Raw genomic sequence first — 56,554 nt, 5'->3', positions numbered from 1 at the left:
CAAGCGAGGGGCAGAAATCCTGCCCCTCGATCACGGGTTCGAACTACGCTGCGAGCAAACCGAGTTGCTCGGCGAGCACGGCCGCGCGCTGCCGCCGGGCCGGCACCCGAGACTCTGTTTCCTCCAACACGATCCGCCTCGCGTAGCCGTTGTAGCGGATCGTCTCCGGAGCGGCGTGATGTGCCTTCTCCAGGGTGGCGAGCGCGGTCTCTGCCTGCCCATCGAGCTGGTACGCGCGGGCCTCCTCGATACGATGCCGGGCCAGGCGCGGCCGGGACGGGATCGAGGTGGCGTCCGCTGCGACGGCCTGCCGCACAGATTCCCCGCCAGCCCGCAACTCCACCGCCACGGTAACGGCGTGGGCACCCATGATGGCCTGTGAGAACGACGTCACTGGGTGGTAGTAGCCGGGGGACAGGCGGCCAGCAGTCGCCTGCGCCTTATCCCACCACCCCCATGCCGCCCCGTTCTCACCGCGGCGAGCAGCGGTGTATCCAGCCTCGAACTGGAGGGCCCCGGCGATGGCGCGCACTTGGTCGTCAGCGTCGGGCAGGAACCGCTCCAGGTAGCCGAGCGCCTCAATCGTCATGTCATCAGCGGCATCAAAATGCGAGGGCCCGGTGTCGCGGTGCGCCTGCGCGGCCAGCCATGCGGCTACGCCGATCGCGTGCGGGTCCTCGGACTCCTGCGCAGCCACCAGGCTCCGCTCGGCCACCCGCCACAGCAGGGCGCTGTCCGGCTGGTAGGCCACGAAGAACTGACTCAGGCTGTACACCTCCGACAGCACGGCCTGCGCCGCACGCCGGTCGGCCGCCGTATCCGACTGCCGCACGGCCAGCTGCGCATCCTGGATCAAGTCGGGCAACAACTGGCCAATTACCTCACGGTGGTTCGCCGCCTGATGCCGTGCTGCCCACGCCTTCGCAAGCCGGGCCGCCAGGTGCTGTGCTGACGGCGCTTTCCGATCCTCGCCGAGGGCCAGTGCGTTGACCGCGTCCCGAACCGCTGGCAGACGGGAGTGTCCCGGGCCGATGAACAGGGCAACGGAGGCGCTCTGATCGCCGGTCAGGTCAGACAGGTTGCGCACGCGCAGCAGTTCAGCGATGCGCAGGATCACTGGGAGCTTTGGCATACCGATCTGTCCCGTCTCCACTTGCTTCACCCACGAGGGGGACATGCCCAGCAGGCCAGCCACCACCGGGCGGGAGAGCCCGCGTCGTGTCCGAAGGATCTGCATGCGCTGCCCGAATGCCATGGGGTCGACGTACGGGTCCGGGGTAGCATCGTCTGGCATGGCCTTGCCCCTCTCTGCTCAGCTCGTCACTGTCAGAGTAGGGGGCAGGGCCCTTTCTGCGGGTGGCCTCGGATGATCCGGCCCGCGCGGCTTCGGCTGACTGTCAGACCCGCCGCTTACGATCCGGTCCGTGGCGATCGAACTGAGTGATGAGCTGATTGAGCCTGAGCGTGCGGCATGGGCTGAGCAGCAGGAGAACCGGCTGACGGTCGAGACTGCGGCCCTTGTGCAGGCGGCGATCACGGCGCATGCAGAAGCAACGACAAAGCCAAGTGGCGGGACGGCGACGAGGTGGCGTTCATCGCGGACCGCATGGCGTCCGGACGCACCTACCGCCGGAACGAGCAGACCCAGGCAGTCAATCTCGTTGAATCCTCACCCGAGGTAGCCGCCGCGCATGGACTGCTTGTAGGAGCAGAGGTGTATGCCCGCGCGCGGCTGGTGAAGGAAAGCGACCAGCCAACGCATGCCCTGACCAGCTGCTACCGGCCCGAACACGTCGAGGGCACGCGACTGGGACGGCTTCGACTCGCTGTATCCAAAGTACAAGGGCGGCCGGCCGAAGACGTTCACACTGCCTGAACGCCGCGAGATCAAGAAGATCGCCAAGTCCAGGCCGACCGAGCACGACCTGCCGTTCTCTACCTGGAGTCTGACCAAGCTGGCGGACTTCCTGGTCGCTGAGGGGGTGGTCGACGACATCAGCCACGAGGGCCTGCGCATTCTGCTCCGCGAGGAAGGCGTCTCCTTTCAACGCGTGAAGACCTGGAAGACCTCCCGCGACCCGGACTACGCGGCCAAGAAGGCCCGCGTCGAGCACCTCTACGCCATCGCCGACGGCGAGGTCATACCCGAAGACGGCGAGCCCGAAGTTATCTTCTGCATGGACGAGTTCGGCCCGCTCAACCTCCAGCCCCACCCCGGCAGGCAGTGGGCCGAACGCGGCGGCCGGCACAAGGACCCCGACCGCGAACCGCGGCCCCGCCGACGCGCGACCTACACCCGCCCCCACGGCGTCCGGCACCTGTTCGCCGCCTACGACCTGGGCAAAGACCAGCTCTACGGCCACATCAAGCCGAGGAAGCACCGCACGAGGTTCCTGGAGTTCTGCCGCTACCTGCGCAGCCTTCACCCGCCCCAGACCCGCATCGCGATCGTGCTCGACAACTTCTCCCCGCACCTGAGCACGAAGAAGGACACCAGAGTCGGCGACTGGGCCGAGGCGAACAACGTCGAGTTCGCCTACACACCCACCAACAGCTCCTGGCTGAACCGCATCGAGGCCCAGTTCACCGCCCTGCGCTACTTCGCCCTCGACGGCACTGACCACCCCACCCACAAGGCCCAGGGCAGCATGATCCGCCGCTACATCATCTGGCGAAACGGACACGCCGCCGACAAGCGCCTCCGCACCGTGATCAACAGGGTGAGCGTCGCGTGACGCAGCGCCAACGCCGCATCGTGACGCCGCCTGTCACTTACTGCGTACTGCCGTCGTCGAGTCCAGCGATGACTCTGACGTCCGCTTCGGACATGCCCAGAACCTTGGCGATCTCCTGGGTAAGAAACGGCTCCGGGTTGAGCCTTCCGCTGCGAAGCATGTGGATGGTGGACATCGATCGTGCGGTTTCCCTTGCCATCCTCTTGACCGGAATCCCGCGCAGGTCCATCAACCCGGTGAGCACCCTTGCGAACGGATGCGGTTCCAGCCGCCCAGCAGGGGCAACGGCAGGACCGAGGACCACGTCGTCGATCTTGGCTTGAAATCGGATCAGTCGGTCACCCGCAAAACCGACCTTCGCGACGAAAGGCAGGCTCTCACCACCGCTGGAACCGACCGTGCCCGGCACTGACACCTCAGTGAACCTTGAAGGGTGACCGTGGTGATCACTCCCGATCTCCAGGGGAAGACCCGGTTCGACGTGGCTGACCTTCCAGTCGCGGTTCCACCAGGGAAGATCCTGCAGCACCTCGTTGAAGAAAGGGGGCAGAACAGTGAGATCCACCGGGTCCGGAGGGTTCTCCTGACCTCCCCAGATGATGCCAGGCCAGTACGTCAATGCCGCGATCACGTCCACCGTCAGCGTGCGGTTGGCAATCTCCATGTCCGCACTCTCCCACCAGTCGACAGAGCAATCTCCCGCGACCAGGCAAACGTTGGCTGACGCGGCACTAGCGTGATCCCCGGGCCTGTCTAGTCCCAGTTGATTCGCGACGTCTTGGTCCCAGGTGAGGCTTGACGGTGGGCCTAGGTAGATGTTGATGCTGCCTCAGTGCTGGATCAGGCCGCCGACCGGGACGGCAGCGACGTGACCGGCTGCCGGAAGCGTCTGCCCCAGGGTGAGGCCGATGTCGACCAGCGATGACCGGCGCAGTCCAGCGACGTCGGGAATCGAAGTCCAGACCGACTCGGCAATTTCGCCGTTCGGCTCCGGCCGGAGTTGGCCGCCAGTGATGCGAACCTGGTAGAAAATGCCGACATTCTGGTGCTCGACTCCTGCACGCGCTACGGCCGCGGGGATCACCCTGGAGTCCACGCCCAGAAGGCGTTCGATCACCGCGCTGCAGCCGGTCTCCTCAGCGACCTCCCGGATCACCGCATCGAACGGATCCTCCGCGTGCTCGACCCCGCCGCCCGGAAGAGTCCAGGTGCTCTCACCCTTCGGCGACACGTGACGGGCGAGCAGCACCCGACCGTCCTCGATGCACACGGCGTACGCCGCCAGCCGGAAACTCATCGCCCGCACCCCCCACCGAACCCTATCCCGACGTCCAAGATCCGCGCATCGACCACTGTCAGCCATCAGCCATGACCGAAGTGTCAAGCATCTCCCGGGACCGGACACGTGATCCCCGGGCCGGCCTCCTCGTGGTCTTCTTGCTGGGCCGCATCTCGTGAACGGTGGCGTGGTCGTCCGACTCTTCGCGGGACTCGCGGGACCTCTGTACGGACGCGGTGAGCGCAGCCATCAGGTCAACGACACCGCCGCCCGTGGCCTTGCCTGCCGCGGCTGGCTCGGGCGGGGCCTGGCCCTCGGCCTTCGCGGCGATGAGTTCTTCCAGGGCCTCGCGGTAGTGGTCGCGGTAGCCGCTGAGACGCGCTCCGCCCCGTCACTTCGAGCGGAGGCGGACGTGCAGCCGGGAGGGTGCGAAGTTCAGTCTGGCCTGGCGGATTCAGGCGGGGGCGGCCGTCGCTGTTCTGGCGGCCAGGGCGGCTATCTGCGCCAGGAGTCCGGCGGAGGGTTCGTCGGACGCCGCCCATGACGATGCGGACGAGGACTGATCGGCGACCCTGGCAGTGAAGGCCCATCAGGCGGGTTTGGCGTTGAGGACGCGCCCGGCGGGGCTGCGGGTGTAAAGCCAGGCGGGCAGGGCGGTCAGTGCCGCTACGGCAAGGAGTACGGCCGGGGCCGCGGTCGCGAGCCAACTACCCGGGGGTGTCACCACGACCGAGCTGAACAGCGCGAACAGGCCGATCCCGATCGGGATCCCCACCGCGATCGCGCCCACGGCGGGCAACAGTTGCGCGATGCAGAGCGCCGCGACGACCTGGCCGGGGGTGGCGCCGAGGGTGCGGGTGACGGCCAGGGCGCGCCGGGCCTGCACCGCGGCGCTCCAGCTGACGAAGACGGTGTTGAGCACGGACAGCGCCACGAGGGCGACCGTGACACCGAGCATGACCTGGCCTGTCACAGCGTTGCGGATCTCCTGGACGGTGGACGTTCCCTGGGCGGTGTCCACTTCGAGCGACACCTGGAAGGTGAGGACTGCGGTCACCATGACGGTGGTGGCGACGGTACCGACGGCGCTCAGGACCGCGCGGCCGGGACGGCGTGCGATCAGCCGTACGCCGATCAGGAGCGGCGTGGGCAGATAGGCCGTCATGGCCGTAAGGCGAGGACGGTACGCGGTCAGGTGCGCAGGGTCGGTGAGGGTGTCGACGGTGCTGGAGCGCACGGTGCGCAGGACGGGGCCGAGCGTGCCGATCAGGGTCACCAGTAGGGCGAGCGCGGTCGCGGCCGCGACGATTCCGGTCGTCGGCGGGCCGGCTGTGTTGAGCAGCCCGGCACTGGGGTCGGCCAGGGCGGGCGCGATCAGACATCCCACAGTGACCCCGACGACGGCGGCCACCACCGTGAGGAGCAGGTACTGCGCGAGCAGCATCGCGGCCACGGTACGGGGCGTGGCGCCGACCGCCTTGAACAGGCCCGCACGCCGGTGGTCTCGCGGGGCGCGCACGGCGGCGAGCGACGCGAGGGTGACCAGCGAGGCCGCGGCGAGGAGACCGCCGCCGACGACCAGGGCGGGGCGGGCGAAACTCAGCAGCCGTGTGTCCCCGTCGACGAAGGTCTGCCAGGAATGAGTGTTGACCCAGTCCTGGCCCCGGATGTCGTCGGTGAGGACGGTGTCCGCCCAGCTGCGCGTCGCGTCGTGGTCGGACAGCTTGATGTTCAACAGGTACAGGAGGGACTCGTCGCCGGCTGCCGCGCGGGCGTCGTCGGTGGTGAGCCAGATCCGGCCTCCGCCGTCGGACGGCCCGGGGCCCTCGGCCCAATTGCCCCACGGATAGACGGCAGTGGCGGCGCTGATGGCCGTACCGACGACCGGGTATTCGCGCCCACCGATGGTGACACGGTCTCCGACATGCACGCCGAGTGCCTGGGCGAAGCCGCGTTCGATGACCGCGCCGGCGCTGCGTACCCACGTGCCGGAGGTCACCAGTGCCCGGTCCACGGCGGACGCGGTGCGCTCGCGCCCCTCGACCGTGGTGTTCTCCGTCTGCCCGTTGGCGCGGACCGTGGTGGAGAACCCGGGGACCGGGTCGGCGATCGTGTCCACGCCGGGGGCGTCCGCGATGCGCCCGGCCAGGACGGAGGGGTCCGCGGCGGTGGTGATGGCCGTGATGTCGGGTCCCGCGGTGGCCTCGCGGGTCTTCATGTACCCGCCGGCCACGGCGTTGTCGGTAGCCAGCCCCAGGGTCAGCGACGCGGTGGCGGCGGTGACCGCGAGAAGGAACATGACGGCCTCGCCGGGTCGGCGCCGTAGGTCCCGTGTGATGAGCCGCCAGATCAGCAGCAGACGGCCCATGGTCACTCCTCCCAGCCGAGGAGCGTGCCGAGCTGCCACCCACCTACGGCCAGAGGTGTGTCCTCGGCCGACGCCCCGTCGCGGAGGGAGACGATCCGGTCCGCGGTGGCGGCGACGCGTTCGTCATGGGTGACAAGTACGAGGGTCTGTCCCGTGGCCCGCAGATCGGCGAAGAGGCGGAGGACGTCGTGGGTCGCGGCGGTGTCGAGGTTCCCGGTGGGCTCGTCGGCGAGGACCACGAGCGGCTCGTTGACCAGGGCGCGGGCGATGGCAACCCGCTGCCGCTGCCCGCCGGACAGCTCGGACGGCAGGTGCCGGTCCCGGTCCGCGAGCCCGACACGGTTGAGAAGGGCAGCGGCGCGACGGCGGGCGGTGCGCGGCGAGTCACCGGCGAGCAGCGCGGGCAGCTCGACATTCTCGGCCGCGGTCAGTTCGTCCATCAGGTGGAAGTCCTGGTGCACGAAGCCGACGGCGCGGCGCCGCAGCCGAGCGAGCGCGCGTTCGCTGAGCAGGTCGATGCGCCGCCCACCCAGCCACACCTCCCCCTCGTCGGGCCGGTCAAGGCCGCCCAGCAGATGCAGCAGCGTCGACTTGCCGCAGCCACTGGGACCGGTCACGGCCAGCGTCTGCCCAGAGGGTATGTCGAGGTCGACTCCGTCGACGGCCACAACCGTGCTCTCCCCCTGCCCGTAGACCCGCGACAGGCCGACGGCCCGCAGCACCGGACCTGCCGTCACGTCCCCGGAGGAGTCGCCGCTCCGGGACAGCCCCCTGCCCCACCGGCGGCCTCGTGTCATCATCCGTTCCCTCCGCCTTTCCCGTACGGGGCGCGCGCGGACCAGGTCCGCTCGCACGCCTCCAACCAGCGCAGATCGGCCTGCAATCGGAGTGCTACGCCCTCCAGGAGCAGCCCGACCTCCGAGTTCGTGCCGTGAGTGAGGACGGCATGCTGGGCCTCGGCGAGGCTGCGCCTCAGCTCGCGGCGCCGGGCCTCGACGAGGGCAAGCGGCTCTGCCATGCCCGAATCTACGGCGGCCACCAGCTTCAGATGGAACTCCGTCACGTCCACCCGGGGCCCGGCGGGCTCGGCCAGCCACTCGGCCACCCGCTCCCGTCCGGCTCCGGTCAGCGCGTACACCTTGCGCCGCGGACCGCGCGCGGATGCATCCTCGCGTTCCCGTATGACCAGACCCGCCTTCTCGAGCCGGGTGAGCGTGACGTACACCTGCCCGGCGTTGAGCGTCTGGCCGAGCGGCCCGAGCGCGGCAAGCAACCGCCCGCGCAGGTCGTACCCGTGCGACGACCCCTTGACCAGAAGCGCCAGCACCACGTCCTGCACGGACTGCCCTCCCCCTCCTCCGCGATACCTCAATAGATAGCGGTTAGCTAAAAGCGGCGTCAATTGCCACCGGCCGCGCTCCCGCCTTCCTCGATCGCCAAGCTCCTCGGCGTCTCTCCGGGCACCCTCTACAACCACATCCCCGACCTGCGCGAACTGCGCGCCGGCATCGTCCCCCGTCAGCTCGAAGCTCCTACGAGCTAGGCGAGCCCCAGCAAGATCGTTCTCACCGAGATTCCTGTACCTCAACTACTCACAGCCGCAGTCCGTCAGCCGGTCCATGCGCGGAGCCGGGCCACGGCGTCCTGCAGATCGTCGAAGGCCTGCTGCTCCTGTCGGGGCGTTGCCATGGTGCCGCCCAGGATGCTGCCGCGGGCAGATCGAGCCCGGGCATAGACGGCGAACCGCGCCACCACGTTGTCGATCAGGTCCTCATGCGCGCAGGGAGAGACAGGCGGACGTTCGGGGGGCGTCGGCATGACAGGTAGTCCAGTCGTGAGAGGTGAGTTTGTGCAACGGCGTAGCGCCTCTCCCCGCGGTCCACGAGGAGAAGTTGCCTTCTCTGAGAGCCGCCGAGCCCACACCTCATGCCCTCTGCTGAAAACGCGCGTACAGCACCGAGACCCCGCGCCGATCCGGCGCCGAGGAAATCGGAACGGGCGAGCGCAATCCGCATCGGTGAAGCCCTCCGGGTTCGACGAAAGCAACGCCGACCAGGCTTCCCGGCACACCACACGCCCCACTGTTCGAACGTGACGGCGCCACACTACTTGCCGTGCCTCGGCGCGGCGATAGGCCCCGGCAGCCGACTGCCACAGCGCCTGAGGAAATGCCACATTCGTGAGACCGGACGCCCCGAAGCAGGGCGGGAGCTGGGCCCGCATGCACCCGGAGGTCGCCACGAAAACGATCGCGGCCAGCACCTCCCGGTCACCGTAACGACGAGGGCCACCGCCCTGCGGCCGCGTCGGGGCGGCCGCCAACGAAGGGGCCGGGGTGGCGGCGATTCGGCCGTCCCTGGGCCGTTCCGCTCACTCTGCGGATTCGCCGCCCGCTGGCCGATCTCCACCCCCGGTGCGGAAGAGCATTCGGGCCGCGCCCAGACCTCATCGCCTAGTCGGTTTCCCCGACCAGGGACGCGAGGTGATCGAGGAGCCGCTCGAACTCAGGGGTACTGGTGAACTCCTGGTGCTCCTCGGCGTCGGCGAGTTTGTGCCGGATGTCGCGGACCCGTTTCCGTACGTCCTTGGTCTTGTCCTCCCCCTTCTCTCTGCCCTCAGCCAGCTTGTCCTGGGCTTCGGAGACCTCGTCTTCCAAATCGTCGGCGAGGTGCGAGTCGAGCCGACCTTCGCCGGCTGCAGCGCTCAGTTCCTGGGACACCTGGCCGAGCAACACACCGGGGTCATTCGACAACGCTGCGGGTGTGTCGACGGTGACGTCCGAGGCAGCGGACGGGCTCGGCGGAGGAAAAGCATCTGAAGCAACGGACGACGAGGGAGCGGGGTCAGTGGTGGGCGGCACTGCTTCCTGGGTCGCGGAAGGGGAGTCGGCAGCGGCCACCTGTGCGGAGTCTGGCTGGAAGAGGAGGTATCCCACGGTCGCGAGAGCGGCCGCTGCGAGTCCCGAGATCGCTGCCGTGCGCGCGCGGGAGTCACGCCTGCGGGATCGGCGTGTGGCAGGAGCCGGCAGCACGGCCGTGCGTCCCACCGCGGCGGCCGGTCGTGCGGACGGCGGTGGTATGGGCTGTGCCATCGCGGGCGCGCTCCGCCTTCCCGGGGTGGACAGCCAGTCCGCGACCTGTTCGGCGCCGGGGCGCGCTTCCGGTTCCTTGGCGAGCAGCGCCAGGACGAGTTGTTCGAGCTCCACCGGAAGCTCTGCCCCCATGCTGCGCGGCGGTGCGGGCAGCTCCTGGACGTGCTGGTAGAGCAGTGCGGTCGGGGTGTCCGCGCGGAAGGGCGGGTGCCCCACAAGGAGCTCGTACAGGACGCAGCCGAGCGCGTACATGTCGGAGGCCGGGCCGGCGTCGGTTCCGAGGGCGCGTTCCGGAGCGAGGTAGGAGACGGAGCCGACGATCATGCCCGCGCTGGTGAGCCCGGCCGCCGTGTCGTCGGCGAGGCGGGCGATACCGAAGTCCACCACCTTGACCGTGCCGTCAGGGGCGAGCAGAAGGTTGGCGGGCTTGATGTCGCGGTGGATGACGTTCTGCCGGTGTGCGGCGGCCAGGCCTGAGGCGGTCTGGCTGCCGATGGCGGCCACCTCGCGGGGGGTGAGCGCCCCCGCCGAGGCCAGCTGGTCGGCCAGGCTGCACCCCTGGACCATTTCCATGACCAGGTAGAGACGGTCGTCGGCCTGGCCGAAGTCGTAAATGGCGACGATGTTGGGGTGGCTCAGGCGAGCGGTCGTGTGCGCCTCCTGCCGGAAGCGGGCCGCAGCCGACGGGTCGATGCCGCCGGCCAGGAGCAGCTTGACCGCAACCGGACGGCCAAGGACCTCGTCTCGCGCGCGCCAGACCTCCCCCATCCCTCCTCGACCGAGAAGCTCCTCAAGCTGGTACCGAGCCGCCAACAGCACGCCGAACGCCCTCCAAGTGGACTGCCAGGACCGAACCCTGCCAGACGGCGGCACCAGGGTTCTTCTCGCTCGCGCAATGAGATACCGCCCCGTCAAGGGCAGCGACCGCGCGATAGCCGGATCGCCAGCGCACACCGATGAGGTCCCATTTCCAAGATCGCAGCAGGCTATCAGAACCCTCGCCCACCAGTTCGACGAGGCGAGCACGGAGAGTGACGCCTTGCCCGTGTGCCAGGAGTGGGGGCGCCTGCATCCGGACGCCGGAGCGGTACCGTCACAAATGGCTACCCGCACCGGTGCGGCTACATCGGCACCTCGGAAATCCGCCCGAGCATCCTGTACGTACTGATCCTGCAGATAAGTCCGTCCTGCCTTCCTGATCAGGCAGGAGGCGGTCACCGCCCAGTTGACAGGGCAGCAGCCTCCGCCGCAGGGGTTCGACTTCGGGATCTCTCACCCCTCGCTTCCTCACCTCCGGCAACATCGCCGACGACCAGGCAGCCGACTCGTCCATCTCTTCTGCGCCAGGAGCAGACTCCCGGATCAGCCCGTCCTCACTCCATGCTGCGGACTGCACGCCCCGCGAAGTAACCCCGGGTGCTGCCGCAGGAGCGATCCACGCCCCTTCCGCCATCTACGCGGCAAAAACCACGACAGGTCCCGGATCAGGTGATCCGAGACCCATCGGTAGCTAGACGCTGCTGTCAGCGAGCGGCGGTGTGGTCGGCCGCGCCTGTCGCAACGCCCTCGGGGGTGGAGATGGCCATGTCATCTACGGCTACTGAACTCTGCCGGCGTCGACTTCGGCGAGCAGTCGAGGCTGAACAACAGTCGGCCAAAGTTGACGCGCGATCGGTCAGACACCGCCACCCTCGTCGGCGACGCCAGCTGGCTCCGTCGTTGGTCTCGTCGACGAGGAAGTCCCGATTCGTCGACAGACGCAGAACTTCGGCTTACGGCTGGCCCACGCGGTGGGTCACTACGGTCTGTCTGACGATGCCGACGGCTGGCCGGCGAGTGTTGAACATGCCGCGCCTTTCCTATCTATCGTCGTCAACGCTCTCGGGCCGGAAGAGGCCAGCGCCTGGATCGACGGCGCTCGAAGGGCCTACGCCCGGGAGAACAAGGCGAAGCTGGCCTGCACCTACAACGTCGACTTTCCGCACTACCTGACACTGGAGCTGGGCGACTTCGAGAACACGCTGGCGAGGGTTGCCGCGTGGGAAGCCCTCAAGGCCGTGTGCAGTACTCACTTCTTGGGCGCGTGCGCCCCGGTCATTAGTTCCGCCAGGTCGTCCGGGCGGAGGAACGACGGCGGTGGCGGGGGGCCCCAGTTGAACCTGGCAAGCTGGCCCTCGAAGACTTCCGGCTTCCACAACTGGTCGTCGAGGATCATGTCGAGGTCGCTGTAGTACTCGGCGAAGGTCCCAGACGGGTCCCGGAGGTACCAGAAGAAGTTCGACCCGACGTGGTGCCGGCCGAGTCCCCAGACGTGCCGCGCTGGATCGCGCTCGAGCATCGCCGACGCACCGCGCCCCACCTCGTCGACGTCGTCGACCTGCCAGGAGCTGTGGTGCACGAAGTTCACCGGGGTGTTCTGCACGAGCAGGTTGTGGTGGTCGGTGGAGCAGCGGAGGAAGGAGCCGCGGTCTTTGATGCGGTCGGAGGTCTTGAATCCGATCGCCTCCTCGAAGAAGCGCATGCTTGTCGCCAGATCGGTCGAGCCGATCACGACGTGCCCGAGCTTCCGCGGTCGGACCCGGTCGTCCCGGTTCAGCGCGTCGGCGCGCTCGTTGCGCCGCATCAGCAGACCGGGCGAGTTCGGGATGACCGGGGTCCGGTGCGGTGTCTGCCGGATCGGCTCCTCCACCTCCAGTCGGACGTTGACGCCTGTCACCGGTTCGACCGCGACGAGTGAGTTCTCGGTGGTGTCGGCGTCGAAGCCGTGCGCGTCCAGCCGCGACTTGACCCGGTTGATGTCGTCGGCGTCGTCGACCCCGACGACAATTCCGGCGAGGCGCCGTACTGGTGTGTGCACCAGCCGTAGCTGCTCGCCGCCGTCGGTCGTGGCGAACCGGCCGTCTCCGAGCGGCTCGAGTCCGAACTCGTTGTAAAACGCCGAAGTCTCCTCCACGTCCGGGGTTCCCAGGACGATCTTGCGCAGGGTGTGCAGGCCCATGGTTGCTCCCTTGTTCGTGCGGCTCCGGTCAGGCGACCCGGAGCACGACCTTTCCGATGTTCTGGCCCGCCTCGACGAGCCGATGCGCCTCCCCGGCCTCCTCGACCTGCAGGACGCGGTCGACGACCGGGCGCACCTGGCCGCTGGCGACGAGCGGCCACAGCTCGGCGATGGTCCCCGCGACGATCTCCGCCTTGGCCTCGGCGGAGCGCGCCCGCAGAGTGCTGCCGCGTACGGTCAGCCGTCGCCGCATCACTGCCTCGAGGTCGAGTTCCGCGACCCGGCCGCCCTGGAGCCCGACGAGGAGGAGTTTTCCCTCGAGCTTCAGCGCGTCGATGTTGGGCGCCAGGTACGGGCCGCCGACGCAGTCGAGGACGACGTCGACGCCCTCATCGCCGGTGAGCTCCCGGACCCGGTAGAGGAAGGACTCGGTCCTGTAGTTGATCGCTGTCGCGCCGAGTGCCTCGCACGCCTCGGCCTTCCGCGCTGATCCGACCGTCACCAGGACCGTCGCGCCGAGCGCCACGGCGTACTGAACGGCCAGCGTGCCGAGACCGGATCCCCCGCCGTGGATCAACACGGACTGTCCCGGCCCGATTCCGGCCTGCATCGTCAGGTTCGAGTACGCCGTGCAGGCGACCTCGGGCAGCGCCGCGGCCTCCTCCAGGGTCACGCCGGCCGGCACCGGCATGAGCTGGGTCGCCGGCACCGCCACCTGTTCGGCGTACCCGCCGCCGTCCAGCAGTGCGCATACCTGGTCCCCCACCGACCAGCCGGTGACGTCCGGAGCCACCGCGGAGATGCGTCCTGAGCACTCGAGACCGAGGATTTCGCTGGCGCCCGCCGGAACCGGGTAGGTGCTGGTGCGCTGGCGCAGGTCCGCCCGGTTGACCGCCGTCGCGGCGACGTCGATGAGAACCTCGCCGGCGTGCAGCGCGGGTGCCGGAACGGGGACCCATTCCAGGTCATCGGCCGATGCGGCGCCGGTCACCTGAATTGCGCGCACCGGCTTCCGGTCACGCTCCATCGTCGGCGACCACGTTCACCAGGGTTCCGACGCGGTCGATGTGGACCTCGACCTTGTCGCCGACCTGCAGGAAGGTGGGCGGCTCGTGGAAGAGCCCGACGCCGGCCGGGGTCCCGGTGACGATGATGTCTCCGGCGGACAGCGGCGTGAAGGTCGAGACGTACTCGATCAGGGTGGCCACGTTGAAGATAAGGTCCCCGATGCTGGCGCGCTGCCGCTCCTCGCCGTTGACGGACGTGGTGAGCGTCAGCTCGGTCAGGTCGCCCACCTCGTCGGGGGTCACCAGCGCGGGGCCGAACGCCCCGGTGCCGGGGAAGTTCTTGCCGGGCATGAACTGGCTGGTGTGCCGCTGCCAGTCGCGGACCGAGCCGTCGTTGTAGACGGAGTAGCCGGCGACGTGGTCCAGCGCCGCGGCCCGGGAGATGCGTCGGCCCGGGCGCCCGATGACGACGGCCAGTTCGCCCTCGTAGTCGAATTCCTCGGTCTCGCTGGGCTTGAGCAGTGGACCCCCGTGCCCGGTCTGCGAGTCGGCGTACCGGGGGAAGATGGTCGGGTACTCGGCCGCCGGCCGGGATGTCTCCTCCCGGTGCGAGCGGTAGTTCAGCCCGACGCAGAGGATTTTCAACGGGTCTGGGACGACAGGCAGCGATGTCACGTCGGCAAGAGCGTGCTGGTCGCGTGTGGACGCGTCCACACGGCCGAGCTCGGCGAGGCAATCGGCGGCGAGCGCCTCGCGCAGGCTGGTGACGCCCTCGATGGCGCCGGCCAGATCCACGATCCGGTCGTCGTCTAGGAGCCGGCCGAAGGAGGCGGTGCCTTCACTGGAGTAACTGACGAACTTCACAGGTGGTCCTTGAGAAAGGTGGTGGTCCGGTCCCACGCGAGGTCGGTGGCCGGCTGGTTGAAGGTGTCGCGTCCGTACGTCGCGAAGGCGTGCGGCATTCCCGGGTAGAGGTGGAACTCCGCTGCCGGGTTGTGGGCGAAGGCGTCCTCGATCACCGCGCGCGCCTCCGGCGGGCAGTAGTGGTCGTTCTCCGCGAGGTGGAAGAGGATCGGGCACCGTACGTCGGAGGCACGCTCGATCCGGTCCTGGACGCCGACGCCGTAGTAGCTGACGGCGCACGCGGGGTCCAGCGCCGAGGCGGCCAGGAAGGCGAGGCCGCCACCGAGGCAGTAGCCGAGCAATCCGACCTTGCCGCCGTTGCCGGGGCGGGCGCCGGCCCACTCCATCGCCGCGCGGATGTCGTCCAGCACGAGGTCGAAGTCGAGCCCGTCGCGGAGCTCGATCGCGTGCTTGAACTCCTCGCCGTAGTACCCGAGCTCGACGTCGCGCTCCTGGCGGGCGAAGAGGTCCGGGACGACGGCGGTCAGCCCGGTCGCCGCGAATTCGGCGGCCATCGTACGCATGTAGCTGTTGATGCCGAAGATCTCGTGGAGCAGGACGATCGCGTTTCCGTTCCTGGGCGCCGCCGGTTCCACGACGTACGCGCGGAACTCGTGGCCGTCGGCCGCCCGGAGCTGCACCATCGCGCCGGTCATCGCGGACCTGGCCAAAAGCCGCGGTGTACGGACGAACCCGCCTCGCCCATGTCGTGGTGGATGATCTCCGGGGCGTCGGGCGCGTCCCGCAGAGCCTGGGCCAGATCGGTCGGCACGGTCCGCACCGGCGAGTCGGCGCCGGCGATCACGCCGAGCTCGCTCGCCGGCAGCGCGTAGACGACCCTCCCGATCCCGGAGAGGTAGATCGCGCCGGCACACATCAGGCACGGCTCCGCGCTGGTGTACATGGTGTAGCCGGACAGGTCTGCTCCGCGGAGCTTCCGGGTGGCCGCGCGGACCAGGTTGGTCTCCGAGTGGCCGGTCACGTCCCCGGACACGACCGCGTCGTTCAGGCCGGACTCGACGATGAGCCCCTCCGGGTCGACGAGGACCGCACCGAAGGGCCGGTTGCCCGCTTCCCGCGCCGCCCAGGCCAGTTCGATGACGTGGGTGAGGTAATCCCCGTGGCGCGCGCTGTCAGTCATCAGTTCTCCCTTCGTAGGTCGACGACGACCTTGGTTGTCGGACTGAGGCCGACGCGGTTCCAGGCGGATCCGACGTTGGCGAGCGAGAACGTCTCGAAGGGCACCGCGACGCGGCCGTCGCGAGCCAGGGCGAACACCTGCTGGCAGTAGTCGCCGAAGACCTGTGGGGCGATCGAGGCGTTCGTATGACCGCGCAGGTCGAGCGAGCGGCCGCGCAGCAGTTCGCTGGAGAAAGTGGCCTCGGCACCAGCGCTCGACCCGAGGTTGACCATGCGTCCGCCCTGCGCCAGCGCACCGGCGGCGGCCTCGGCCGGCAGGCCCCAGACCGTGTCGATCACTAGGTCGACCGGGCCGTCGGTCGCGTCCAGGATCGCCTCGCGCAGCAGGTTCCTACGGTCGGCATCGTCGGCCGCGTCGCGCCAGAGCTCGTCGGTGGCTAGGTAGGAACACCGCAGGTCGTTCCATCCGACTGCGCTGCGGCCGACGGCGACCACCGTCCCGGCACCGAGCTCGGCGGCGATCTGGGCGCCCGCGCGCCCGACGCTACCGGTCGCGCCGAGAACGACGACCCGCTCCCCGGCGCGCATCGCTCCCCGGAGGCCCAAGGCCAGGGCGGCGGTCGTGCCGACGAATCCGACGGCGGCCGCGACCTCGGGAGCCAGTCCGTCCGGTACGGCGACCAGGTTGCCCACGTGGGCGTGCACCTGTTCGGCCATCGAGCCCTGTTCGATCCCCTGGGTCCGGAAGTAGACGAGGTCTCCGCTGTTCCAGCCGTGCGGGGAGGAGGAGACGACGTAGCCGACACCCTCCCGTCCCGGCACGTACGGCAGTTCGGGCTTACCGGCGTACCAGCGCCCCGAGGTGATCAGCCGGTCAACCGGGTTGAAGGACGCCGCGATCACCCGCAGCTCGACCGCGCCCTCCTTGCCGGTGGTCGGCGGCCCCTCGCGGAGCGCCGGAGGCGCTCCGAACTCCGCGATCACCGCGGAGCGCACCGTAGCTTTCATGCCTCGTCACCGGTGGTCGCCGAGCGACGGACCATGCCGAGGATATTCGCGCGCAGCTCGGCGAACTCGGCCATGGACTTGGTGGTGACCTGGTCGCGCGGGTAGTTCAGCCCAATCGGCACGATCGAAGTCACGCCGGTCGGGCTGCCGGAGAGCACGATGACCCGGTCGGAGAGGTAGACGCTCTCCTCGATGTCGTGGGTCACCACCAGGATCGTCACGTCGTAGCGTGCCTTGATCGTATGGGTGAGGTCCTCGAGGTCGGCACGCGTCTGTGCGTCGACCGACGCGAACGGCTCGTCCATGAGCAGCACCGACGGCTCGTAGGCGAGGGCACGGGCAATCGCGACTCGCTGCTGCATGCCGCCGGAGAGCTGCCACGGGTGCAGGTCCTCACAGCCCTCGAGTCCGACGCTGGCCAGCGCATCGTTGGCCCGGCGGCACCGGTCGGCCTTGGAGAGCTCCTTGATCTTGCGCAGCGGCAGGTCCACGTTGGCGCGGACCGTGGTCCACGGCATCAGCGAGCGGCTGTAGTCCTGGAAGACGACGGCGAGGCGCTCCGGCGGGGAGACCACCTCGGTCGACCCCAGCATCACCGTGCCCGCCGTCCGCGGCAGCAGGCCGGCCAGACAGCGCAGCAGCGTGGTCTTGCCGGCGCCGGAGGGGCCGACGATGCAAACGGTCTCCCTCGAGAAGACGTCGAAGGTGACGTCCGCGAGCACGACCCGCGCGTTCTCGCCGGTGCCGTAGGTCTTCGCGAGTCCGCGGACGGAGAGTGCCGGGTCTGCGGATTGCCGCGTGATGACGGTCGTCTCGGTCATGAGTTTCCTTCCAGGAGAGTTCCGCGGAGGCCGCGATGCCATGTGAGGAGGCGGGCTTCGACGATCCGAAACGCGACGTTCACGACGTAGCCGAGGATCCCGAGCAGCAGCAGCGCGGCCCACATCACGCTCATCTGGTACTGACGCGCCGATTGCAGCTCGATGTAGCCGATCCCCTCGGTCGACGCGATGTACTCGCTCGCGACGATCAGGATCACGCCGAGCGAGACGCTGATCCGGACCCCGGCGAGGATCTGCGGCGAGGCCGCCGGGAGCACGACCCTGAAGAGGCGGTCACGCCGCCGGAGGTGGTAGGAGCGGGCCACGTCCTTGATCAGGGTGTCGACGCCGCGGACGCCGTCGACAGTGTTGAGCAGGATCGGCCAGAAGGCGCCGAACGCGATCACGGCAACCTTCATCGAGGTGCCGATGCCGAACATGAAGAGCGCGACCGGCAGGATCGCGACGCCCGGGATCGCGCGCAGGAACTCCAGCAGCGGCTGGAAGGCCCGGTAGAGCGCCTCGATCATGCCGCAGAGCAGGCCCAGGGCGATCCCGGCGATCGTGGCGATGGCCAGGCCGAGCGCGAAGTTGCGCAGGCTGGGCAGGATGTCCGACCCGAAGCGCGTCGTCACCACGTCGTACAACTGGTGGACGATGTCGCTCAGCGGCGAGAAATAGAGCGAGGTGCTGTTGGCGCTGAGCGCCCACCACAGCAGGAGCAGTACGGCGGGAAGCCACGTCTCCGCGAGCACGCTCTTGGTGCGCCGTCCGATCGTCGCCATCATGCGGTGTCCCCTCGGACCGAAGTGTGCCACCAGAGAATCCGCCTGGTGGCGCTGTTGAGAGCAAGGTTGACGGCCACGCCGAGCAGTCCGATGAAGACCACGTAGGCGTAGGTCAGTTCGAGTGCACCACCGTTCTGTGCAATGGCCATGTCGAGCCCGACGCCTGGCGCGGAACCGAGGATTTCGCTGGAGACGCCGAGCAGGAGACCGACGACGATCGCGATGCGCAGGCCGGTGACGATGTAGGGCAGGGTCGAGGGGAAGAGCAGGTAGACAGCGCGCCGCCAGCCCGAGACCCGGTACGACCGGGCCGTATCCATGAGGACCTTGTCGGCATCGTGGACGCCGTAGATGGTCTGGATCAGAAGCGGCCAGAAGGCTCCGTAGACGACCAGGATGAGCTTCATCTCCATGGTTGCCCCGAACAGCAGGGTGATCAGGGGAATGACCGCGACCGACGGGATTGTCCGCATGAAGTCGATCAGAAGCCGCGACGAGACATGGAGGAACGGGAGGCGTCCGAGCAGGAGACCGAGCGGAATCGCCAGCGCGATCGCGATCGCGACGCCGACGACCCAGCTGATCAGGGTCTGGCCAAACGAGTGCCAGAACTGCGACTCACCGAACAGATCGACCAGGGTGCGCAACGTGCCGGTCATGCTTGGGAAAGCGGACTTGGGCAGGAAACCCTCAGCGCTTCCGACCTGCCAGAGCAGCAACGCCCCCAAGATGACTGCGATCGCTGTCCAGTGACTGCTAACTCGTTTGGCCAGCCCCTTCATGTCAGTTCTCCCCGACTAGCTTGGACAGGTTGATGTCGTTCTTGACGAACTTGTACTTCTCCATGAGCTGAGCCCACATGCCCAGGCGATCCTTGCTGAAAGCGGGGTCGTAGACGGGCAGTTGCATGCGAGCGGCAATGTCCGCCGGCGTCTTGGTGTACGTACCAAGGATCTTCCGAACAGCGTCCGGATGCGCGGTCGCATATTTCGTCGCCTCGTTCAGCGCGTCGACGAACTTCTCGACAACTACAGCGTGATCGGTGGCGTACTTCGCGGTTGTGACCGCGATCTGCTGGGCCGCACCAGGGACCGAGATCGCTCCGGGAGACAGGAGGTACTTCAAACCCGCAGCTTCTGCGGCGTCGGTGAACGGGGCGACAGTACTGATCGCGTTGACGCGCCCCGATTGAAGGGCGGAGACCATGCTGTCGAAGGGCACTTCGACGAATTTGACCTTGCTGCTATCGGCACCTGATTGGTCGAGCGCGGCGCGCAGCGACAACTCGCCGCCGCCACCGAGGCCGCCGACGGCGACCGTCTTTCCGTTGAGCTGAGCGGCGTCGGTGATACCGCTCTTAGCTGAGACGTAGACCTTGCCGGTGTCGGCGGCGGGGTCGTTCGTGGTGATCGTGGTTTCGCCGATGACGCGGAGCGGGATGCCCGCGGAGGCAGCTTGGAGAACGTCTGCTGTGCCGATGAGGCCGACCTGCGCGGTGTTGGATATCAGCGCCGGAATACGCGCCCCTGCGCTCGGCGCGATCTGGATGTCGACGTCGAGGCCGGCCTTCTCGAACAGCCCCTGTTCCTGGGCGAGATACAGCGGCGCGGTGTCGACGACCGGCGCGACCGTGACGACGACCTTGGTGGAGCCGCCCTCGGCGCTCTTGTTGTCGTTGCCGCCCGAACACGCTGACAGCAGGGACACCGCAGCGATCACGGCGACCGCGGCAGCACCTTTCTTGCGAAGGAAGGCCATCTGCACTCCTAGTGTCGCGCAATTGATTTTTTTGTCTTTTCGGGTGTCCAGCCGCCGATCAGGTCGGTCAGCGCGGCGGCCGCCGACGAGAGCCGGCGCAGGCATTCCGACGGCGACGCCGCTCCCCCGCGGTGAAGCCCCTGCGCGCCGATCGAGAACGCCACCTGGCCGGTGCTGTCGAAGACCGGGACCGAGACGCCGTGCGGTGGCCGCCCGCTGCTGACGTCGGCCAGTTCCCCGTAGGCACTGCCGTAACTCGCCAACTCCCGTTCGAGCGCCCGCTGGTTGGCCGGGAGACGGCCGTCAGCGGCAAGCCGCACCACGGCCGCCTCCACCCGGCGCATGTGGTCGTTGTCCGGGATCTCGACCCAGCCGCGATCGCGGATGTCGGCCAGCATGCGGGTGTAGCGGTCCCGGCCCGCGTCGGTCATCTCCGCGCCCGCGATCCACGCGGCCTGGGCCTCCGCCGAGGCCCAGGCGACGAAGAGCCCGCCCATCGGCGGCCGGATCGGGAGCCTCAGCCCGACGCGGCCGAGCCCGTCGTCACCGCGGCCGGCACCCACCCAGACCAACTGGATCAACTGCCCGCTGGCCGCCGCCGTCGCGTGGGTCTCAACGAGGCAGTCCCGCGCCACCTGCTCCAGGTGGGGCCGGGCCAGGTCGGCGAACCGGAGGTGACCCTGCAGGTCGTCGTCCACGCCGAGCACCAGCGACCGCGGCGAGAACCGTCCGTAGCCGCCCTGAAAGAACATCAGCGGCGTCACCGGACGCTCGACGCCGAGACCCCGTACGGCGCCGAGGACGAGCCAGTGGTCACCAGCGTCAATCACGGTCGAGATCTCGCAGTCGATCCAGGCGACCGCGTCCTCCAGAAGTGGCGACCCCAGTGGCGAGGTCCGCCACGACGCCGCCGCGAACTTGTCCGCCCCGCGGGTCGCGAAGCTCCGGCACACCTCCTGCTGGTCCGCGGCCAGCACGCTGACGCAGAACCGACCCGTCTCGTGGATCAGAGGGAAGCTCCGCGAATCCTTCGCCGGCAGGAACGCCACCAGCGGCGGGTCGATCGAGACCGAGGTGAAGGACCCGACGGTCATCCCTACCCTGCCGGCCACCTCGTGCTCGGCGGTGACGATGCTGACGCCGGTGGGGTAGTGCCCCAGGACCTCGCGGAAACGACCCGACTCGATTGTGGCTCCGGTCCGCACGGCGTTGTTCAGTTCGGAGGTCATGAGTCCCCAGTTCAGATCATGCGCCGTGTCTCGGGCGTCTGCAGCCCGAGGACGAACTCGCTGTGCATCTCGAAGCCGACCTCGCCCAGGACGCCGTGTGCGAGCACGGTGTTGATGTCCCGCAGCAGGCGGCCCAGGACGTGACCCTCGCGGATCGCCTCGGCGCCAGCGAAGCGAAAGCAGCGCACGATGGCGTCGTTCGCGGTCTTGCCCGCCAGCGAGGACGCGGTCTGCATTTTGTCGTGGAGTTCGAGGTCCATCGGCTCCCCGGCGACCAGCCGCTCGTGCACCTCCTGGTTGGTCTCGATCGCGAAGGCGCGCGCGGCCCGGACCCGGGCGTCAAGCTCGCCGAACTCCCTCTGGAACCAGGACTCCTCCGAGAGCGCGTTGCTGATGCCGATGTTGATCCGGCTGCCCCGGCGCTTGTTCGGCGCCATGTCCCGGATCTCGTCAAGGGCGCGGCGGGCGGCGCCCAGGACCATGCCGGAGTGCATCTGCAGCACGTACGGGACCATCCCGAGCCGCGCCAGCCGGGTGTCGGTACGCCGAGCCCCACTCATCGGGTTGAAGGTCAGGTCGTCGGGGACGAAGCAGTCCTCGAGGGTGAAGGCGGTGCTCCCGGTGGCCTTCATCCCGAGCACCTGCCAGGCGTCGAGAATCGTCACCTCCGATGTCGGGATGAGAGCCGAACGCCGCTGCGTCTCGCCGTCGACCTCGACGAGGAAGGCCGCCGAAACCCAGTCGGCGTGGTGGATGCCGCTGACGAAGTCCCACCGACCGGAGAGGCGGTAGCCGCCGTCGACGCGCTCCGCGTTGCCCGGCTTGAGCGAACCGGCCTTGAGCGGCAGCCGCTTACCGAAGAGCTTCTCGGCCACGTCGGCGTGGAGCTGGGTGGCGAGCTGGCCAGCGCCCTCCAGGAGGATCGTCGAGGTCCAGGCAGTGCTGGGGTCGATCCGGCCGAGCGCCTCGACGATGAGGAACGCGGTGACCGGGTCGACCTCGTTGCCGCCCAGGTCATCGGGGGTCATGATCCCGAGCACGCCGGAGTCGCGGAGCGCCTCGACGGCCGTGTCGGTGAGATAGCCCCGCTCCTGGGCTTCCAGGACGCCGGCCTTGAGCACGGGCGCGATCCGTGCCACCTCGGCGAGGCCGTGGGCGCGGCGGGCCTCGAGATCCGACGGCCAGGCAGTGCGGCGGTTCGGTGGGTCGGCAGTCATGGATGCCTCATCCTCTCGGTTCGGTTCGGTTGGACGCCCTTACGTTCACAGGCGCAGCGGCGACGCACATCACAGGTTCTCCTCATTTGCGATCCGGACCGTTCTGGCCGTTGACCGGCCGTGGCACAGTGGCCGGGCAGGCACAGGAGGATTAATGGGCACCGGACCCGGAACGTTGAATTGGCCCCTGCGCGGACGCACCGCCGAACTCGATCGGGCCGGCTCCGCGCTCCAGTCGCCCGAGACCACGGTCGTCTCCCTGACCGGCCTTGCGGGCATCGGCAAGTCGGCCGTTGCGCGCGCGCTGCTACGGCAGGCGGCCGGGAGCGGGCGCCCGATCTGGATCCCGGTCGACGACTACGCGACCGACGACGAGGCGATCCAGGCCGCCGCGGCGCGGCTGCGTGCCCACCACGGATCGGGCCCGGCATATGTCGGCGTGGACGGCGTGCCGGGCAGGCGCGTCAACCGGGTCGTCGCCGCCATCGCCGTGCAGTTCCCCGACGCCAGAATCGTCGCCACCAGTGAACGGCCGCTCGGTCTGCCCGGCGAGATCGCGATCCCGGTGGTCCCGCTCTCGCGCGCGGCAAGCATCGAACTCCTCCACGATCGGGCCCGGGTGCACGCCGGCCCCGGCGTCCCCGAGACTGCCGACGACCTGGCCTGCGATTTGATCGCCGCCAGACTCGCCGGCCACCCGCTGGCGCTCCACCTCGCCGGACTGCAGTCCAGGACGCTGTCCCTTCCCGGGGTGGCCGCAGAGCTCGACCTGAGCTTGGACGTCCTGCGCGACCCCGACCAGGGCACCGCGGCACGGCACCAGTCGCTCGCCGCTTGCATCCGGACGGCGACCGACGGGCTGGACGAGTTCCAGCGCGAGGTCCTCGCCCTCGCCATCGCGCTCGACGGCGGGCTCGACACCGCCACCGTCCGGCGCATCCCCGGCGGGGACGACAGACCCCGCGCGGTCGACGCGGTGACCGCCCTGGTCGGCCGTGGTCTGGTCGTCACCGCGGTCGGCAACCAGGGGCGGGCCCGGATCCAGGCGAACCCGCTGCTGCGCCGGATGACCGATCCGCCACGGCCGGAGCCGGCGACGATGCGGGCGTTCGAGCAGGACCTCGCCGAGGGCGCGCTGGCGATGAGCGCGAAGCGCGGCGCCGAGTGGTCGGTCGCCGCGGCCTGGTTCGACGACGAGCACGCGAACCTGCTCGGCCTCTTCCGCGACTGGGCATCGGCCCCGGAGGCGCCAGACCCGTGGCCGTACATCGACGCGCTGTTCCGCTACTGGGTGCACCGCGGGCTGATGGCGACCGGGGTCGACCTGGTGCGCGAACTCGGGCGGCCGGAGGAGGACCGGCCCGAGGACCTCGCGGTCTACCTGCAGACGCTGGGCGGCCTGCAGGCACATCTGGTCTCGTACACGGCGGTCTACGACGACCTTTCCCGTTCGGTCGAGCTCTGGCGCATCACCGGAGACCGGCGGCGCCTGGCCACCGCACTGGTCCGGTACTCGGCCTCGGCGCAGGAGGTCGACGGCTTCGCCGAGGCCCGCGCGGCCCTGGAGGAGGCGATGGCCATCTACGACGAGCTCGGCGACCTGTGGAGCCGGGCCCGGACCCAAGCACTGCTTGGCGCGGCCGCAGCCGGCGTCCCGGGACAGACCGACTTCGCCCGCGACTGCCTGGAGAGCGCGTCCACGACCCTCCGCAGGCTCGGCGATACCGGCGCCGCGAGCCTCCCGCTGCAGCAGCTCGGGCGGATCCTCCTTGACGAGGGAGACTACGAGCAGGCCGAGACCGTGCTCGACCACGGCTATGACGAGGCGGTCCGGGTCGGCGACCTGGTGCAGACCTCGGCGTACCTGAACCTGCTCGCGTGGGGTGACGAGTCGAACGGGCACCCGGCGCGCGCCGCGAGCCGCTACCTGGAGAGCCTGAAGATCGCGGTGCGGCTCGGCCTCCGCGCGCGTGCGGTCTGGTGCCTGGACGGGCTGGCGGACGCCGTCGAGAGCCTCAACCCGGGCCTGGCGGAACTGGCCGCGACCGAGGCCGCCGCGCTGCGCGACGAGCTCGGGCTGATGAACTGGATCGAGTTCTGCTGCCCCAAGCGGCATCCGTCTGCGGCCCGGCCGCTCGCGCCGCAGAGCACGCGCATCGCCAGGCTGGGCGGCCAGACCTGGCCGCCCAGCCTGGTCGTCAACCAAACCCAGCGTCTGCTCGCCAACCTCGCCGACTCCGGCGCCCGGGCCATGGTCCAGCAGGCGAACGCCGACGAGAAGGGGCGCCCGGACGGGCTGACCCCGCGCGAGATGGAGATCCTCGGCCTGATCGCCCAGGGCAACACCAGCCGCGACATCGCCAACCGCCTGGTGATCAGCATCGACACCGTCGGCCGGCACATCACGAACATGTACCGGAAGATCGGCGCCCGCGGCCGGGCCGACGCCACGTCCTACGCACTGCGCCACGGCATCGGTACGACGAGCTGACCCGGCCGCTGGACCAGTCGCTGAGCCGCCCCTCAGCTGGCGCGCTGGAAGACCTGACGGGAGGTCCGCTTCGCGATCCGCCAGCCGTCGCTGGTGCGGGTGTACTCGTCGGAGTACTCCCCGACGGCGAAGATCTCCGTCGACTGCGGCGCGTCCTCGTCCTTCATGAAAAGGATGTACTGCACCGCGCCGCCGATGTGGTCGTCGTCCGCGGCGACGAGCCGGTGATTGCAGACCATCGTGCGGGAGAGCTTCGGCTGCGCGGTCCGGGCGGCGGCGAACGCCGCGAGCGCCTCGTGTCCGACGTGCTCCTTCGGCCCGGCCGCGAACGAGCCGTCCGGGGTGAAGAGGTCGGCGAAACCCTCCGGTTCGGCGTGGTCGAGCTTCCAGTTGAACTCCTCGACCAGCGTGCGGAGCTCAAGTCGGGTCGTCGGCTGGATCTCAGTACTCACTCAGGTCACCTCTCTGTGCTCGGTGTCGCCAGGCCACCTGCCCGACGCCTCAGATCTCAGAAAGGCTCGCGGATAGCACGGTCACCGTTCTTCACTGGAACTCGCCATTTGTTCCCACGCCGACGGGACCGCGGACTGCATCACGTCCTCGACATACCACTCCCGGAAAATCGCGCCGATCAACGCGAACTTCACCGTGGCGGTCAACCCGAGGAAAGCGATCAAAACGCTCCATCCGCCGGTCACGTCGTGCAGGGCGCCGACCGCGAGCAGTCCCATACCGGCCGTAGCCGACTGGGCGAATGTCGAGAGCGCAAGGGTGCCACCGCCCCTTTTGACACGGCGGGTGGCGGGGCCTTCCGGGCTCCGGCCGCATGCTGGTGGGCACGGATCGAGGTGGAGACAACCGAGGCGTCCCGGTCGATCCCACCGGCGGCATCGGCCTGGGCCTGCACCTGCTGAAGCAACCGTTCCCAGGTTCCATCGGCCGACCAGCGCCGATGATGCTCATAGACGGTCTTCCACGGCCCGTAGCGTTCAGGCAGATCACGCCACTGCACCCCGGTCCGCACCCGGTGCAGGATGCCGTTGACCACCTGCCGGTGATCGCGCCACCGCCCGCAGCGGTTGTTGACTGTCGGCAGAAACGGCTCCCGACGTCGTCACTCCGCCTCTGTCAGATCCCCCGGCCAGTCATACAAGAGCCAACGAATCAGTGGGCGGCATGGGTGCGCGGTCAGCACCTGCGATGCCACCACGCCAACTCCGGGTCTGTCATCGGCTCGTGATGCGTCCTCCCAAGGAGCACCACGTCCAGGCGCTCCACATGTACCCGGAGTTCGCCGGCGGCCCTTGGCGGAAGCATGAACAGAGCGTCTTGCAGCTTGTCCCGGGCCCACCCCTCGCCGCAGCACGGGCAGGTGAACTCAGCCTCCCATTGCCTCCACCAGCGCTTGGTGCCATGGACGCGCACGGACCACACGCTCAACGCCACTGCCACGATGCCCGGAGACAATCGCTCCCGTTCGAGCACACGGACGGCGGCATTCGCCGCTCCCGACAGACCTGGGACATCGCGATACCGCACCCAGGGGCTTCCCCGGCCGCGTTCCCGCGACCGAAGTGAAGCTGGTGTTCTACGCGGCACGGCCCCTTCGGGTGCAAGTCATGGATGGCACCCTCCCACAGCCCAAGATCGGCCGGACAGAAACCAGGGCGAACGCCACCACCGGTGCCGCGACGAGGAGGCTGACGCTGGCGTCCCCGACCACGAGACCCTCCTGGAGGCTCGGCAGCGTGACGCCGACGCTGGAGACCGCCAGCCGGAGGTTGACGGCGACCGCCAGCAGCACCAGCAGGTTCAGGACTGCGCCGTACCCGGCGGTTCTCCTCACTGGAGTGCCGCGGAGGTCTGCTGCCGGACGTGGTCGAGCGTCACGCCGGGCGCTAGTTCGCGGGTCTTGACGTGGTCGGAAGCGATGTCGAAGACGCCGAGCTCGGTGATCACGGTGTCTACGACCCCGACCCCGGTCAGCGGCAGCGTGCAGGCGTCGACGAGCTTGGGGCGTCCGCTCCTGTCCGTGTGCTCCATGAGGACGATCACCCGGCGGACGCCGTTGACGAGGTCCATCGCCCCGCCCATGCCCTTGACAAGCGCACCGGGGACCATCCAGTTTGCCAGGTCGCCGTTCTGGGCGACCTGCATCCCTCCGAGGACGGCGGTGTCGATGTGCCCGCCCCGGATCATCGCGAAGGAGACGGCGGAGTCGAAGTAGCTCGCGCCCGGTAGCGCGGTGACCGTCTCCTTTCCGGCGTTGATCAGCTCCGGATCGAGGTCCACCGGCAACGGGTACGGCCCGACGCCGAGCATTCCGTTCTCCGAGTGCAGGACCACGTTGCGGCCATCGGGCAGGTGGTTCGGGATCAGCGTCGGCAGCCCGATGCCGAGGTTGACGGCCTCGCCGGGGGCGATCTCGAGGGCGCCGCGCCGGGCGATCTCCTGGCGGTTCCAGGGCATCTCAGGCTCCCTTCCGAGCGGGATTGGTGACCGTGGCCTTCTCGGCGATCGGCGGTTCGCCAACGGCGGGGAGGATGTGATCGACGTACACACCTGGGAGGTGGACGTCGTCGGGATCGAGGCGCCCGGACTCGAGGATCTCGTCGGCCTCGACGAGGGTCACCACGCCGGCGGTGGCGAAGACCGGATTGAAGTTCCGCGCGGTGACCCGGAACCGGAGGTTCCCGAACCGGTCCGCCTGCGCGGCGTGGACGAGCGCGAAGTCGGGGACGATCGATCGCTCCAGCAGGTAAGTGGTGCCGTCGAACTCGGCGGTCGGCTTCGGCTCCTGCGTGGCCACGACCTGACCGTGCACGTCGTGCCGGATCGGGATCCCGCCGCGCTCGACCAGGGTCCCGGCCCCGGTGCGCGTGTAGAACGCGGGGATGCCCGCCCCTCCGCAGCGGAGCTTCTCGGCCAGTGTCCCCTGCGGTACGAGCTCGATCTCCACGTCGCCGTTGAGGAACATCCGGGCGAGCGCCTTGTTCTCGCCGAGGTAGGTCATCGTCACCTTCGCGATCCGGCCGGCCTCGAGCAGGCGCCCCAGTCCCCAGCCGTCGAGCCCGCAGTTGTTGCAGATGACGTGCAGGTCGTCGGCACCGGACTCGAGGAGGGCGTCGACGAGCCCAACCGGCACGCCGGAACGCCCGAACCCGCCCACGGCGACCGAGCTCCCGCTCGTGATCCGGCCGATCGCCTCATCGATCGAGGTCTGGGTCTTGTCGATCAAGGGGTTCCCTCCGCGTCAGGTCTCCGCGAAGGGTCGCGTCCGGCGTACGGATCCGGCATCACAGGAAGCCGGGAAATCCGGACGGTGTCTCTGCGCTGGAACGGGGAACAGGCCTTGCTTTCCTTCCCTGCGGGCTCTTTGGTCTGCGGTCTCATGCAGGATCGCGTGACGCGATCAGCCAGTTGGTCAGTTCGACCGTTGCGAGGTACCACCAGAAGATCCAGTCGAGGAACGCTTCGTCGTACTCGCCGCGCTGGTCGGCCCGGCGGTGGCGCAGGTCGAAGCCGTTGGCGATCTGGAACAGGGCGCCTTCATCTTTCCCGCCAAGGTCCTCTTTGATCAGGGCGCGCCGTTCCTCGAGGATGCGTCCAAGGTTGAAGATGGCCGATCTCTTGCTCTCTGGTGACATGTCACGTCCTCGGAAAAGCGCGATGGCGTGGCGCACTCCGGCGGTGGCGTTGGGTGGGCTGTCGTTGAGAGCACGATGCACCAGTTGGCTTCGGGCAACGTCGGTGACGGCGATCAGGCGCCCGAGGTCCTCGCCCTTCGCAGCAAGCTCGTACTCGATGCCGGCCTCGCGCAGCAGCTTGTTGACCTTCCACCGGTACAGGACCCGGGACGGGCCGCTGTGAAATTCCGAGTGGTGCCAACCGCACCCGCTGTAGCTGTGATATCGCCGCGCGCGGGGGCGGCTCACCAGATCGTGGAGAGGCCCCGGGACTTTGCGGTCACCGGGGCCGGTAGAGGTGGCCCTGAGTCAGGACCGTTGCGCTAGATCCATCCCTGCTCAGCTGGCGTCGTCGCAGGTGGCGGCGGTTGCGGCGGGAGGAATACGCTTTGTCGCCGCCGAGATGGTCGGGCCGCATGCGCGGGTGTCCGCCACCGACGCGGCCGACACGGAGGCGTTCCATGACCGGAATGAGCTGCGGAGCGTCGCCCCACTGGCCCGGCGTAATCAGCAGGGCCAGCGGGTGGCGTCCGCCCTCACCGGCGAGGTGGATCTTGCAGGTGAGGCCGCCCCGGGAGCGTCCGAGTCCCTCGTCGGGGCCGTGCTCCCGGGGCGTGCGTCTTTCCCTGGCACTCGTGGCGGTTTCCTACGAGCCCCGGCGGCGTGCTGGTGGGCCCGACAGGAGGTGGAGTCCACGCTCACCATCGACCAGTCGATCCGGCCCTCGGCGTCGGCGTCGGCGTCGGCGTCGGCGTCGGCGTCGGCGATCAAGAACACCATCCCCGAACCGAGGAACCAGCGGGCCAACCGCCAGCGAAGTGGCAGCAAGGGCGGCCGACCCGCAGGCTTCGACAAGACGATCTACAAGCGAAGGAACGAAGTCGAGCGGACGATCAACGCGTTGAAGAACTCCCGGGCCGTGGCCACGAGGTTCGACAAGCGCGGCTACATCTTCCACGGCACCGTCACCGTCGCCTCGATCCGACTCTGGCTCCACCCGTGATCTCCGCCGGATCTAGCCGCCGGTCGTGCCGTCGAGCATCTCGCGCAGGATGTCCAGATGGCCGTTGTGGCGGGCTGTCTCCTCGGTGAGGTGGAGGAGGATCCAGCGCAGGTCGACGTGGAGGCCGTTGCGGATGGTTCCCTCGGCCTGCTTGTCCAGGTCGTTCCCGGCGACCAGTTCGCGGTAGCGGGCGCTCTGTTCAGCGTATTCGTCGAGCAACTGCGTGAGCGGGAAGTCGACGGCGATACGCATCTCGCGGTCGGGATCCTCATCCGTCATGGGGGCCCGGTCTTCCTCGCCGAGGAAGACCACTTGGAACCAGTAGTACTCGACCCAGCGGAGGTGGTTGATCACTCCGCTCATGGTCATCAGCGGTGAGCCCGGCAGGAGCGCCTTGCGTGCGTTCTCCGCAGAGACGCCATCGCACTTGGCGCGGGCGGTGTCACGTGCGTAGTCGAGAAACGTGGTGAGCTGGGTGATCTGGCTGGCGCGCAGGGGGACCAGCGCGAGCAGCTTCGGATCGACGCCCCCAGCGGCCATCGCCTTCTGCAGGTGCCCGACCGCCTTCCACACGTCGGGGTTGTTGGTGTTCTTGTTCTTCAGTCGGTTCTGCATGGCAGGGTGCTCTCCTCGCTGCGCCCCGACGAGCGCCTGGCGTTCGTGCTGCACGACGTGTTCGCCGTGCCCCACGGAGAGATCGGCACCGTCCTCGGCAGGTCCACGGACGCGACCAAGATGCTCACCAGTCGCGCTCGCCGGAAGGTGCAGACCGTCCGGCACTCGGCAAACGACCGACAGCAGCAACGCGAGGTGGTCGGGGCGTTCTTGGCCGCGGCCCACGAGGGCCGGTTCGAGCGGCTGCTGGAAGTTCTCCACCCCGAGGTGGAGTTCACCGTCCACACCCCCGGCGGACGGTTTGACGCGATCGGGGCCACCGAGGTCGCCAGCCGCGCCCGAGTGGCCGACGGCGCGGCACACGGACATGCGGCGACCGTCTACGGGCGACCCGGCCTCATCGCCTGGAACGAGGACGGAACCCCGCTGTCCCTGCTCGCCTTCACCGTCGCCGACGGCCGCATCACCGACATCACCGCCGTGGTCGACCCGGACGAACTCGCACTCATGGACCTGCCGGGCCCGGTCTGACTGTCTACCGGCGATGGCTGGTCGTCCTCGATGTGGTCCATGCCGGTCTCGCAGAGACGGTCAACGTAGCCACCTGGTGGGCGGAGAGTGCGGAGGTCCGGATTCCCGTGAGTACCCCGCACCGATCGCCGGGGAGTCCTGAAGTGCAACGACCGCCCGCCCCCGGTGCCGGGCGGTCAGCATCCCCCCGTCGTTCCGCCCGCCGCTTCCTGCCCTGTCGTCAAACGAATGACGACAGGCACGGCGGGCGCCCAATGGACCCGGATATTGGACTGCCCCGTGCCCGATCCGATGCCGCCGCTGGACAAGCAGACCCTCGCCGAAGCCCAGGACGCCCGCCATGCTGGTACGCCAGGGCAAGGTCTCCCAACCGGTGGGTGCGATGATCATCCCCGCCCAGCGCGGAGTGCTGTTCGCGGTCGGAGGCCGCGACGACGAGCTCTACGTCAACGGCCACCCACTCACCCAGCAATGGGCCGACGCGCCGCGGGCCAAGATGCCGGAACCCGTGCTTCCGGACCCCGGGTGCAGCCTGACCAGCGCGAACGGATGCCAGCGCGAGCCCTACGGCGCACCCTGGTGCCCGCTGTTGACCGTGCTTTACCGACCTGTCGGGCACGGATCGGGCACGTCTATGGAGTGCGACTTCCTCGTCCCGAACGCGAACGCGGACTCAAGTGAACTTGCGCGCCTACTGTTTGCACAGCTGGCGCTCAAGGCTCTGTCCGTAGTCAACCATGGCTCCGCTATTGAACAGATGGCGTTGATCGCTCTTCCTCGACGCCGACCGGCTTCCTCCTGCCGGGAGTGTCAGTGGCTGGTGGCAGACTCCATCGACATGAGCGATCAGGTGCGTATAAGAGACGTCGGACAGGCCGATCTGGAGGAGTTCTTCGCGCAGGAGCACGATCCTGAGGCCGTCCAGCGGTCGAATTTCCCACCCCGGGAACGGGAAGCCTTCATGACCCACTGGACGACGAAGGTCCTTGGGGACCCCACCGTCTTCGTGCAGGCCGTCACCGTCGACGGAGAACTGGCGGGCAACGTGGTGGCGTGGTGGGGCGAGGGTCGGCGCTTCATCGGATACTGGCTCGGCAGGCAGTACTGGGGGCGGGGCATCGGTACGCAGGCACTGGCGCTGTTCCTGGAGCGGGAGAAGGCCCGTCCTCTGCACGCCGACCCCTTCATTGGGAACACCGGCTCGGTGCGACTGCTGGAGAAACACGGCTTCCGGCGTACCGAGACGGTCTGGTATGGCGAGCATGAGCACATCATGTTGGTGCTCGACGAGAACCCCGCCTGAGCCCACCACTGACGAACGGCCTTGACGCCCTGGGCCGCGACTGCTCGGCTCTGCCTGGGGCGAAGGTGGTCGGGATGGGAGCCCACGACGCTCACCACGATCCGGCCGGCACCCGCGAACGGCGCCCCGTCCATCCCGGAGTCTGAGCGCCCCCGCCGGAGGCATGTCCTGAAGCCGCGGGCTTGGTTCTCGTCTCATGCCCTCGGTCCTATCCACTGCGGGCGCGCGTCGGCGGCGGCAGCGCCGAGCGGGCCGAAGGCAGGAGCGCGGGCGCAGCCAGAGCCGGACGCCTTAATGAAGTAGAGAAACTCTTACCGCGTGGCCTGCTGGGCGCCCTCGTGCCGCGACATGCGGAACTCGTCCAGAAGCCCTCGGGCCTCGCTGGCGGTTGATGGTTTCCCTCGGTGCCTACGGACCGCTCCGGCCGGAGGGACAAGCCGAGCTGCGTCGGAAAGACGTCGATCTCGACCTCGACAACCTGACCGTCCGGGTCTGGCAGGCTGCCCTCGGTCTGGCGGACACGCGCGTACAGCCGGTCGTGGAATTCGGCAAGCAGGCTCTGGAGGAGCTGGCGGCGGAAGTCGCCGTAGCTCGCTGTCCGGCCCGAAGCCCATATCGGTGGCGTGCGACCCGGCATGACGGCGTGACGGATTGCCGACACGGGCGCTAACCGCCACGTTGGAGCGTCCCTGTGCGATCTGCGTTTCTGCCAAGATGCGGCGCGACAGGAGGACATGTCTCAACACCGATTTGACATGATCACGTCGATTGTAGGGAGACTCATGCGTTCCATAACGCGTATGGCCTTGGGCGCGGCGACCGCCGCTGTCCTGGCCGTCACCGCGGTCGCGCCTTCGGGGGCGAGCAGCCCGTCTGACGGTGCCTCGGGGAATTGGCCCATCATTGGCAGCGAGAAGAGCACGGCACAGGGTGGCAAGCAGGCGACGGTCACGCTCGTCACCGGCGACAAGGTTGCCGTCACCGACCTCGGTCAGGGCAAGAAGACGGTCAGTGTGCACCGCCCGAAGGGTGCCACCGGCGCCGTCCGCACCGAGACGACGAACGGCCAGATCACCGTCATCCCGGACGAGGCGCTGCCGTATCTGACCGCTGGCGTCCTCGATGCGCGGTTGTTCGATGTGAGCGAGCTGATACGCCAGGGCTTTGCGGACGGTGACAAGGGCGCTGCGGACGGGTTGCCGTTGATCGTCACCTACGGCAAGAGCGCGCGGACGGCGCCGAGTGTGCCGCGGGGCGCCGAGAAGGTGCGGTCCTTGCCCAGCATCGGCGGTTCCGTGATCCGTACCGGCCAGGAAGGTGATTTCTGGCGTGCGGTGGCCCGGGACGCTGTCAAGCCTGCCGTGCGTGCGGCGAGTTCGGGTGGTGCCCACTTCGCCGACGGTATCGAGAAGATCTGGCTCGACGGGCGCGTCAAGGGCGACATGGCCGAGTCCAACGCGCAGATCGGCACGCCGCAGGCCTGGGAGTCCGGACTCACCGGCAAGGACGTGACGGTCGCCGTGCTGGACACCGGTATCGACGCCGGGCACCCGGATCTCACGGGACGCGTCTCCCAGTCGAAGAGCTTCATCGAGGGGCAGGAGGTCGCCGACCGCAACGGACACGGCACCCATGTCACCTCCACCGTCGGCGGTAGCGGCGCCGCGTCGGACGGCAAGGAGAAGGGGGTCGCGCCCGACGCCACCCTCGCCGTCGGCAAGGTCCTCAGCGACCAGGGCTTCGGCAGCGAGTCGCAGATCATCGCCGGGATGGAGTGGGCCGCGCGGGACGTGCACGCCAAGATCGTCTCGATGAGCCTCGGCTCATCGGAGGGCAGCGACGGCACCGACCCGATGGCGCAGGCCGTGAACACGCTCTCCAAGGAGACCGGCGCCCTCTTCGTCATCGCCGCCGGAAACTCCGGCGCCCCCGGCACGATCGGCTCGCCCGGCGCCGCCGACTCCGCGCTCACCGTCGGCGCCGTCGACTCCGCCGACCGGGCCGCGTCCTTCACCAGCCAGGGCCCCCGCACCGGCGACAACGCCCTCAAGCCCGACGTGTCCGCACCTGGCGTGGGCATTCTCGCCGCCCGCTCCCAGCTGATCAGCGGCAGCGGCTACTACACCTCGCTGAGCGGTACGTCGATGGCGACGCCGCATGTCGCGGGCGTCGCCGCGCTGCTCGCCCAGAAGCACCCCGACTGGAGTGGCGCGCAGCTCAAGGACGCGCTGATGTCGACCTCGAAGCAGCTCGGCGCGTCCGCGTACGCACTGGGCGCGGGCCGGATCTCCGTGCCCGCCGCGATCAACGCGCAGATCACCGCGACCGGCAGCGCCGACCTGGGCTTCTACAGCTGGCCCTACGCGGACAACAAGCCGGTGACCAAGACGCTCACCTACGCCAACTCCTCGGACCAGCCGATCGAGCTGAGCCTGGCCGCGCAGGGCGCTCCCGACGGCGTCGTCTCGCTCGCCGACACGTCGCTGACCGTGCCCGCGCACGGCACCGCGTCCACCACGGTGACCGGTGACGGCGCGAAGGCCGCCGTCGGCAACACCGGCGGACAGATCGTGGCGAGCGCCGACGGTGCCCCCGTCGCGCACACCGCCTTCGGCCTGGTGAAGGAGAACGAGCGGTACACGCTCACCGTCCACCTCAAGGACCGCGACGGCGCCGCGACCGCCGCACGCCTCGTGCTGCAGCAACTCGCCAAGGGCAGCGACCCGGTGCCGGCGTATGTCGGCGAATCCGGCACCCTGAAGCTGCGGCTGAAGCCGGGCACATACAGCGTGACGTCCTTCCTCGACGTGCGCGGCAGCCACGGCGCCGACTCGCTCGGCCTCGGCTTCCTCGCCGCCCCCAAGGTCACCCTCGACCAGGACCGCGAAGTCACCCTCGACGGACGGCAGCTGAAGGAGATCAGCGCCAAGGTTGACCAGCGTACCGAGACCCGGCAGCTGCTCATGGAGTACAGCCGCAAGGCGAACGGCGCCGACCTGCTCGGCGCGGTACAGGTGCCCCTGACCTACGACAGCGTCTTCGCAGCCCCCACCGACAAGGTCACCGACGGCACCTTCGAGTACCGCACGGTCTGGCGGCTCGGCAAGCCGCTCCTGGAGGTCGAGGCAGGTGGCAGGCCGCTGGACGGTGCCACCGTCCAGTCCGGTAGCGCCCTCACCGACGGCCGCAGCACCGTGCCCGTCGTCGACGCAGGCAGCGGGGCACCCACCGACTACACGGGCAAGGACGTGCGCGGCAAGGCCGTCGTCGTCCGCGCGACCGGAGCGATCTCGCCGGTCGAGCTCGCTCAGGCGGCCCAGGACGCGGGCGCCAAGGCCCTGTTCGTCACCGACGACAAGCCGGGCCGGCTGATGGCCTGGTTCGGCAACGCCGACCGCACCGACCGGTCGCTCCTCACCGCCACGGTCAACGCCGCGGACGGCGCCCGGCTGCTGGCCGCGGCCAAGTCCGGCGAGCGCGTCAAACTCACGAGCACCCGCAACACGCCCTACGTCTACGACCTGTCCGACGGCCACCCCGGCGCCATCCCGGGCAACCTGACCTACACCCCGAAGCAGAGCGAACTCGCCCGGCTGGACGACAAGTTTCACGCGGTGAAGCCCGCCCAGGGCGGTGAGTTCCGCTTCTCCATCACCGACACCTTCCGTTACGGCGTCGGCTTCCTGGAGCGCATCGACTACCCGGCCGAGCGCACCGCATACGTCTCCACCGGCCCCGGCCAGAAGTGGCACGAGTCCGTGATCACCGTGCCCCGTGCCATCGAGGAACGCAGCGGCCTGGTCACCTACCGGGGCGGCACGCGCAGTGAAGTCGACTGGTTCAAGCCGGTCTGGCACCCCTGGCTCGGCACCGGGCTCGCCTGGGGCCAGCAGCGGGCCGGGAACGACCTCCAGTTCAACACCCCCGGCTGGGGCGACTCCGGACCCGACCACACCGGCTTCGGCGACGTGTGGAACGACAAGTCCATCCAGCAGACCACCGAGGTCTACGTCGACGGGGTGCGCGTCGACCGGCGCACCGGCTCGGCCGGGTACGCGCGGAAGGCCGATCCGGCCGAGCGCACCTACAAGGTCGTCACCGACACCGCGCTCGACGCCGAGCGCTGGAAGCTGTCCACGAAGGGCCACTCCGAGTGGACTTTCAAGTCCGCCAAGACGCCCGCCGACAGGTGGACGGTCCTGCCGCTGCTCAACCTCGGCTTCGACGTCGACACCGACCTCGCGGGCGACGTCCGCGCCGGGCAGCGCCTGCCCGTCGGGATCTACTCCGAGTACGTCAAGGGCGCGTCGGGTACCGGGACCATCGGCGACGGCACCCTCCAGGTCTCCTACGACGACGGCCAGACCTGGACGTCCGTCGGCCTGGACCGCGACGGGAACAAGGCCGCCTGGCACGGCACCCTGAAGGTGCCCGCCGACGCGCAGTACATCTCGCTGCGGGCAACCGCCCGCGACGACCAGGGCGGAAAGGTCACCCAGGAGATCATCCGGGCGGTCGGCGTGAAGTGACACGCCCCGGACACTGGAGCCATGGGGTGAGCCGCACGCGGCACAACCCCGAATGACAGGACGGCGCCGTCTCCCGTGGGACCCGGGAGACGGCGCCGCTCGTCGATTCAGCCCGTCGGTTCGACGATGCCGCGGACGACACCCAGCTCCAGTGAAATCACCGCCCCATCTGCGGGTCCCAGATCTGGCACGCCTCGATGTCCGGCTCCGACAGCGCGATCATCGCTTCCTCACAGTTGATGAACCCGAGCTGGGCGCTGTACAGGCTGCAGCCCCGCGGTGCAGCATCGCGGGGCTGCCCCGCCCGCTGGGGCTGGATCTTCCACGACTGCTCCGCCCTCGCCCGCTCCCGGGCACCCTGCGGTCGCTGATAGGCAACGGCATGGCGGGTTGGAGCGTCTGGGGAAATATCGGGCTCAGCCTTGGGCCAGGCTGTGTGAGGGGGGCTTGTGGAGCGGGGCACAGAGGAACAAGACGGTGCGGGGCGAGAACTGAACCCGCACGAGCGGGTCCTCGCAGAGGACCGTCGGGTCGTGCGCGGGATGCTCCGTGTAAGTACCGGCGGCGCCCATGCCGGGCTCGCCATAACGGTCTTCATCGTGGCCATGTTTGCTGCCGTTGGCGGTGCGCGGTGGGCTCTGATCGTCGGTGGAGCGGTCGCGTTCTGGTTCAGTGCCGCCCTTTTCGCACTTATCCGTGGCGGTCGCCGCGGACGGGCCGTAGTCATGCGCGCTTACCTCCTGACTTTCGGCTGGGCCAGTTGGCTGTGATCACGACGGCGGTCTGGGGCTGGCGCGAGCGTGCGGCATCGGCAGCGCCGTCGGTCACAGCCATTCACTGATCGCGGCGACCTGGACGGTGGCCTCGAAGCGCCTGACAGATCCGAGCACCCTGCTGTGGTCTATCTGGTAGAGAGCCTCTGCCTCTGGTTGGTCCCGAGACAGGCGGGGGCTCACCCCTGCGCGTCGAGCACCAGGTCCGGCCGACACACCTCACAGGCCGGGGTCCCTTCGGCAAGGCGGGCGGCCGCCTCCTCCCGGCTGAGTGCTCGCAGTTGCCTCCCAGCCGGGCATGGTCTCGGCCGACCACCAGAGGACAGGCATAGGCCCATCTGGCTGGCCCAGGTGCGCGGGTCCGGGTCCGGCGTAAGGATCGGTGTACGGGTGGTGGCCCAGATGTCTCTCCCAGCCGCGGCTGGACCGCCGCCCGACCGACCCGCAGGGGAGTCCTGGAGGTATGCATGCCGTCGACGATCTGGAGGGATGAGCGCCCCGATAGTCGTCCACGGCCTCTCCCCCTCCGGCGGACGGAGGGTCACCATCATCGGGCAGGTCGTCGGGCCCGCCCACGACGACCACGCTCGTCGAATTCCTGCGGCGGGCCGGGATCTACGAAGCCGAGCATCTCCTCGACGACCCGTACTGGGTCGAATGGCGCGGGACCTGTGGCAAGACTGGCTTCGCCACCGGAAGCGCATGGCGCGTCTGCGTCGGTGCGCCGTGTTCCGTGTGGCGGGCGAATTCCGCAAGTCCGGCCACCTGACGCGGCCCGAACGAGTAGTCCAGAGCGTGGCCGAAATACCGTTCGAGCATCGTCATGTCGAACGGCTCCCAGCGGGCGGTGCGCACGGCGAGCTCGGAGGTCTCGGCCCGGGCGAGGTGGCAGGCAACCTCTTGAACCCAGGCCACCTTGAAACCGGCTGTTTCATCCCTGCCGCTCAGCGGCTCCTCCTGATCGCCCACACCAGGACGATGCCGCTGGCGGACGTGGCGGAGTTGGTCTTCGAGGAGGCAGCTCCGGTGTGGGAGTTCCCGTCGTACCGGGGGGAGACTTCCCTCACCACCTGTATGACCGGCTGGTGGACGCTCTCCGCATCAGCGACAGCGTGATTCGGGTCAGCACGGTGCTCTCAACGCCCTGAAACACGCCGCAGAGAGACGATGACCCCGAGCTGCTGTTGCGGGCGTTCGGTCGCGGGTGAGCTGGTCAGCGGATTGTGGGCGCGACTGGCTGGTGAAGAAGGGTGCCAGGGAGATCGGCTCGGTCCCCTGTTTGGCTGAGCGCGCCTGGAGCGGAACGGTCAGGGGCGGTATAGTGCGTGTGTACCTCTTACTCAGGCACAAGGGCCCCGCCAGACTCTGGCGGGGCCCTTGTTTTGGTCAGGCGACCTGAAGATTCGGCTTGCCCTCACGCGGCGGCGCCGTGGTGTATGAAGGCAGCTCGAGGTTCGGGAGTTGGCCGTTCCTGATGGCGTCCAGCGTGTGCCGGAAGGCCGCTTCCATGTCGTCGTGGTTCTGGTACTTGGCAGCCAGTGGATGGAGCCGGTAGCTGTTGCCCTGACGGCCTTCGTTGCGGGGCCGGAGAACGATCTTGAGATCGCAGAGGGGCGCCATGAGGAGGCTGACCGCCTGGGGGGTGATCCCGTATTCCTTCGCCATGTCCTTCTGTCGTACGGGCAGGTGTCCCCCGAACTCCGAGCGGAACACAAGGTACTGAAGGAACTTCACTGCCGCCCCTGATACCGGCACGGCCCAGATGCGATCGGAGACGATCGGAGACAGAACCTCAGCCATCAGGCCTCCACCTTCCTCATTGTCTGCTGCCAGGGTTCATGCGGGGTATCAACCGATCCTCTTCTCCCTGGTATAGGCAGCCTGCCCAAAGTCGAACTCTTCCTGGTGCGGCTCTGGACCGATGTTATGAGGAAAGGCGCTGGGATCGTCGCCATGCTCGGAAGTAATCGTCGCCAGCACTTCGCGCTGAGCGGTGCTGTTGCCCTGGAACCACAGCCTCACGTTCAGCTGGATCGCCCCGTTCCCGGCTTTCTCCACCCAGTTGTACTCGCACAGGGCTTTGATGGCGCGGTTCACCGTGGACCGGGTGATCTTCTTGCCGTTCTTCTGCACGGCGAGTTTGTTCAGCCCGTCGGTGATCTCCTGCTGGGTGTACTGGGCGATGCCGGTGCCCGGGACCTGCCCTCCGGCGACGAAGAGGAAGACACACAGCTGCGACTTGGTGATGGAGTTGGCGACGGCCAGCTGCGCGAGTAGCTGGGTGAACCAGTTGCTCGCGAGGCTGTAGCCCGTGTTGCCGGCCATGTCGTGGACAGCGCGAGGGTCGTCCCCGTACTCGAAGGTGACCCCTTTGAGTTTGCGGCGGCCTCGCGGGTCGGCGGTCGGGACGGCTTCGCCGAGCTGTCTCCCCAGCACGCTCAGGATGTCGTCGTACGCGACGTTGTCGGAAGCGCGCAGCGGAACAGATCGTGGCCCGCCCGGACGGCGCCGGGCCGGCAGTTCAGATGACACATGACCTCCCTTGTACTCAGGCAGTACAGACCCTATCCGAAAAATCAACGGGAGCTTGTCTTTTGACGCACCGGCGCGCCAGCAAGACGACGCCTTCCGCCCTGAAGCGCGAGGCGGCATCAAAAATCAACGTGTGCTTGTTTTCCGTTCGACTGTGATCCGATTTATCAAGCGCTGCTTGAGTTTGTGTGTCGCATGTAGAGCACATTCCATGGATCGCCGCGGTGCCGGTTGCGCTGCTGTGGCTGCGCACGCAAGGTCCCTGACCAGCGGCGATGCGCCCCGTTTCGCGGCCGAAGCAGCAATCAAGCACTGCTTGATCTATGGAGCAAGATGTGACGGCCACGTTGACATTTCAACACCTGAAATGTGCTCCCCACGACAACATCGACCTCACAAAAGCGCAGGTCAGAGCCTTGCTAGCCGGTACGTTCTCTTACTTAAGAGCAACCAACGACCGCCATCCCGGCAAACTCTGGGGGCAACTCCCGCACTGCTCCATTCCGAAGCCGTAACTGCCGCATGTCTCCACCGCAACCCCCGAAAGCCAGCCCTGACGCAGCGGTCCTCTCCTGACATCCGCAAGTGGTCACCTGCGCCACCACCTTGCTCAGCCAATTTGAAAGGCCTCTCCAGCAGTCAACAACCTGCTGCCGCGTAGCTGACTTCGGGCGCAACGGCGGGGCACCGGAAGCCCGCCAGGGCTGAGGAGCTACCGCTCGCCGCGACACCAGTGCAGGCCTTCTTGCCATCTACCGGCTCAGCCGATGCCGTATGAACGACAGACGGGTTGGCTCACTCGGCAGGATCGCACTGCCAGAAGCGCGTATCGGATGCCTCAGAGGGCTGTGCGTGGGCTGATGTCCGTTTCGCCCTTTTGGGAGGGGCGAGCGGGCTGGCCGCGGCGTCGCCGGGCGGCTGTGGCCGCGGCTGGGCGAACAAGCCCTGCTCGGTCTCGACCAGGATTTCGCGCTCGGTCAGTCGCTTGAGCTTCAGGCGGGTGTTGTTGATGTTGTTGGGCGCTACCTCCAGGTCCATCGCCTCGCACACCTGCCGCGCCCCGCAACTGGTCGTCGGCCGCGGTGAATACCGCCATGATTTGCTGGTAGGCCGGATGGTCCGGCAGCTTCGGGGCCGGTGGCACGAGTGGCTGCGGATCGGGCAGCTCCAGCAGCGTCTTGCGGGTGATCCGGACCTCCTCGGCGGCCCGGCCGAGCTCGTCCAGTCGTGCCGTCAGCTGCCCGATCTGCTCCCCCGTCGCCTCGGCCTGCGCGGCAATCTCCCGTTCCCGCTCCTCCTGCTGCGCCAACAGCGCCCCGAGGGTCAGCTCCCCTCCGATCATGCGTTGCGTCAGGCCGCAGCGGTGGCCCCGGTCAGCCGGCGCAGTTCACCGCGGTCAACGCCCAGTACACCCGCGACTCCGAACTGCGGGGCTGGTGCTCATAGTCGCGCACCAGCCTGCCGTGCAGCATCAAGAACCCGTGGGCACGCTCCACGATCCGCCATTTGGGGATCGGCACGAGCCCGGTCTGGACAGGGTTGCGCTCGACGATCTCCAACTCGATGCCCACCGTCTGACCGTGCGCGACGACGGCGTTCTTGAAGTCCTGGTCGACCAGGACCTTCTCCACGGTTGTCGGTGTCGGCGGCGACCTCGTCCAGCAGCGCGATGCCGGCGGCGTTGTCGTACACGGATGCAGCGAGCACCACCACCGCGATGACCAGGCCCAACACGTCAATGGCCAGGCCGCGCTTGCGGCCGGTAATTTTTTCGCCGCATCACGCCCCGTCGACTCCGCGGGCACCCCGGCCGCCGCGTGCACGCTCTGAGTGTCGAGCACGACCAAGCTCGGGTCCGCCGTCCGCCGCGCCCTCTTCCGCACCTGCCAGCGCCGCAGGTCGTGGATGGTCTGGTCGGTGCCGTCGTCGCACCGCTTGGTGAAGTAGCACTTCACCGCGCCGCGCGGCGGCAGGTCGTACGTAAGCAGGTCCCACTGGCAGTCGGTGCGGCCCTGGTAGAGGAGCGCGTTGACGATCTCCCACATCTCGTGCCGACCCTGGTGGCCGCTGACCGAGGGGTGTGCAGCCTTCTATTCCGCGATCGCCGGCTCGATCAGCGCCCACTGCTCATCGGACGGGTCGGTCTTGTAGGGCTTGTGCTCGCTCGCGGTGGGCAGCTCGGCACATCCCAGCCGCCGACCGGCTGGGATGCCGCAGTTCCACACGTTCACGTGACGACAAAACACCTACCAACTCACATACCGCCCTCTCAGAGAGGGAACGTTATGCCGAGTTCTTGCATGGCGCTGGAAGGAGGTCCGCCTTCTGAGCGCTCCGTCTTTCGTCCCTTTCGTGCCGGGGCGAGTGTGCGTGGGTCGATGGCCTCGGCGGGCGCGCCGGAGGCATAGACGCCGTCGGCGTCGGTGTCCCGGTCGTGGGGCAGGAGCCAGAAGACACGTCTGCGGAAGGTTCCTGAGGAGCGCGAAGGTTTGGCTTTGGGGCCGAGGAGTGCGTAGCCGACCATGCGCCCGTCTCGGTGGTACGCGGGCTTGGCTCGGCGGGTGGGCAGCCGGTCGAGGCTTTGGCGTACGTAGTCGAGGTCGGTCGTGTCCTCGAGCCAGACGAGTTCGATCTCGTGGCAGATCTCGTCTTCTGTAATGAGAGAGCTCACGTTGTCTCCCCGTCGGCGAGCAGTCCGATGCCCGGATAGTACTTGCGCTGGTTGGACACTTTCATTTCCTTCGGCGATGCGAGTCCGACCAGTTCACGCACGCGGGTGGCGAAGGCTCGGGATGAGATGGCAGGTGCTCCTTCATTTTGGCACCAGTCCTTGTAAGCGGCGTAGAGCCTGGTCTGCTCGGCTCGCTGCTCTGGGTTGAGAGCGCAGCACTCCTCGAGGAAACGTCCGGTGTGGTCTTCGGTTTCTGCGTAGGCAGTGGTGGCGATGCGGACTCGTTGGGGGCCGGTGAGGTTCTTGTCGCCTGCGAGGTAGCGGCGTGCTCCCTCGATGAGCCAGTTGAGGATGCCGGGGCCTTCTTCAGCGACCAGGATGTCGGCAAGGTTGTCGATTTTGCGGTCGTCGGAGACGACGCGTTCGAACGGGATCATCCTCATGCGGCGCCAGAAGGCGAAGCCGCCGGTGCCGACTTCGGGACGGTGGTTGCCCAGCAGCCAGAGCTTGTGGGTGGGGGCGAAGCTGAAGAAGTCCTGTCTCATTCGGCGGGCTTTGATTCGGTCTCCGCCGGTCAGGAGTTTGACGCGTGCCTCGTCGAACTTGTCACCGGGTTTGACCTCGGAGCACACGATGACGCGTCGGCCGTGGAGTTCAGCGAGGTCGGTGGGGTGGCCCTCGTAGGGTCGGGCCATGAGGAAGCCGGGCGGGGCGGCGTCGGCGTAGTCGCCCAACAGCTTCATCAGCACATCCAGGAGGACGGACTTGCCGTTTTTGCCGGATCCGAACAGGAACGGCATTACCTGTCCGCCGACGTCGCCAGTGATCGAATAGCCCAGGAGCAAGTGCAGGAAGCCGATCATTTCCGTGCCTTCCGCGTCGTCGCCGAAGGTGTCGGCAAGGAAGCGGTCCCATCGTGGGGTAGGGCTTTGTGTCGGTCCGGTCGAGGTCGAGCGTGAGTGGAAGTCCTTGTTCGGGTCGGGTGTTCTCAGCAGGCCGGTACGCAGATCGATCACCCCTGAGGGTGTGCACAGGACGTAGGGGTCAGCGTCCAGGAGCGCAGCATTGAGGACCATGCCCGGGGCGGCCTTGGCCTGGGTGAGCATGGCATTCATGCCCGACGTGCTCAGCGCCCGGCGTCGATGCTGCTGCAGCGCTGCCGGGGTGTAGACGCCCCGAGGGTCGCTGACGGCCAGGTTCTCTGCGAGGTCGCCGGCTGCCCAGATGACGGCGTCGTCTTCGTCGATCTGCCAGCGGGTTGCGTCCCATCGGAACCAGCCGAGGCCGGGAACGTGGCGGTAGTCGTTGGCATACAGCTTCACGAACAGTTTGGCGTTGCCGCGGTCCGAGAGTGTGTCTGGTAGCAGGCCGACGGCCGTGGCGGGATTGTCGTGCACCACCGCCAAGCGCGTTTCGCCTGCCTGAGCAGGGAGCGATGGTGCCGCTTGAGCGAGGATCTGGGCTGCTACGGCTTGCGGATCGAAGTTGAAGAGGAAGCCGTCGCCGCTGGCGGAGGATGTCATGAGCGACTCCCCGGGTCCAAAGGATGCTGTATGCCAGCATTCATGCCGCTGCGGATGATCTGCTCGATGCGGCGCGTCTGGCGGGGGCGGGCGACGTCGGCTACCTCCTGCAGTGCTTGAGCCGCGGCTTGCTCAGCAAGGTGCCCTGCCGCAACCAGTCCGCCTGCCGTGAAGGCGGCACGGTTGAGCTTGTCCGAGAATCCCGCTCCTTCAGCCACGGCTGAACAGGCGGCGACCTCTCCGAGGACAGTGGCCAAAGTGCGGCTGGCACGGCTCGCGCCTCCGCCGGCCGCAATGACAGCCTGGCGGGCACGTGGCGGAACAGACCGTGGGGCAGGAACGCTTGGGGCCGGAAGGTGCCCGGTGCGCTCAAGTTCTTGGGCCAGCCACGTCGGGAGCGGTGCAGGTTCCCGAGTTGTTCCGAGCGGTGTGTACGTTCCTGCACTTGTTGTGGTGCCGGGGGCAATGATGTAGCCGCCGTGAGCACGGACGTCTACCTGCCAGGCCAGGGCTCGGCCGCCGCTCGATCCGGTCGAGCACTGCCAGCGTCGTCCGTCAGTGGCGCGGTACCAGACGTGCAGCCCTCCTGATGGTGTTCGTACGCGCAGGGTGGATTCGTCGTCAGCGGGGCTCGCTACACCACGCAACGCGGCCAGGACGGCAAGGGTGTGGTAGCCGTTGGCCAGTCCCCGAAGATCGACGCCCTTCGGGATCGGGATGCCCGGCAGGATCTGATCCCGGTCCGGGAGCGGCTGCTGGTGAGCGTCGACATCGATGACGACCAGTCCTGCGGGGCCGCACGCGATGCCTACACCGAAGTCAGGCGTGTAGCTCCACCATTGGTCGATTCGGGCTCTGTCGAGGGTTGCTGCGTGAAATCCGTGGCACCACCGACCAGCTGCCCGGCAGTCGCACCTGTGGCGGGAGTGCCCTGCCTCACGGCACTGGGCGCAGTTTCCGGCTGGGGTCTTACGTCCAGGCGTCAGCGGGTGTACTGGCCACCCACGGCTGGCACACCACCTGGCCGTAGCCAGCATCAAGGAGTCAGCGACTGAACCTTCAGGGACTGACTGCCTTGAGTCGCTGCGAGAAAAGCGCAGCTCAGCAGGCATGTGGTTCCCCCATTAGCGACTGAAGCGACTCAACAATGAACACACACTAGCGAAGTGCGCGGCCAACCTGCCCACACCCCCTGAAAAACGGAAGGCCTCCGTGTCGGGGCAGGCCGTCAGCCAGCGACCGAAACGATGGGCAGCGACCCAGCGGCGTTTGGTCGCTCACCTCCTAGCTCACCGAAAACCGCAGGTCAGAAGCCTCTCGGAGGACAGAAAGCGACTGAAGCGACTGAAGTCTTCTATATATGACGCACACGCGCACTCAGGAATGACGTCATATACCGGCATCGTGAGTCGCTTCAGTCGCTGCTCCATTTGGACGATGCCCTCTGAGCTGCAGGTTTGACGTATCCCGAGGCAGCGACTGAGGCTGCTCCGGGCTGTCTGGCTTGAGTCGCTGGGGCAGGATCCTCACTGGCTCAGCGACCGAAGCGACCGAAGCGACCGAAGGAACAGGCCGGCATTCCAGGAACAGACACCCATGGGGTTCAGTCGCTTGCGTCGCTGTACCGTCGTTTGCTGGTTGGCCCCTCCGACGGTTTGGTGGCCCGGGTCCCAACCCGGCCGTTCTCAGGGGTGTCGCCAAGGGGTGCGGCGGGTCATGAGAACGACCGTGCGTGACGTTCGTGGCCAAAGGTCGCCCGGGCGGCTCCCCGTAGCGCCGGTTTTCACCGCCCCCGCAGCGCCCAGCGCCAGTCTGGCCACCATCGCGTCGGCGACCGTCTCGGCATACTCCCGCTCCAGGCCGCGCCGGGCCGCCACCTCCAGCACCCGCTGCCGCACCTCGGCGAGCTGTTCGGGAGCCAACGAGGGCACCGTCGCCGGTTCCGCGTGTCTGCGGAAGACCCTGCGCAGTAGGTCCCTCGCCCCATGGGGCGCACAATCCGCCGCCCGCTCCCCCAGCTGGCGTACGGTCTGGTCCAGCGCCAGCCACACCGCCCCCGTAACCAGCGCGGTGACCTCACCCGCCCCAAAGCCCAACCGCTCCCGCCGCCGCCCGTCCCTGTGCCTCAGCCTCCGCACGACCGTGGCATCACCGAACCGCGCCAACCCCTCCACCACGGGCAGTTCATCCCGTGCAACCACATCGCGTGCGACCTCCCGCAAGGTCCCTGGGGTCGTACGCCCCTCGTACGAGGCTGCCTGAGTCCCCATCCGGGTCCCCCTACGCCCACGCCCGGCCGAACTCCGCCATGACCACGCCAACCCGACTGAGTACGTCAGCATCAGCCCCACCTCTGGCGCGGCTGGATCAATAGGTCATCTATCGTGCCGCGGCCATCCGTCTGGTTCTGCCAGCCTTCGACGAGGTGATGGACGATCTGCCGTGCCGTCAACTGGTACTCGTCCCGGCAGTCCTCGCTCTGGGAGAGCGCGCCGATGGGGCGGGTATGGCAGTACAGGGCAAGCAGCTCCCCGACCAGTGGCGAGAACGGCTGGGCGATGGCGCCAAGCTCGTCGCAAGCCCGGTAATCGCCCGGCACCGCCGAAGCGGCCGGCATACATGCAGCCTCCTTGAATGGGCGGCTGGATCTGAAGAGCATGAAGTCTTCCTCCTGCTGAGGGGGTGGTCAGGCAGCAACGGCCTGCGGGCACAGCCACGCGTCGGTGTGGTCGACGGGGCCGAGTACCGGGGTGAAGATCGGCTCGAAGGGGCCCTGGTCGCGGAGTTCTCCGAGGGTGGTGACGCCGGCCCGTAGCCCGGTGGTGGCGAGTGCCGGGTCGCCGGCCGCGAGGCTGCGCAGGTCAGCGATACGCCGTGCCAGTCGGGTATCGGAAGCGCCGGTGAGGACCAGGAGCAGACGCGGGAAAGCCGGGTAGCGGTAGCGCCAGGCCGGTGCGGCCCGCCGGCTTGCTTTGGCTCCGCGGCCGGAGGGCGGTTGCGGAGCAAAGGCGTGGTAGGCCGCGTATGCGTGGAGTTTCTGCGCGAGGCGGGCGATGGTCATCTGGGTGCGGTCGACTTCGACGAAGAAGGTGAGCAGGGTGCGCTGTTTCGCCTTCTGGTCGGCGTGGACGTAGTTGAGAACGGCGTCAGGGATGAGGCTGAGCTCTTCACCCGGGCGGGCGTCGTCGCGATAGTGGTGCGAGATCTCGGGTGACCAGTCGAGCGGTCCGCATTCGTGGCCGAGGCGGCGGGCCCAGTCGACAAAGGCCAGGCCCGTTTCCACCGTGGCGAGGGTGTGTTCCTGCAGCGGGCCGAGAGCGGCTTCCGGGCTCATCCGGTACGGGCGCTGAGGCAGCAGACCGACCGATTCAATGGCGTTCGCACCCTTCTCGGTAAGCCACCACAAAAGCTCGGTCTGGCCGGTGACGCGGCGGCCGACGGTCTCGGCCAGGCCCGTCTCGCGTAAGGAGTGCAGTTGCCGGCGCAGGTACTCGGCGCGGGAGTGGTGCGGGGTGATCAGCTGGTGCAGCTGCCTGGTGGAGACCAGGCGGTGCTGGTAAAGGACCTGCATTGCCTGCTGTGCGATCTGGCCCAGGCCTGTGGGGCCGGTGTGCGGGTACGGCATCACAGTGCTCCGCTTCAGTCGATGAAGGTGGTGGGGTCGCCGGCGCCGTTCGCGCCGCGGCGGCCGCCGGTGTGGTGGGCGAGGACGACGGCGTCCAGGTCTTCAAGGGCGGCGAGGATTTCGCCGACAGGCCGGCGCCGGAGGTTGGTGTCGATCGCCTTGTCCAGGTCGAGCACACCGGCGGGGTTGTCGTAGTGCGCGAACAGCTCCTCGACCGGCAGGCCGCGGACCCGAAAGGGCTTTGTCGGGGTGCCGTTGAGGTTGATCGACATGACGTAGTGGTATTTCGGAAGCTCGGTGATGGTCTCTGGGGTCACGTGCCCGTTCCAGCGCCTGGCGACGAACGCGGCCTCGTCGAAGTCGGCTGCGCACGTCGACAGCAGGCTCTGGTTCTGCAGCAGGGACTGGCGGGTGATGGCACTGAGCCGCAGAGCCATCTGCGTCATCCCGATGAACCGCACCTCGTACTTGCGTAGCTGCTCGGCGATCGCGGCGAGGAAGCCCTTCGATGAGGAGTCCAGTGCTGTGAGTTCGTCTCCCCAGGCCCAAAAGGTCCTTCGCTGGTCTCTCGGGGTGTCCTGGCGGGACAGGCCGGCGCGGTGCAGATCGTGGATGAGCAGGCAGGAGACGAGTGCGTCGCTCTCGCTGCCGGAGGGGCAGACGAACACGACGCGGCTGGTGTCCATTGCCGTGCGGATGTCGTACGCGGAGCGCGGACTACCGAAGAAGGCCTGCAGCGCTGGGGAGGTGTCGAGACGGTCGATGGCGTAGGTGACGGTCGGCACGGCGTCCCCAGCAAGCTTTGGGAACGTCTTCTCCCAGTAGTCACGCACCCGTTCCGGCAGCTTCGGCAGCAGCTGCTCGCGCCACTCCTCGTCCGTCAGCCAGCTCCGTAGTTGGAACAGCGTGCACTGGGCGTCCGGTTCGCCGGTCCGGACGGCCTGGTGGTTGAGCATCGCCAAGGCCTGGGTGGCGCGGGCCAGGATGGTCCGGGCGCGCGGGGCATTATCGCCCCAGTTCTGGGCTGAGGCGATGCCCTCGGTGACCGCGCGGACGACGTCCTTGACCGCGCTCAGAGTCCGGCCTTCCATGCACAGCGGGTTCCAGGACGCGACGAGCTGGTCCGGTTCGCAGTGGGCCAGGTTGATCTCCCACACGCGGGAGGCGATGCCGGGGTGTGCCAGATACGGCTTTGCTCGCACCCATCCCTCGCCGTGCGGGTCCAGGAACCAGGTGCCGTACCCGGAGTGGGCCATCGCGATGCACTGCACCAGCGCGGCCTCGGTCTTGCCGTGGCCGGACTTGCCCAGCTGCAGGCCGAAGAGGAGGTCCTTGACGCGGGCAGCGCCGATGCGCTCGCGTCCGTCGGCGTAGATGACGGCGCCGAGCGGCACCAGGTCCCGCTGGCCGGTGTAAACGGGCAGGTTGGACGGTGCCGGCGGAACCAGGCCGCCGGAGCGCACGACGCTGGAGGCGCGGCACTTGATGGTGGGTGGTTTGAGGAAGCCGGCCAGCTCGGGCACGGTCAGCCACTGCCGCTTGCGGGGTGCGAACTCACCGGTGGTGAACCGTTTCTCGAACGAGGCGATCCGCCATCGGGTACGGGGACGGTGAGGCTTGAGGTAGTTCTCGCCGGATGTGGCGGAGAACGCAGCGATCAGCTGATTCATGCGGGCCAGTGAGATCTGCGGGTGCCCGGCCTCGGTCCGCAGCAGCAGCTGCACGGCGAACACGGCGCCGGCCGCCGGATCGAATTTTCCGACGCCGTCGCGCAGATCGGTCATGCGGGGCAACCGCTTGCCGCGGCCGCCGCCAGCCATCTTGCCGCCGGACCAGGCAGCGAGTACCGATTCCCACGCCCCTCCCCCACCGAGGCCGCCAGTCAACCGCTCGCCGTACGCGGAGGGGCCGCGGCGCTTGGACTGTGCCAGCAGCCGACGCCGGCGCCGGACGAGCCGACGTTCGCGGACGGGGACCAGGTCGAGCACGACGTCAGCCCGCTCGTCGTCCTCAGTGCGAACCGATGCCATGGCGGCCGCCAGCTGCTGGAGCGGGTCAGGGTTCAGGCCGAGGGAGGCAAGCGGCTTCCGGTCCGGCAGCGCCAGCGTCAGTTCGACGCGCTGCACGTAGCGATGGGACAGACGTCGGCGGTTGTTACCGGTGGGGGACTTGGTGAAGTCGAAGGTGGCGGTCACTTCGCCCTCTGCGGCTGCTGGGGGAATCGGACCGGCTGGATGTCCTTCTGGGCGCGGTGGGCCCGGACGTCGACCTCTGCGAAGCCGGGCATGGCCAGCACGGCGGCCGCAGTGGCTGGTCCCTCCAGGAAGCACCGCATCGTGCCGTCGTCAGCGCTGTAACGCAGCCGAACGGCCGAGCCGCGTGCCGGGACACCGCCGGCGGCGTGATGAACCCGGCCAAGCTGGCGCGCCCACCGGCCGACCTCGCCTTCGCCCGGGTCGAACGTGGAGGTGGGAACCACTTCCACGGTGACGCGGTCCGCGAGGGCGTCCCGTACGAGACGGGCGCGCCGCAGGGCCACACAGATCCAGATGACCAGGGCGGTCGCAGAGAGAGCGGCCAAGTACGGGACGGCGGCGGTGACCCAGTCGACGGCGTCGAAGAAGCCCTGGGCGTCCGGAAGGTCGGTGACGCTCACACCGGCCGCCGGGTGATCTCACGGAGCGCTGCGTGCATGATGGCCTCCTGGTCGGTGTGGGAAGAACTCCCCCCCCACCTGGACCAAGTCAGTTCGGAAGGCCGATTCAGACACCAGCCACGGGACTTTGCTTTTCCTTCGCTTCCGAGTGTCTGGATCTCAGGGCTCCGCCCGCTGCCGGTTAAAGCAGTCGCTCATTGATCGATAGGGTCACGGCCATGCGGATCAAGATTGTTGTAGCTGTCAGTGCGATGGGCTTACTGGCCACGGGCTGTGCGGAGGGAAGTTCCAGCTCAGAGAAGGATGCAAAGCAGACACCAGCCGCTGCCGTGCTGCCGCAAAAGCTGACCAAGCCGAACACAGAGCCGGAGCTGGAGCCGCAGCCCTCCCCGGCCGACGATGCCTCATTCGATGAGAATCTGACGTACGAGCTGCGTCGCAAAACCCTCAAAATGGCTCAGGCCACAGGCAAGACCACCGCCGAGTGCCCCAAGGACCTGGGATCCAAGAGCGGTACGCGGGCGACCTGCACAACCACCTACGAGGGTCTGAAGGTGGCGTGGGATGTGACCATCGGCAAGAAGTCCGGCTGGTCGGACAACGTTGTGGAATTCAAGGCAGTCCCGGACAAGGGCATCCTCACCAGCAACGGCGTCGCGCGACTGCTCTACGGCAACTACCGCGACAGCATCGACCACGCACGGTGCAACGACATCCCCAAGGCCGTACTGGTACCCCTGGACGTGAAGACCAAATACTCCTGCGAGGTCGTCTTCAAGGGCAAAACCCCGGGCAGTGTGGCCCAACCGGTGCGCGTCACGGACGCCGGACCACGGGTCTACTGACCACGAAACCCCACGGCCACTGACACCCACCCCGAGACCGGCCAGACGCGGCACTTTGGGTGAGCGAAGCTTCTTCCACGCCATTCTGCCCGGCTGCTCAGCCGGCCGACCGCTGCGGTCAGTCCAACTGCCTGCACACCTGTGGCGGGCACACGGGTGCACACTCCGGCTGCTGCCGACGGGCGGTCAGTGCTGGTTGCCCGTACGGTCGGTATGAGTGCCCTGACAGGACGGTACTCGTGTGGCCCCGCGGGCCCGTCGCACGTACCGCGGGGCCCCTTCCCTTGGCGCTCACATCCCGCCACTCGGCGCCTTGCCGCCCGCGATCCGGACGGGGGTGCCCAGTCTTCCGGCTGCTACTCGGCGACCACACCGCCCGTTTTGGGTCATGACACCGTTCCTACCGGCACCTCGACTCGCCAACCGCTGGCACTGGGCCGGTGCCCTCTCTGGACGTGACGGCTCGCGAACGGTGCCGATTTGCTCGCGAGCCACCACGCCGATCAGGGTCCGTACGTCGAGAACGTCGAGGACCTTCTCGACGGGTTCCAGATCGTGCGGCTAGAGATTGCCGGACGCTCTGACGAGATGTGACAGCGGTATCGGCGACCGGCGGGGTCGTGCCCCTCGCAGCCCGACCACGCGGCAAAGGTGCACAAGGATGCCGAGGTGCCCATCCCGCACGAGACCAACCGGGCCTACGACGGTGACATGCTGCGTTTCGCGGAGTGGCGCGAGGCTGGGTGCTGCCCGCCGCCCGCAGACCGTGACCGCCTGAGAATCAGGGCGCGATGCGACGGGCAACCAGGATCGTTCCATGGGCCGCGAGCTCAGCCACTTCTACGACGCGCCCTGGTCGGGGGGCGTGCACGACCAACCCGTCGCCGATGAACATGGCGACATGTTCCGGCCGGGATGCGGTGCCGTTGGTGAAGACCAGATCACCCGGCTGGAGCGCCTTGGCCGACACTGCCCCTCCGTCGTTGATCTGTGTGTAGGTGGTCCGCGTGATTTCGATACCGGCCACACCGTAGGCGCGTTGCATCAGGGAGGAGCAGTCGCACCAGTCCCGGGGGGTGTTGCCGTGGGGGTTGGTGCAGGTGCCGCCCCACTGGTACGGGGTGCCGAGCTGGCCGAGCGCCCAACGGATCGCGTTGCGTGCCCGGACGGGGGCAGTGACGGGGATCTGGTATCCCTCCGGCAGGCTGCCTGCGGGGATGCCACCGTAATCGGTGCCGATCTGAGGAATGCAGCCGGCCGCGAAGCCGGCCAACGCGGGAGGCATGCCGGAGATGGCGGCTGCGGTGCCGAGCGTCGGAGCAATGGCCTGCTGCAGGACGGTGGCCAGCGCTTCATGCTTGGCGTACGCGTCGGGCAGGCCGGACTTCTGGACCTTCTGGGCGGCGACGGTGATCGGCATGCTCTCCCAGTCCGTGAGGGACTTCAGTGCCTTGTAGAACCTCCTGGACGCGTACACCGGATCCATGATCTGCTCTCGAGTGCCCCAGCCCTGGGAGGGGCGCTGCTGGAACAGGCCGAGGCTGTCCCGGTCGCCGTGATCCAGGTTGCGCAGGCCCGACTCCTGCAGGGACGTGGCGAGAGCGATGACCTGGCCGCGTGCCGGGATCTTCATCTGCGCCCCGGTCGCCACGATGGCTTTCGCATTGGGGAGCTGTTCCTTGGGCGCGGGCAGGCCTGCGACCTTGACGTCGCTGCTGCTGCCGGCGAGCACCGCCTTGACCTGCTGGGCGACCTGGACTGTGTCGACGTTCATGCCGCCCGGCCCGTGGGCGGCGCACTGGGCCCGTGCGGTCGCGGCTGCGGCTTCGCTCTGCCCGATACCGGCGACGTGCGCGGCGATCGCCGCCAGGAGGACGATCGCCAGCACGATCAGGCCTGCGCCGCCAGCCAGCCACTTCCTGTTCCTCTGCGTCACGACGGTCCTTGCGCAGGCCTGCGCCGACGAGCCAGTTCCCGCTCCTCCCGGCCGGCGAGCCAGGCGTCGAATCCGCCCGGCCCCCTCACGGATCGGCTCGGTGGTGTGGCCGCCCGCTGGGTGCGGCGGGAGACGGCACGGTGGGCCTGGACGTGCCGACGGGGACGGCTCGTCGGGTCTGCAGCGGGCGTGCCAGTCGTGGATGTGGTGGACGAGGTGGCGGCGGGAGCGGTGCTGGGGCGCAAGGTGCGGGCAGCGGATCCAGTCCGGCGCGGCGAGCCGGCCGGACGCGTGGGGCCGGCGGGGCGTGGCGGGTATGTCGGCCCGGGCGGGCCGCCGTGGGGGCCGCTCGGCGGCGGCCCCTGTGGTGGGGGGCCCGCGCCGCCGGGTGCGCCCGGCGGGTTGCCAGGACGCGGTGCAGGGCCGCCGGCGGGGCGGGCATGGTGCGGCCGGCTGTGGCGGCGGCCGGTTTGCATGCGGGTTACCAGGGCTGTGGCGCCGACAGTGCGGGGCATGGAGTAGGCGATGGCGGCGAGCGGGTTGCCCTGGGCGAGAGAGACACCGGCCAGGGCGCCGCGGACCAGGCCGCGTGTGGTCTTCCTGACGATGTGGCGGTTCTTGGGGACTGCCGAGGTGGAGGGACCGCTGAAGACGGAGCCGTGGGTGCCGCCGATCCGGGCGGCTGACATCTTGGCGCGGAAGTTCGCGGCGGTCTGCTTGGAGCGGGCTGACAGCTGCTTGCGCTTCTTGACCGCGCCGATGCACACGACGTCGACCACCAGGAAGCGCAGGGTCAGTTCCCTGCCCCAGTCTTCCTGCACGGGGTCGAGGACGGCCTGGACGATGAGGATGAACACCGCCAGTGCGATGACGGCGGTAAGCATCTGGCCCAGGGAGCGGAGCACGGAGGCGGACCAGTCCCACAGAAAGGCGCGGCCGGCGCCGGGGATGGTGCCGGCGATGAGGGCGGGCTCGCCGCGGATCGCGTCCCAGGCGATGCGGCACTGCGCGACCAGGAAGCTGCCGGCGAGGCCGGAGATGAGGATGCAGACGATGATGGCGGCGATGAGGAGGAAGAGTGCGCCGCCGACCTTGTCGAGGCTGGCCTTCTTCGCAGCGTCGGTGTCACCGGGCACGCAGTGTTCTTCGAAGCGCTCCATGGGCGGGTTGCCGAAGTGGTCGACGGCCCATCGGGTGCTCATGTCGATCTGTGTGTCGTACCAGGAGGAGACAGGCAAGCCGAGCCGACGCGTTCTTCCGGGGCCCACGGGCCGGGTCGACCATGACCGGGCGGGCACCGCCGGAAGCGAGCTGCAGCCCGAACAGGCCGCCCCGTTCGTCGCCGAGCTGGGAGCCGCACCAGGGCGTGGCCATCGCGAAGTGCCGGGCGAGCAGGTACTGGGCGTACCCGGTCATCACCCGCGGGGTGCGGCAGCCGGGCAGCATCGCGTGCCACAGGCTGATCTGCTCCCCCCCCCCGCGAGCAGCACCTCCCCCAGGGCCGCGACCGTACGGCCGCGACCGCGCACCACCGGTTCGGTCCCATTGGGCAGGAACGGCTCCACCAGCCCACGGCGTGCACTGTGCCCGTAGAGCGGGCGACGACGTAGAGGGCAGCGATGGTCATGTGACCGATGTCGTCGAAGATGCGGCCACCGAAGGAGCGGACCTGGCCGCGGGTCATGCGGACCGCGGCCGGGATCATCGCCTGGACGACGATGCGGGCGGCGAGCGTGGCCGATCGGTCACGGCCGACCGCACGGCGCAACAGAGCGCGCAGCACGGCATCGGTCAGCGCATCGGTCACAGCCCCGCTGGGCGGCTGAAGGACGGCGAGCAACTGGGTGGGGCCGAGACCGCACACCCAGGAATCGGTCACGGCCGCAACTTCGTCAGCCAGGTGATCGGCCACGAGCCAGTCGGTCACGGCGGCCTGGACACAGGCATCCGCGCACAGGACCTCCCACTCCACGTCCAAGCGGTCAAAGACTCCACGGGCAGTGGGGGCAGTCGGCGTCAGGTTCAGCACAGCACTTCTCCTTTCGGATGTCGTGCCATGAACCCTCCTCAGACCGGCTTGCCCAACTCCCTGAAATAGCAGACGGGCGGCTTGCCCATGTGGCGGGCAAGCCGCCCGTGACCGATTGGGCAAGCCACCTCAAGGGGTGGGCAAGCCACGATGACCGGTCGATGCAACCCCCCGGACAACTTGCATGAGCAGTGGGCAAGCCCTGCCGCGTGAGGCGGAACAGTGCCGCTCGGACAGGCCCGTCGGCCACACCGGCGAGGTGACCGATGAGCACTCTGCCGGTCATGACCGATGACCGATCCGGGCCGCATCGGTCATCGGTCACGGGCGCCGGAATCGGTCACGGCGCCATCGGTCACTGGCCATCAGGCACCGGTCACACCCCCGGAATCGGTCACGCGGCAGGGCTCGGACATGACTGTGGCCGACGACCCGGATCGGTCATCGGCCACTCGTCAGAACGGTTCAGTCAGCTGCTGACCGACCGGAGATGCGCGCGGCCCTGCTGCCGCCGCTGCTCCGTCAAGTAGTCGGCCGCTGCATTGACCCGTCGCTGACCGGTCTTCGGAGACAGCTCCAGACGGCGGGCGACCTCCGCCCCGGAGAGCTTCTGGCCGGCCTCCTCGGCCTCGGCAAGCCACCCCGCGACCGTCACTATCTGCTGCTGCACAGGGTCCAGATCAGCCTCCTGGGTCTGCTGCTCGGGCAGTCGCGCAGTGGCCTCTCCCGTGTCGGAGACCGAGGCCTCCCATACGGTCGGCTCCCCCGGCGCGCCGTCCCCAGCCACACCCGCCGTCGGGGCATTGCGGGGAGACTGCTGCGGCACTCCCCCACCGGCCGCACGATCTTCTGCCGCCGAGGCAGTCGGGACCAGGACCGGCTCGACCGCAGACGGCTGCGAGGCGGCAGCCGGCTCAGTCATGGCAGCCCCGGAAGAGGAGCGGCTGTCACCCGATGCGTCAGCCCCTGCGTCTCGGTCATCCGTTTCGTCAACCACGGCCGATCCTGGCTGCGCGACATCATCGGTCTCTCGCTCTTGCTCGTCAGCCGGCACGGGCGGCTGCGGAGCCTGCATCTTGAAATCCTGCAGGATCGGCCTGAGCTGTCCCTCCGTGAGCACGCTGCCGGTGACGGGATCAACGACGCCGTACTGAGCGAGGAAGAGCCCGAACTGGCGGGCGTTCGGCAGCCCGCCGTACTGAGCGATGAATCCCTGGACGGCCTCGGTGTAGTCGACGTCAGGCAGAACAGGCTCGTCCAACACGACGGACTCGGCACCCACGGGCTCAGGCGAGGGCTCTGTCTCCGGATGAACGGCCGGAGCTGCCCCTGTCTCGCCAGGCTCCAGAGCACGCAGGTGCTCGCCCACCAGCTCGGCGTGGTGGTGCACCGTTTCGGCGGCGGCCGGGGCCGGGGGCAGCAGGGCGGGTTCGATGCCGGCTGCGGCCAGGCCGGCCGGGCCGG

Annotated in this window: 50 protein-coding genes and 8 pseudogenes; 12 read left to right on the top strand and 46 right to left on the bottom strand. The window is 68.4% G+C overall.

The genetic code is table 11. The features are described 5' to 3' along the window. Positions 1-43 precede the first annotated feature (43 nt). On the bottom strand, positions 44-1,294 hold the full coding sequence (locus ACFU6I_RS24315) for a helix-turn-helix domain-containing protein (protein ID WP_384370430.1): 1,251 nt from the start codon (positions 1,292-1,294) through the stop codon (positions 44-46). A gap of 261 nt (positions 1,295-1,555) precedes the next feature. Here ACFU6I_RS24315 and ACFU6I_RS24310 point away from each other — a divergent pair. Continuing rightward, a pseudogene (locus ACFU6I_RS24310) lies at positions 1,556-1,810 on the top strand (GntR family transcriptional regulator); the annotation flags it as partial. Position 1,811: 1 nt separating this feature from the next. Further along, positions 1,812-2,735, top strand: a pseudogene (locus ACFU6I_RS24305) (IS630 family transposase); the annotation flags it as partial. A 37-nt stretch (positions 2,736-2,772) separates the two neighbouring features. Here the strand turns inward: ACFU6I_RS24305 and ACFU6I_RS24300 are convergent. The 5 genes from ACFU6I_RS24300 to ACFU6I_RS24280 form a co-directional block, all read right to left on the bottom strand. Then, the gene (locus tag ACFU6I_RS24300; RefSeq protein ID WP_384370427.1) at positions 2,773-3,399 is read right to left on the bottom strand and encodes an XRE family transcriptional regulator; all 627 of its coding nucleotides are present in this window, start codon (positions 3,397-3,399) and stop codon (positions 2,773-2,775) included. A 165-nt stretch (positions 3,400-3,564) separates the two neighbouring features. Beyond that, the gene (locus tag ACFU6I_RS24295) at positions 3,565-4,032 is read right to left on the bottom strand and encodes an NUDIX hydrolase (protein WP_384370456.1); all 468 of its coding nucleotides are present in this window, start codon (positions 4,030-4,032) and stop codon (positions 3,565-3,567) included. 571 nt (positions 4,033-4,603) lie between these two features. Next, positions 4,604-6,382 (bottom strand): FtsX-like permease family protein, encoded by a 1,779-nt coding sequence (locus ACFU6I_RS24290; protein ID WP_384370424.1) that lies wholly within the window; start codon positions 6,380-6,382, stop codon positions 4,604-4,606. A 2-nt stretch (positions 6,383-6,384) separates the two neighbouring features. Further along, positions 6,385-7,182, bottom strand: a complete 798-nt coding sequence (locus tag ACFU6I_RS24285; protein WP_384370421.1) for an ABC transporter ATP-binding protein — start codon at positions 7,180-7,182, stop codon at positions 6,385-6,387. Further along, the gene (locus ACFU6I_RS24280) at positions 7,179-7,721 is read right to left on the bottom strand and encodes a PadR family transcriptional regulator (RefSeq protein ID WP_384370419.1); all 543 of its coding nucleotides are present in this window, start codon (positions 7,719-7,721) and stop codon (positions 7,179-7,181) included. Before ACFU6I_RS24280 ends, ACFU6I_RS24285 begins: the two co-directional genes overlap by 4 nt. Before the next feature lie 63 nt (positions 7,722-7,784). Here ACFU6I_RS24280 and ACFU6I_RS24275 point away from each other — a divergent pair, with 63 nt between their 5' ends. Beyond that, complete coding sequence (locus ACFU6I_RS24275; RefSeq protein WP_384370416.1) at positions 7,785-7,925, top strand: hypothetical protein; 141 nt, start codon at positions 7,785-7,787, stop codon at positions 7,923-7,925. Between the two features lie 65 nt (positions 7,926-7,990). On the opposite strand, the gene ACFU6I_RS24270 is transcribed toward ACFU6I_RS24275, so the two are convergent. From ACFU6I_RS24270 to ACFU6I_RS24200, 15 genes and pseudogenes are all read right to left on the bottom strand, one after another. Further along, the gene (locus ACFU6I_RS24270; RefSeq protein WP_384370453.1) at positions 7,991-8,200 is read right to left on the bottom strand and encodes a hypothetical protein; all 210 of its coding nucleotides are present in this window, start codon (positions 8,198-8,200) and stop codon (positions 7,991-7,993) included. 360 nt (positions 8,201-8,560) lie between these two features. Continuing rightward, positions 8,561-8,695: pseudogene (locus ACFU6I_RS24265) on the bottom strand (IS5/IS1182 family transposase); the annotation flags it as partial. Positions 8,696-8,834: 139 nt separating this feature from the next. Then, positions 8,835-10,292, bottom strand: coding sequence for a serine/threonine-protein kinase (locus tag ACFU6I_RS24260; protein ID WP_384370413.1), 1,458 nt, complete (start codon positions 10,290-10,292; stop codon positions 8,835-8,837). A gap of 1,249 nt (positions 10,293-11,541) precedes the next feature. After that, complete coding sequence (locus tag ACFU6I_RS24255) at positions 11,542-12,471, bottom strand: VOC family protein (protein ID WP_384370410.1); 930 nt, start codon at positions 12,469-12,471, stop codon at positions 11,542-11,544. 28 nt (positions 12,472-12,499) lie between these two features. Further along, complete coding sequence (locus ACFU6I_RS24250; protein WP_384370450.1) at positions 12,500-13,477, bottom strand: NAD(P)H-quinone oxidoreductase; 978 nt, start codon at positions 13,475-13,477, stop codon at positions 12,500-12,502. A gap of 10 nt (positions 13,478-13,487) precedes the next feature. After that, complete coding sequence (locus ACFU6I_RS24245; RefSeq protein WP_384370407.1) at positions 13,488-14,342, bottom strand: fumarylacetoacetate hydrolase family protein; 855 nt, start codon at positions 14,340-14,342, stop codon at positions 13,488-13,490. Beyond that, positions 14,339-15,052, bottom strand: a complete 714-nt coding sequence (locus ACFU6I_RS24240; RefSeq protein ID WP_384370406.1) for a dienelactone hydrolase family protein — start codon at positions 15,050-15,052, stop codon at positions 14,339-14,341. Before ACFU6I_RS24240 ends, ACFU6I_RS24245 begins: the two co-directional genes overlap by 4 nt. Next, the gene (locus ACFU6I_RS24235; protein ID WP_384370402.1) at positions 15,034-15,522 is read right to left on the bottom strand and encodes a nucleoside deaminase; all 489 of its coding nucleotides are present in this window, start codon (positions 15,520-15,522) and stop codon (positions 15,034-15,036) included. Before ACFU6I_RS24235 ends, ACFU6I_RS24240 begins: the two co-directional genes overlap by 19 nt. Further along, positions 15,522-16,529, bottom strand: a complete 1,008-nt coding sequence (locus tag ACFU6I_RS24230; protein ID WP_384370399.1) for a zinc-binding alcohol dehydrogenase family protein — start codon at positions 16,527-16,529, stop codon at positions 15,522-15,524. The genes ACFU6I_RS24235 and ACFU6I_RS24230 overlap by 1 nt, the downstream gene beginning before the upstream one ends. Further along, positions 16,526-17,350 carry an ABC transporter ATP-binding protein gene (locus ACFU6I_RS24225; protein WP_384370396.1) on the bottom strand — a complete coding sequence of 275 codons (825 nt, stop codon included), beginning with the start codon at positions 17,348-17,350 and terminating at the stop codon, positions 16,526-16,528. Before ACFU6I_RS24225 ends, ACFU6I_RS24230 begins: the two co-directional genes overlap by 4 nt. Next, entirely contained in the window at positions 17,347-18,138 is a 792-nt protein-coding gene (locus tag ACFU6I_RS24220) for an ABC transporter permease (RefSeq protein ID WP_384370393.1), read from the bottom strand. Before ACFU6I_RS24220 ends, ACFU6I_RS24225 begins: the two co-directional genes overlap by 4 nt. Then, positions 18,135-18,920, bottom strand: coding sequence for an ABC transporter permease (locus ACFU6I_RS24215; RefSeq protein ID WP_384370390.1), 786 nt, complete (start codon positions 18,918-18,920; stop codon positions 18,135-18,137). The genes ACFU6I_RS24220 and ACFU6I_RS24215 overlap by 4 nt, the downstream gene beginning before the upstream one ends. 1 nt (position 18,921) lies before the next feature. Further along, positions 18,922-19,896 (bottom strand): ABC transporter substrate-binding protein, encoded by a 975-nt coding sequence (locus tag ACFU6I_RS24210; RefSeq protein WP_384370387.1) that lies wholly within the window; start codon positions 19,894-19,896, stop codon positions 18,922-18,924. A gap of 8 nt (positions 19,897-19,904) precedes the next feature. After that, positions 19,905-21,125, bottom strand: a complete 1,221-nt coding sequence (locus tag ACFU6I_RS24205; RefSeq protein ID WP_384370384.1) for a flavin reductase — start codon at positions 21,123-21,125, stop codon at positions 19,905-19,907. 11 nt (positions 21,126-21,136) lie between these two features. Beyond that, complete coding sequence (locus ACFU6I_RS24200; RefSeq protein WP_384370381.1) at positions 21,137-22,342, bottom strand: acyl-CoA dehydrogenase family protein; 1,206 nt, start codon at positions 22,340-22,342, stop codon at positions 21,137-21,139. Between the two features lie 154 nt (positions 22,343-22,496). Here ACFU6I_RS24200 and ACFU6I_RS24195 point away from each other — a divergent pair, with 154 nt between their 5' ends. Continuing rightward, positions 22,497-24,833 (top strand): LuxR C-terminal-related transcriptional regulator, encoded by a 2,337-nt coding sequence (locus tag ACFU6I_RS24195; protein WP_384370378.1) that lies wholly within the window; start codon positions 22,497-22,499, stop codon positions 24,831-24,833. A 32-nt stretch (positions 24,834-24,865) separates the two neighbouring features. Here ACFU6I_RS24195 and ACFU6I_RS24190 read toward each other — a convergent pair whose 3' ends face one another. The 7 genes and pseudogenes from ACFU6I_RS24190 to ACFU6I_RS24160 form a co-directional block, all read right to left on the bottom strand. After that, complete coding sequence (locus ACFU6I_RS24190; protein ID WP_384370375.1) at positions 24,866-25,285, bottom strand: nuclear transport factor 2 family protein; 420 nt, start codon at positions 25,283-25,285, stop codon at positions 24,866-24,868. 81 nt (positions 25,286-25,366) lie between these two features. Next, on the bottom strand, positions 25,367-25,564 hold the full coding sequence (locus ACFU6I_RS24185; RefSeq protein ID WP_384370372.1) for a hypothetical protein: 198 nt from the start codon (positions 25,562-25,564) through the stop codon (positions 25,367-25,369). Positions 25,565-25,632: 68 nt separating this feature from the next. Then, positions 25,633-25,929, bottom strand: a pseudogene (locus tag ACFU6I_RS24180) (transposase); the annotation flags it as partial. 746 nt (positions 25,930-26,675) lie between these two features. After that, positions 26,676-27,302 (bottom strand): 3-oxoacid CoA-transferase subunit B, encoded by a 627-nt coding sequence (locus tag ACFU6I_RS24175; protein ID WP_384370369.1) that lies wholly within the window; start codon positions 27,300-27,302, stop codon positions 26,676-26,678. A gap of 1 nt (position 27,303) precedes the next feature. Continuing rightward, the gene (locus tag ACFU6I_RS24170; RefSeq protein ID WP_384370366.1) at positions 27,304-28,071 is read right to left on the bottom strand and encodes a CoA transferase subunit A; all 768 of its coding nucleotides are present in this window, start codon (positions 28,069-28,071) and stop codon (positions 27,304-27,306) included. 151 nt (positions 28,072-28,222) lie between these two features. Continuing rightward, positions 28,223-28,777, bottom strand: a pseudogene (locus tag ACFU6I_RS24165) (hypothetical protein); the annotation flags it as partial. An 82-nt stretch (positions 28,778-28,859) separates the two neighbouring features. Beyond that, positions 28,860-29,260: pseudogene (locus ACFU6I_RS24160) on the bottom strand (transposase); the annotation flags it as partial. A gap of 109 nt (positions 29,261-29,369) precedes the next feature. On the opposite strand from ACFU6I_RS24160, the pseudogene ACFU6I_RS24155 reads away from it, so the two are divergent. Continuing rightward, positions 29,370-29,522, top strand: a pseudogene (locus tag ACFU6I_RS24155) (IS5/IS1182 family transposase); the annotation flags it as partial. A gap of 12 nt (positions 29,523-29,534) precedes the next feature. Here the strand turns inward: ACFU6I_RS24155 and ACFU6I_RS24150 are convergent. Beyond that, positions 29,535-30,062, bottom strand: a complete 528-nt coding sequence (locus tag ACFU6I_RS24150; RefSeq protein WP_384370447.1) for a DinB family protein — start codon at positions 30,060-30,062, stop codon at positions 29,535-29,537. An 81-nt stretch (positions 30,063-30,143) separates the two neighbouring features. Between ACFU6I_RS24150 and ACFU6I_RS24145 the strand changes: the two genes are divergently transcribed. The 4 genes and pseudogenes from ACFU6I_RS24145 (at position 30,144) to ACFU6I_RS24130 (ending at position 36,500) form a co-directional block, all read left to right on the top strand. Then, positions 30,144-30,668: a sigma factor-like helix-turn-helix DNA-binding protein gene (locus tag ACFU6I_RS24145; protein ID WP_384370363.1), complete on the top strand. Its 525-nt coding sequence runs from the start codon at positions 30,144-30,146 to the stop codon at positions 30,666-30,668. A gap of 838 nt (positions 30,669-31,506) precedes the next feature. After that, positions 31,507-31,971 carry a GNAT family N-acetyltransferase gene (locus ACFU6I_RS24140; RefSeq protein WP_384370444.1) on the top strand — a complete coding sequence of 155 codons (465 nt, stop codon included), beginning with the start codon at positions 31,507-31,509 and terminating at the stop codon, positions 31,969-31,971. A gap of 364 nt (positions 31,972-32,335) precedes the next feature. Further along, a pseudogene (locus ACFU6I_RS24135) lies at positions 32,336-32,476 on the top strand (site-specific integrase); the annotation flags it as partial. A 277-nt stretch (positions 32,477-32,753) separates the two neighbouring features. Next, positions 32,754-36,500 (top strand): S8 family serine peptidase, encoded by a 3,747-nt coding sequence (locus ACFU6I_RS24130; RefSeq protein WP_384370360.1) that lies wholly within the window; start codon positions 32,754-32,756, stop codon positions 36,498-36,500. A gap of 1,388 nt (positions 36,501-37,888) precedes the next feature. Here the strand turns inward: ACFU6I_RS24130 and ACFU6I_RS24125 are convergent. Then, entirely contained in the window at positions 37,889-38,242 is a 354-nt protein-coding gene (locus ACFU6I_RS24125) for a hypothetical protein (RefSeq protein ID WP_384370461.1), read from the bottom strand. Positions 38,243-38,251: 9 nt separating this feature from the next. Between ACFU6I_RS24125 and ACFU6I_RS24120 the strand changes: the two genes are divergently transcribed. Next, positions 38,252-38,389 carry a hypothetical protein gene (locus tag ACFU6I_RS24120; RefSeq protein WP_384370459.1) on the top strand — a complete coding sequence of 46 codons (138 nt, stop codon included), beginning with the start codon at positions 38,252-38,254 and terminating at the stop codon, positions 38,387-38,389. Between the two features lie 270 nt (positions 38,390-38,659). Here the strand turns inward: ACFU6I_RS24120 and ACFU6I_RS24115 are convergent, their stop codons facing one another. The 13 genes from ACFU6I_RS24115 to ACFU6I_RS24055 form a co-directional block, all read right to left on the bottom strand. Continuing rightward, on the bottom strand, positions 38,660-39,073 hold the full coding sequence (locus tag ACFU6I_RS24115) for a hypothetical protein (protein ID WP_345509478.1): 414 nt from the start codon (positions 39,071-39,073) through the stop codon (positions 38,660-38,662). 48 nt (positions 39,074-39,121) lie between these two features. Beyond that, positions 39,122-39,805 carry a replication/maintenance protein RepL gene (locus tag ACFU6I_RS24110; protein WP_384370357.1) on the bottom strand — a complete coding sequence of 228 codons (684 nt, stop codon included), beginning with the start codon at positions 39,803-39,805 and terminating at the stop codon, positions 39,122-39,124. Between the two features lie 795 nt (positions 39,806-40,600). Then, positions 40,601-40,843 (bottom strand): hypothetical protein, encoded by a 243-nt coding sequence (locus tag ACFU6I_RS24105; protein ID WP_384370355.1) that lies wholly within the window; start codon positions 40,841-40,843, stop codon positions 40,601-40,603. A 335-nt stretch (positions 40,844-41,178) separates the two neighbouring features. After that, positions 41,179-41,850 (bottom strand): IS5/IS1182 family transposase, encoded by a 672-nt coding sequence (locus ACFU6I_RS24100; protein ID WP_384370352.1) that lies wholly within the window; start codon positions 41,848-41,850, stop codon positions 41,179-41,181. 45 nt (positions 41,851-41,895) lie between these two features. Next, positions 41,896-42,036 (bottom strand): hypothetical protein, encoded by a 141-nt coding sequence (locus tag ACFU6I_RS24095; RefSeq protein ID WP_384370349.1) that lies wholly within the window; start codon positions 42,034-42,036, stop codon positions 41,896-41,898. A 38-nt stretch (positions 42,037-42,074) separates the two neighbouring features. Next, entirely contained in the window at positions 42,075-42,476 is a 402-nt protein-coding gene (locus ACFU6I_RS24090; protein WP_345509481.1) for a DUF6009 family protein, read from the bottom strand. Further along, positions 42,473-43,999 carry a phage/plasmid primase, P4 family gene (locus ACFU6I_RS24085; RefSeq protein WP_384370346.1) on the bottom strand — a complete coding sequence of 509 codons (1,527 nt, stop codon included), beginning with the start codon at positions 43,997-43,999 and terminating at the stop codon, positions 42,473-42,475. The genes ACFU6I_RS24090 and ACFU6I_RS24085 overlap by 4 nt, the downstream gene beginning before the upstream one ends. Continuing rightward, a complete protein-coding gene (locus ACFU6I_RS24080) occupies positions 43,996-45,036 on the bottom strand; it encodes a bifunctional DNA primase/polymerase (protein ID WP_384370441.1) in 1,041 nt (346 codons plus the stop codon). The genes ACFU6I_RS24085 and ACFU6I_RS24080 overlap by 4 nt, the downstream gene beginning before the upstream one ends. A 648-nt stretch (positions 45,037-45,684) precedes the next feature. Beyond that, positions 45,685-46,269 (bottom strand): hypothetical protein, encoded by a 585-nt coding sequence (locus ACFU6I_RS24075; RefSeq protein ID WP_384370344.1) that lies wholly within the window; start codon positions 46,267-46,269, stop codon positions 45,685-45,687. 71 nt (positions 46,270-46,340) lie between these two features. After that, positions 46,341-46,616 (bottom strand): hypothetical protein, encoded by a 276-nt coding sequence (locus ACFU6I_RS24070; protein ID WP_384370341.1) that lies wholly within the window; start codon positions 46,614-46,616, stop codon positions 46,341-46,343. Between the two features lie 69 nt (positions 46,617-46,685). Further along, positions 46,686-47,624, bottom strand: a complete 939-nt coding sequence (locus ACFU6I_RS24065) for a replication-relaxation family protein (RefSeq protein ID WP_384370338.1) — start codon at positions 47,622-47,624, stop codon at positions 46,686-46,688. A 14-nt stretch (positions 47,625-47,638) separates the two neighbouring features. Beyond that, positions 47,639-49,819, bottom strand: coding sequence for an ATP/GTP-binding protein (locus ACFU6I_RS24060; RefSeq protein WP_384370336.1), 2,181 nt, complete (start codon positions 49,817-49,819; stop codon positions 47,639-47,641). Then, positions 49,816-50,280, bottom strand: a complete 465-nt coding sequence (locus tag ACFU6I_RS24055) for a hypothetical protein (RefSeq protein ID WP_384370333.1) — start codon at positions 50,278-50,280, stop codon at positions 49,816-49,818. Before ACFU6I_RS24055 ends, ACFU6I_RS24060 begins: the two co-directional genes overlap by 4 nt. A 218-nt stretch (positions 50,281-50,498) precedes the next feature. Between ACFU6I_RS24055 and ACFU6I_RS24050 the strand changes: the two genes are divergently transcribed. Beyond that, entirely contained in the window at positions 50,499-51,125 is a 627-nt protein-coding gene (locus tag ACFU6I_RS24050; protein ID WP_384370331.1) for a hypothetical protein, read from the top strand. 781 nt (positions 51,126-51,906) lie between these two features. Here the strand turns inward: ACFU6I_RS24050 and ACFU6I_RS24045 are convergent. Both ACFU6I_RS24045 and ACFU6I_RS24040 read right to left on the bottom strand, forming a co-directional pair. After that, positions 51,907-53,061 carry a C40 family peptidase gene (locus ACFU6I_RS24045; protein ID WP_384370328.1) on the bottom strand — a complete coding sequence of 385 codons (1,155 nt, stop codon included), beginning with the start codon at positions 53,059-53,061 and terminating at the stop codon, positions 51,907-51,909. Continuing rightward, positions 53,058-54,263, bottom strand: coding sequence for a hypothetical protein (locus ACFU6I_RS24040; RefSeq protein ID WP_384370325.1), 1,206 nt, complete (start codon positions 54,261-54,263; stop codon positions 53,058-53,060). Before ACFU6I_RS24040 ends, ACFU6I_RS24045 begins: the two co-directional genes overlap by 4 nt. Before the next feature lie 425 nt (positions 54,264-54,688). On the opposite strand from ACFU6I_RS24040, the gene ACFU6I_RS24035 reads away from it, so the two are divergent. Continuing rightward, a complete protein-coding gene (locus tag ACFU6I_RS24035) occupies positions 54,689-55,159 on the top strand; it encodes a hypothetical protein (RefSeq protein WP_384370322.1) in 471 nt (156 codons plus the stop codon). A gap of 400 nt (positions 55,160-55,559) precedes the next feature. Here the strand turns inward: ACFU6I_RS24035 and ACFU6I_RS24030 are convergent, their stop codons facing one another. Then, complete coding sequence (locus ACFU6I_RS24030) at positions 55,560-56,372, bottom strand: hypothetical protein (RefSeq protein WP_384370320.1); 813 nt, start codon at positions 56,370-56,372, stop codon at positions 55,560-55,562. Positions 56,373-56,554 lie beyond the last annotated feature (182 nt).

The sequence above is a fragment of the Streptomyces sp. NPDC057486 genome (assembly GCF_042802415.1).
Classification (GTDB): domain Bacteria; phylum Actinomycetota; class Actinomycetes; order Streptomycetales; family Streptomycetaceae; genus Streptomyces; species Streptomyces yanii.
The sequence above is the reverse complement of the archived record's forward strand: the minus strand, read 5'-3'. Positions and strand labels throughout refer to the sequence as shown.

What these genes read in the sequence shown, in the direction of transcription:
- ACFU6I_RS24315 (WP_384370430.1), bottom strand. Translation starts at nt 1,294, where the DNA reads ATGCCAGACGATGCTACCCCGGACCCGTACGTCGACCCCATGGCATTC.
- ACFU6I_RS24300 (WP_384370427.1), bottom strand. Translation starts at nt 3,399, where the DNA reads ATGGAGATTGCCAACCGCACGCTGACGGTGGACGTGATCGCGGCATTG.
- ACFU6I_RS24295 (WP_384370456.1), bottom strand. Translation starts at nt 4,032, where the DNA reads ATGAGTTTCCGGCTGGCGGCGTACGCCGTGTGCATCGAGGACGGTCGG.
- ACFU6I_RS24290 (WP_384370424.1), bottom strand. Translation starts at nt 6,382, where the DNA reads ATGGGCCGTCTGCTGCTGATCTGGCGGCTCATCACACGGGACCTACGG.
- ACFU6I_RS24285 (WP_384370421.1), bottom strand. Translation starts at nt 7,182, where the DNA reads ATGATGACACGAGGCCGCCGGTGGGGCAGGGGGCTGTCCCGGAGCGGC.
- ACFU6I_RS24270 (WP_384370453.1), bottom strand. Translation starts at nt 8,200, where the DNA reads ATGCCGACGCCCCCCGAACGTCCGCCTGTCTCTCCCTGCGCGCATGAG.
- ACFU6I_RS24255 (WP_384370410.1), bottom strand. Translation starts at nt 12,471, where the DNA reads ATGGGCCTGCACACCCTGCGCAAGATCGTCCTGGGAACCCCGGACGTG.
- ACFU6I_RS24235 (WP_384370402.1), bottom strand. Translation starts at nt 15,522, where the DNA reads ATGACTGACAGCGCGCGCCACGGGGATTACCTCACCCACGTCATCGAA.
- ACFU6I_RS24230 (WP_384370399.1), bottom strand. Translation starts at nt 16,529, where the DNA reads ATGAAAGCTACGGTGCGCTCCGCGGTGATCGCGGAGTTCGGAGCGCCT.
- ACFU6I_RS24225 (WP_384370396.1), bottom strand. Translation starts at nt 17,350, where the DNA reads ATGACCGAGACGACCGTCATCACGCGGCAATCCGCAGACCCGGCACTC.
- ACFU6I_RS24220 (WP_384370393.1), bottom strand. Translation starts at nt 18,138, where the DNA reads ATGATGGCGACGATCGGACGGCGCACCAAGAGCGTGCTCGCGGAGACG.
- ACFU6I_RS24215 (WP_384370390.1), bottom strand. Translation starts at nt 18,920, where the DNA reads ATGAAGGGGCTGGCCAAACGAGTTAGCAGTCACTGGACAGCGATCGCA.
- ACFU6I_RS24210 (WP_384370387.1), bottom strand. Translation starts at nt 19,896, where the DNA reads ATGGCCTTCCTTCGCAAGAAAGGTGCTGCCGCGGTCGCCGTGATCGCT.
- ACFU6I_RS24205 (WP_384370384.1), bottom strand. Translation starts at nt 21,125, where the DNA reads ATGACCTCCGAACTGAACAACGCCGTGCGGACCGGAGCCACAATCGAG.
- ACFU6I_RS24200 (WP_384370381.1), bottom strand. Translation starts at nt 22,342, where the DNA reads ATGACTGCCGACCCACCGAACCGCCGCACTGCCTGGCCGTCGGATCTC.
- ACFU6I_RS24195 (WP_384370378.1), top strand. Translation starts at nt 22,497, where the DNA reads ATGGGCACCGGACCCGGAACGTTGAATTGGCCCCTGCGCGGACGCACC.
- ACFU6I_RS24185 (WP_384370372.1), bottom strand. Translation starts at nt 25,564, where the DNA reads ATGGGACTGCTCGCGGTCGGCGCCCTGCACGACGTGACCGGCGGATGG.
- ACFU6I_RS24175 (WP_384370369.1), bottom strand. Translation starts at nt 27,302, where the DNA reads ATGCCCTGGAACCGCCAGGAGATCGCCCGGCGCGGCGCCCTCGAGATC.
- ACFU6I_RS24150 (WP_384370447.1), bottom strand. Translation starts at nt 30,062, where the DNA reads ATGGCCGCTGGGGGCGTCGATCCGAAGCTGCTCGCGCTGGTCCCCCTG.
- ACFU6I_RS24140 (WP_384370444.1), top strand. Translation starts at nt 31,507, where the DNA reads ATGAGCGATCAGGTGCGTATAAGAGACGTCGGACAGGCCGATCTGGAG.
- ACFU6I_RS24130 (WP_384370360.1), top strand. Translation starts at nt 32,754, where the DNA reads ATGCGTTCCATAACGCGTATGGCCTTGGGCGCGGCGACCGCCGCTGTC.
- ACFU6I_RS24120 (WP_384370459.1), top strand. Translation starts at nt 38,252, where the DNA reads ATGCCGCTGGCGGACGTGGCGGAGTTGGTCTTCGAGGAGGCAGCTCCG.
- ACFU6I_RS24115 (WP_345509478.1), bottom strand. Translation starts at nt 39,073, where the DNA reads ATGGCTGAGGTTCTGTCTCCGATCGTCTCCGATCGCATCTGGGCCGTG.
- ACFU6I_RS24105 (WP_384370355.1), bottom strand. Translation starts at nt 40,843, where the DNA reads ATGGACCTGGAGGTAGCGCCCAACAACATCAACAACACCCGCCTGAAG.
- ACFU6I_RS24100 (WP_384370352.1), bottom strand. Translation starts at nt 41,850, where the DNA reads ATGTGGGAGATCGTCAACGCGCTCCTCTACCAGGGCCGCACCGACTGC.
- ACFU6I_RS24085 (WP_384370346.1), bottom strand. Translation starts at nt 43,999, where the DNA reads ATGACATCCTCCGCCAGCGGCGACGGCTTCCTCTTCAACTTCGATCCG.
- ACFU6I_RS24080 (WP_384370441.1), bottom strand. Translation starts at nt 45,036, where the DNA reads ATGCTGGCTACGGCCAGGTGGTGTGCCAGCCGTGGGTGGCCAGTACAC.
- ACFU6I_RS24075 (WP_384370344.1), bottom strand. Translation starts at nt 46,269, where the DNA reads ATGGGGACTCAGGCAGCCTCGTACGAGGGGCGTACGACCCCAGGGACC.
- ACFU6I_RS24070 (WP_384370341.1), bottom strand. Translation starts at nt 46,616, where the DNA reads ATGCCGGCCGCTTCGGCGGTGCCGGGCGATTACCGGGCTTGCGACGAG.
- ACFU6I_RS24065 (WP_384370338.1), bottom strand. Translation starts at nt 47,624, where the DNA reads ATGCCGTACCCGCACACCGGCCCCACAGGCCTGGGCCAGATCGCACAG.
- ACFU6I_RS24050 (WP_384370331.1), top strand. Translation starts at nt 50,499, where the DNA reads ATGCGGATCAAGATTGTTGTAGCTGTCAGTGCGATGGGCTTACTGGCC.
- ACFU6I_RS24040 (WP_384370325.1), bottom strand. Translation starts at nt 54,263, where the DNA reads ATGAGCACCCGATGGGCCGTCGACCACTTCGGCAACCCGCCCATGGAG.